The organism is Aeromonas sp. ZOR0001, assembly GCF_000801015.1.
Lineage (GTDB): Bacteria > Pseudomonadota > Gammaproteobacteria > Enterobacterales > Aeromonadaceae > Aeromonas > Aeromonas veronii.
This window is the reverse complement of record NZ_JRJY01000017.1, coordinates 1-57671: the sequence shown is the minus strand read 5'-3', so window position 1 is coordinate 57671 and position 57671 is coordinate 1. Positions and strand designations below refer to the sequence as shown.

General features: G+C 57.9%; 53 protein-coding genes (1 of these 53 running past the window's edge). 31 read left to right on the top strand and 22 right to left on the bottom strand.

Annotated elements, in window-relative coordinates:
* The 4 genes from prc to L972_RS02365 all read right to left on the bottom strand — a co-directional run.
* Positions 1-1144 carry the 5' portion of a carboxy terminal-processing peptidase gene (gene prc, locus L972_RS02380; RefSeq protein WP_005351922.1) on the bottom strand. Its footprint begins 872 nt before the window's first position, so only the first 1144 of its 2016 coding nucleotides appear in the window; its start codon is at positions 1142-1144; the stop codon falls past the left edge of the window.
* A gap of 8 nt (positions 1145-1152) precedes the next feature.
* Positions 1153-1791, bottom strand: coding sequence for an RNA chaperone ProQ (gene proQ, locus L972_RS02375; protein WP_047435054.1), 639 nt, complete (start codon positions 1789-1791; stop codon positions 1153-1155).
* A 102-nt stretch (positions 1792-1893) separates the two neighbouring features.
* Entirely contained in the window at positions 1894-2352 is a 459-nt protein-coding gene (locus L972_RS02370; RefSeq protein WP_047435051.1) for a GAF domain-containing protein, read from the bottom strand.
* Between the two features lie 93 nt (positions 2353-2445).
* Entirely contained in the window at positions 2446-2907 is a 462-nt protein-coding gene (locus L972_RS02365; RefSeq protein ID WP_005351925.1) for a hypothetical protein, read from the bottom strand.
* A 281-nt stretch (positions 2908-3188) separates the two neighbouring features.
* On the opposite strand from L972_RS02365, the gene ccoN reads away from it, so the two are divergent.
* From ccoN to ttcA, 11 genes are all read left to right on the top strand, one after another.
* Positions 3189-4613: a cytochrome-c oxidase, cbb3-type subunit I gene (gene ccoN / locus L972_RS02360; RefSeq protein ID WP_005336616.1), complete on the top strand. Its 1425-nt coding sequence runs from the start codon at positions 3189-3191 to the stop codon at positions 4611-4613.
* A gap of 16 nt (positions 4614-4629) precedes the next feature.
* A complete protein-coding gene (gene ccoO / locus L972_RS02355) occupies positions 4630-5244 on the top strand; it encodes a cytochrome-c oxidase, cbb3-type subunit II (RefSeq protein WP_021230095.1) in 615 nt (204 codons plus the stop codon).
* Positions 5245-5254: 10 nt separating this feature from the next.
* Positions 5255-5434, top strand: coding sequence for a CcoQ/FixQ family Cbb3-type cytochrome c oxidase assembly chaperone (locus L972_RS02350; protein WP_005336620.1), 180 nt, complete (start codon positions 5255-5257; stop codon positions 5432-5434).
* Positions 5434-6414, top strand: coding sequence for a cytochrome-c oxidase, cbb3-type subunit III (gene ccoP, locus L972_RS02345; protein ID WP_047435046.1), 981 nt, complete (start codon positions 5434-5436; stop codon positions 6412-6414). Before L972_RS02350 ends, ccoP begins: the two co-directional genes overlap by 1 nt.
* 141 nt (positions 6415-6555) lie before the next feature.
* Entirely contained in the window at positions 6556-7056 is a 501-nt protein-coding gene (locus L972_RS02340) for a FixH family protein (RefSeq protein WP_005345427.1), read from the top strand.
* 86 nt (positions 7057-7142) lie between these two features.
* Positions 7143-9527 (top strand): heavy metal translocating P-type ATPase, encoded by a 2385-nt coding sequence (locus L972_RS02335; protein WP_047435042.1) that lies wholly within the window; start codon positions 7143-7145, stop codon positions 9525-9527.
* A 138-nt stretch (positions 9528-9665) separates the two neighbouring features.
* Positions 9666-9854, top strand: a complete 189-nt coding sequence (gene ccoS / locus L972_RS20480; protein WP_081990675.1) for a cbb3-type cytochrome oxidase assembly protein CcoS — start codon at positions 9666-9668, stop codon at positions 9852-9854.
* A complete protein-coding gene (locus tag L972_RS02325) occupies positions 9838-10524 on the top strand; it encodes a sulfite exporter TauE/SafE family protein (protein ID WP_047435036.1) in 687 nt (228 codons plus the stop codon). Before ccoS ends, L972_RS02325 begins: the two co-directional genes overlap by 17 nt.
* Positions 10525-10592: 68 nt before the next feature.
* Positions 10593-11348 (top strand): FNR family transcription factor, encoded by a 756-nt coding sequence (locus L972_RS02320; RefSeq protein ID WP_005351934.1) that lies wholly within the window; start codon positions 10593-10595, stop codon positions 11346-11348.
* A 150-nt stretch (positions 11349-11498) separates the two neighbouring features.
* A complete protein-coding gene (gene uspE, locus L972_RS02315) occupies positions 11499-12446 on the top strand; it encodes a universal stress protein UspE (protein ID WP_047435033.1) in 948 nt (315 codons plus the stop codon).
* 74 nt (positions 12447-12520) lie between these two features.
* The gene (ttcA, locus tag L972_RS02310) at positions 12521-13429 is read left to right on the top strand and encodes a tRNA 2-thiocytidine(32) synthetase TtcA (protein ID WP_047435032.1); all 909 of its coding nucleotides are present in this window, start codon (positions 12521-12523) and stop codon (positions 13427-13429) included.
* Between the two features lie 103 nt (positions 13430-13532).
* Here the strand turns inward: ttcA and L972_RS02305 are convergent, their stop codons facing one another.
* Positions 13533-14219: a DUF2987 domain-containing protein gene (locus L972_RS02305; protein WP_047435028.1), complete on the bottom strand. Its 687-nt coding sequence runs from the start codon at positions 14217-14219 to the stop codon at positions 13533-13535.
* A gap of 16 nt (positions 14220-14235) precedes the next feature.
* Positions 14236-14973 (bottom strand): hypothetical protein, encoded by a 738-nt coding sequence (locus L972_RS02300; RefSeq protein ID WP_005351939.1) that lies wholly within the window; start codon positions 14971-14973, stop codon positions 14236-14238.
* 201 nt (positions 14974-15174) lie between these two features.
* On the opposite strand from L972_RS02300, the gene potA reads away from it, so the two are divergent.
* The 13 genes from potA (at position 15175) to L972_RS02240 (ending at position 28445) form a co-directional block, all read left to right on the top strand.
* Positions 15175-16278 (top strand): spermidine/putrescine ABC transporter ATP-binding protein PotA, encoded by a 1104-nt coding sequence (gene potA / locus L972_RS02295; RefSeq protein ID WP_047435025.1) that lies wholly within the window; start codon positions 15175-15177, stop codon positions 16276-16278.
* Positions 16265-17152 (top strand): spermidine/putrescine ABC transporter permease PotB, encoded by an 888-nt coding sequence (gene potB / locus L972_RS02290; protein ID WP_052200020.1) that lies wholly within the window; start codon positions 16265-16267, stop codon positions 17150-17152. Before potA ends, potB begins: the two co-directional genes overlap by 14 nt.
* Positions 17149-17919 carry a spermidine/putrescine ABC transporter permease PotC gene (gene potC / locus L972_RS02285; protein ID WP_005336644.1) on the top strand — a complete coding sequence of 257 codons (771 nt, stop codon included), beginning with the start codon at positions 17149-17151 and terminating at the stop codon, positions 17917-17919. The genes potB and potC overlap by 4 nt, the downstream gene beginning before the upstream one ends.
* Before the next feature lie 81 nt (positions 17920-18000).
* A complete protein-coding gene (locus tag L972_RS02280; protein ID WP_005345409.1) occupies positions 18001-19068 on the top strand; it encodes an extracellular solute-binding protein in 1068 nt (355 codons plus the stop codon).
* A 540-nt stretch (positions 19069-19608) separates the two neighbouring features.
* A complete protein-coding gene (locus tag L972_RS02275; protein ID WP_197058081.1) occupies positions 19609-20151 on the top strand; it encodes an SLATT domain-containing protein in 543 nt (180 codons plus the stop codon).
* Positions 20148-21512 (top strand): reverse transcriptase domain-containing protein, encoded by a 1365-nt coding sequence (locus L972_RS20475; RefSeq protein WP_081990674.1) that lies wholly within the window; start codon positions 20148-20150, stop codon positions 21510-21512. The genes L972_RS02275 and L972_RS20475 overlap by 4 nt, the downstream gene beginning before the upstream one ends.
* Positions 21513-21692: 180 nt before the next feature.
* Entirely contained in the window at positions 21693-22310 is a 618-nt protein-coding gene (locus L972_RS02270; RefSeq protein WP_047435018.1) for a glutathione S-transferase family protein, read from the top strand.
* Positions 22311-22543: 233 nt separating this feature from the next.
* On the top strand, positions 22544-22963 hold the full coding sequence (rbsD, locus tag L972_RS02265) for a D-ribose pyranase (protein ID WP_047435016.1): 420 nt from the start codon (positions 22544-22546) through the stop codon (positions 22961-22963).
* A gap of 36 nt (positions 22964-22999) precedes the next feature.
* A complete protein-coding gene (gene rbsA, locus L972_RS02260) occupies positions 23000-24529 on the top strand; it encodes a ribose ABC transporter ATP-binding protein RbsA (protein WP_047435013.1) in 1530 nt (509 codons plus the stop codon).
* Positions 24526-25494: a ribose ABC transporter permease gene (gene rbsC, locus L972_RS02255; protein WP_005336670.1), complete on the top strand. Its 969-nt coding sequence runs from the start codon at positions 24526-24528 to the stop codon at positions 25492-25494. The genes rbsA and rbsC overlap by 4 nt, the downstream gene beginning before the upstream one ends.
* Before the next feature lie 30 nt (positions 25495-25524).
* Positions 25525-26400, top strand: a complete 876-nt coding sequence (gene rbsB / locus L972_RS02250; protein WP_005336672.1) for a ribose ABC transporter substrate-binding protein RbsB — start codon at positions 25525-25527, stop codon at positions 26398-26400.
* Positions 26401-26508: 108 nt separating this feature from the next.
* Positions 26509-27441, top strand: a complete 933-nt coding sequence (gene rbsK / locus L972_RS02245) for a ribokinase (RefSeq protein ID WP_047435010.1) — start codon at positions 26509-26511, stop codon at positions 27439-27441.
* Positions 27441-28445: a substrate-binding domain-containing protein gene (locus L972_RS02240; protein ID WP_047435008.1), complete on the top strand. Its 1005-nt coding sequence runs from the start codon at positions 27441-27443 to the stop codon at positions 28443-28445. Before rbsK ends, L972_RS02240 begins: the two co-directional genes overlap by 1 nt.
* Positions 28446-28529: 84 nt before the next feature.
* On the opposite strand, the gene L972_RS02235 is transcribed toward L972_RS02240, so the two are convergent.
* The 14 genes from L972_RS02235 to L972_RS02170 all read right to left on the bottom strand — a co-directional run bounded on the left by L972_RS02235 (position 28530) and on the right by L972_RS02170 (position 45481).
* Positions 28530-30179, bottom strand: a complete 1650-nt coding sequence (locus L972_RS02235) for a sensor domain-containing diguanylate cyclase (protein WP_047435005.1) — start codon at positions 30177-30179, stop codon at positions 28530-28532.
* A complete protein-coding gene (locus L972_RS02230; RefSeq protein ID WP_047435083.1) occupies positions 30179-30655 on the bottom strand; it encodes a hypothetical protein in 477 nt (158 codons plus the stop codon). The genes L972_RS02235 and L972_RS02230 overlap by 1 nt, the downstream gene beginning before the upstream one ends.
* Before the next feature lie 91 nt (positions 30656-30746).
* Positions 30747-31520 (bottom strand): Sir2 family NAD+-dependent deacetylase, encoded by a 774-nt coding sequence (gene cobB / locus L972_RS02225; protein WP_005351956.1) that lies wholly within the window; start codon positions 31518-31520, stop codon positions 30747-30749.
* A 60-nt stretch (positions 31521-31580) separates the two neighbouring features.
* Positions 31581-32222, bottom strand: a complete 642-nt coding sequence (locus L972_RS02220) for a GNAT family N-acetyltransferase (protein ID WP_047434999.1) — start codon at positions 32220-32222, stop codon at positions 31581-31583.
* Positions 32223-32225: 3 nt separating this feature from the next.
* Positions 32226-33470 (bottom strand): response regulator, encoded by a 1245-nt coding sequence (locus L972_RS02215; RefSeq protein WP_047434996.1) that lies wholly within the window; start codon positions 33468-33470, stop codon positions 32226-32228.
* Positions 33457-37446, bottom strand: a complete 3990-nt coding sequence (locus tag L972_RS02210; protein WP_052200019.1) for a response regulator — start codon at positions 37444-37446, stop codon at positions 33457-33459. The genes L972_RS02215 and L972_RS02210 overlap by 14 nt, the downstream gene beginning before the upstream one ends.
* Before the next feature lie 15 nt (positions 37447-37461).
* A complete protein-coding gene (gene ihfA, locus L972_RS02205; RefSeq protein WP_005300715.1) occupies positions 37462-37758 on the bottom strand; it encodes an integration host factor subunit alpha in 297 nt (98 codons plus the stop codon).
* 3 nt (positions 37759-37761) lie between these two features.
* On the bottom strand, positions 37762-40149 hold the full coding sequence (gene pheT, locus L972_RS02200) for a phenylalanine--tRNA ligase subunit beta (protein ID WP_047434979.1): 2388 nt from the start codon (positions 40147-40149) through the stop codon (positions 37762-37764).
* 12 nt (positions 40150-40161) lie between these two features.
* Positions 40162-41145 (bottom strand): phenylalanine--tRNA ligase subunit alpha, encoded by a 984-nt coding sequence (pheS, locus tag L972_RS02195; RefSeq protein ID WP_047434976.1) that lies wholly within the window; start codon positions 41143-41145, stop codon positions 40162-40164.
* Positions 41146-41524: 379 nt separating this feature from the next.
* Positions 41525-41881, bottom strand: a complete 357-nt coding sequence (gene rplT, locus L972_RS02190) for a 50S ribosomal protein L20 (protein ID WP_005336687.1) — start codon at positions 41879-41881, stop codon at positions 41525-41527.
* 15 nt (positions 41882-41896) lie between these two features.
* A complete protein-coding gene (rpmI, locus tag L972_RS02185) occupies positions 41897-42094 on the bottom strand; it encodes a 50S ribosomal protein L35 (RefSeq protein ID WP_005336688.1) in 198 nt (65 codons plus the stop codon).
* An 86-nt stretch (positions 42095-42180) separates the two neighbouring features.
* A complete protein-coding gene (infC, locus tag L972_RS02180; protein ID WP_196783562.1) occupies positions 42181-42711 on the bottom strand; it encodes a translation initiation factor IF-3 in 531 nt (176 codons plus the stop codon).
* 21 nt (positions 42712-42732) lie between these two features.
* Positions 42733-44661 (bottom strand): threonine--tRNA ligase, encoded by a 1929-nt coding sequence (gene thrS / locus L972_RS02175; protein ID WP_047434972.1) that lies wholly within the window; start codon positions 44659-44661, stop codon positions 42733-42735.
* A gap of 232 nt (positions 44662-44893) precedes the next feature.
* Positions 44894-45481, bottom strand: a complete 588-nt coding sequence (locus L972_RS02170; RefSeq protein ID WP_047434969.1) for a tetratricopeptide repeat protein — start codon at positions 45479-45481, stop codon at positions 44894-44896.
* 173 nt (positions 45482-45654) lie between these two features.
* On the opposite strand from L972_RS02170, the gene L972_RS02165 reads away from it, so the two are divergent.
* On the top strand, positions 45655-46710 hold the full coding sequence (locus L972_RS02165; protein ID WP_047434966.1) for a PA0069 family radical SAM protein: 1056 nt from the start codon (positions 45655-45657) through the stop codon (positions 46708-46710).
* Between the two features lie 179 nt (positions 46711-46889).
* On the opposite strand, the gene L972_RS21605 is transcribed toward L972_RS02165, so the two are convergent.
* Complete coding sequence (locus L972_RS21605) at positions 46890-47045, bottom strand: hypothetical protein (protein WP_005336695.1); 156 nt, start codon at positions 47043-47045, stop codon at positions 46890-46892.
* 262 nt (positions 47046-47307) lie between these two features.
* On the opposite strand from L972_RS21605, the gene L972_RS02160 reads away from it, so the two are divergent.
* Positions 47308-48705, top strand: a complete 1398-nt coding sequence (locus L972_RS02160; RefSeq protein ID WP_047434963.1) for an alpha-amylase family protein — start codon at positions 47308-47310, stop codon at positions 48703-48705.
* A 107-nt stretch (positions 48706-48812) separates the two neighbouring features.
* Here L972_RS02160 and gyrA read toward each other — a convergent pair whose 3' ends face one another.
* A complete protein-coding gene (gyrA, locus tag L972_RS02155) occupies positions 48813-51560 on the bottom strand; it encodes a DNA topoisomerase (ATP-hydrolyzing) subunit A (protein ID WP_047434960.1) in 2748 nt (915 codons plus the stop codon).
* 198 nt (positions 51561-51758) lie between these two features.
* Between gyrA and ubiG the strand changes: the two genes are divergently transcribed.
* From ubiG to yfaE, 5 genes are all read left to right on the top strand, one after another.
* A complete protein-coding gene (gene ubiG, locus L972_RS02150; RefSeq protein WP_042053701.1) occupies positions 51759-52475 on the top strand; it encodes a bifunctional 2-polyprenyl-6-hydroxyphenol methylase/3-demethylubiquinol 3-O-methyltransferase UbiG in 717 nt (238 codons plus the stop codon).
* Positions 52475-53170: an HAD family hydrolase gene (locus tag L972_RS02145; RefSeq protein WP_047434956.1), complete on the top strand. Its 696-nt coding sequence runs from the start codon at positions 52475-52477 to the stop codon at positions 53168-53170. Before ubiG ends, L972_RS02145 begins: the two co-directional genes overlap by 1 nt.
* A 623-nt stretch (positions 53171-53793) precedes the next feature.
* Entirely contained in the window at positions 53794-56061 is a 2268-nt protein-coding gene (nrdA, locus tag L972_RS02140; protein ID WP_047434953.1) for a class 1a ribonucleoside-diphosphate reductase subunit alpha, read from the top strand.
* An 80-nt stretch (positions 56062-56141) separates the two neighbouring features.
* Complete coding sequence (gene nrdB, locus L972_RS02135) at positions 56142-57275, top strand: class Ia ribonucleoside-diphosphate reductase subunit beta (protein ID WP_005336708.1); 1134 nt, start codon at positions 56142-56144, stop codon at positions 57273-57275.
* A complete protein-coding gene (gene yfaE, locus L972_RS02130; protein ID WP_005360644.1) occupies positions 57272-57595 on the top strand; it encodes a class I ribonucleotide reductase maintenance protein YfaE in 324 nt (107 codons plus the stop codon). The genes nrdB and yfaE overlap by 4 nt, the downstream gene beginning before the upstream one ends.
* Positions 57596-57671: the final 76 nt, after the last annotated feature.

Genomic DNA, 57671 nt, shown 5'->3' with positions numbered 1-57671 from the left:
TGGAGAGCTCCTTGATCACGTCGTCATGCAGATTGACGTAGAAACTCGGGATCTCGATGACGCCTATCTTCTTGCCTTCGGCGTTAATCACCTTGGACTTGGCTGCGCGGTCTTCAAGGCGCACCTTGTCGCGGGTCAGCTCGATCTGCTCGGTCTTGGCGGTTGCGCCCTTGCCGCGCTGGATTTCCAGCTTGACCTTGCTTCCCTTGGGCCCCTTGATGAGCTCGACCACGTCATCAAGACGCCAGCCAATCACATCGACAATCTTGCCATCTTCCTGCCCTACCCCGGTGATCTTGTCATCGGGTTTGAGGTGGTTGGATTTGGCAGCCGGGCCACCAGGCACCAGAGAACGGATGACGGTAAAGTCATCTTCCGCCTGCAACACGGCACCAATCCCCTCCAGCGAGAGGTTCATCTCGGTGTTGAAACGATCGGCACTGCGCGGTGAGAGGTAACTGGTGTGTGGTTCGATGGCGCGAGCGAAGGAGTTCATGAAGAGCTGGAAGACATCTTCGCTCTCGGTCTGGGACATCCGCTTGATGGCGTTGTTGTAACGCTTGCCAAGCAGCTCCTTGATCTCGGGCCACTCCTTGCCGCTGAGCTTGAGGCTCAGAGCATCGAACTTGACCCGCTGACGCCACAGCTCGTTGAGCTCTGCTTCATCTTTGGGCCAAGCCGCCCCTTCCCGATCAAACACATAGTTGTCGGTCTGGGTAAAATCGAAAGGAGTATCAAGCAGTTTGAGGGCGTATTCGAACCGCTCATAACGCCGCTGCTGACTCAGGTTGAACATCTCGTAGGCGGGAGCCAGACGGCCTCTTTCGAGGTCGGTGTCAAAACCGTTACGGTACTTTTCAAAACGGCTGATATCAGAGGCCAAAAACAGGTTGCGGCTGTAGTCCAGATTCTCCAGATATTTATCGAAAATCACGGAGGAAAAGGCATCGTCCAGCTTGAACTGTTTGTAGTGCGAGCGGGTAAACAGATTGGTAATTCGCTTGCTGGCCGTAGCATGTTGGCTCTCTTGAGCCAACACAGGCAAATCACTCTCCTTGAGCACCGGCTCGATGGCCTGTGCAAGCCCGGCAAGCGCCAGGCTACAGGCAACGAGGGAAAAACGAATTACGCCATGCTTCAACATTTGTCTCCTTAGAGAACCAAGTGCTCTGATTTGACCCGCACCATAATGCCGGTCTGCAGTTGGACCTGTACATCGTCCTTGGTTACTTCCTTGATGGTTGCCGGAACCGGGAATTTACCCATAACGACGCGCACATCCTGGCCCACTTTCAGCGTAGCGGCATCCACTTTAACCAGCGGAGCGTCAGCGACCGGTGCCTTGGCGGCAGCTTTCGGCTTGGCAGCTACATCAGCTTTCTCGGTTTTGCGCACAGCAGGACGACGGGGCTTCTTGGCCTTCTCATCCTTCTCTTTGGTATTGGTACGACGGCTGGCGAATACGCGCTCTTTGCTCTCTTTCAGAGCTTGCTTGGCGTGCTCGATGTGCTCTTCGGTCAGCAGCTCGCCCGGGTTGCCATCCAGATCAACGCGAGCCAGGCCAGCTTTAAGACCGTGCAGGTAGCGCCAGCTGGAGGTGTATTGACGCAGTGCGGAACGCAGCATGGTCTTGGAGACTCTGGCATCGTCAGCAAGACGCTCGGCCAAATCCTGGAAGATGCCAATCTTGAGCGGCTTGGCCTCTCCTTCAGCAACGAAGCAGGCCGGGAATTTCTCGACCAGGTAGGCAACGATCTCTTTACTGTTCTTCAGCTTCTCAGTGTTTTCCATGTATAACCTTGGCTTTCATATAAACGCACGGGCACGTCCCGAGCACAACAAAGGCCCCATTATAGAGAGCTTGGGGCCTTTTGCGAACCATCTAGCAATGACTTAGAGCATGCTTTCCAAAATTTGCACCGTTTCTTCGAGGCCAATCCGGTCTTCCTGGTCGAAACGGTTAAAAATCGGACTGTCGATATCGAGCACCCCGATGATCTCGCCACCACAGCGCACCGGGATCACGATTTCCGAGTTGCTCGCGCCATCGCAAGCGATGTGACCGTCGAACTGGTGGACATCGTCAATGAGCTGGGTTCTCCCCTCTGCCACTGCCGTACCACACACCCCGCGGCCGACCGGGATCCGCACGCAGGCCGGTTTACCCTGAAATGGCCCCAATACCAGGGTCTCGCCCTGCAACAGATAAAAACCGACCCAGTTGATCTCCGCCAGCTCCTGATTCAGCAGCGCGGAGAGGTTGGCCAAATTGGCAATCAGATCGGTTTCCCCCTCCAGCAGCGCCTTGGCCTGCTGGTTGAGGGTGCGATAAAACGGTTGTTTTTCAATCATGATTAAATGAACTTCACTCCCTGATGGTTTGGGGAAGGTAACGCCTGGCCGGGAAATTTCAAATATTTTTTCCACTCCCCACCTCTTGCGCCGTTATTCCCGGGCAACGGAAAGCGCCAATTGCTGGCGTTGACCATTACTCCACTCGATATTTAACAACCAGATCATGACGGGTGATGTACAGCTCCCCACCTGGGTCACCCCCTGCCACTGTCCGTCTATTTCTTCAAAACTCACCGGAATGGTGCCCATAAACATATCTTTGCCTTCGAGTGTCGCTTTCACCGGTTTGATGGCCGGATCGCCGCCGGTAATAGCGATGGCAAAGTCATGTTCAGCGCGCAGCGGTAATTCCTTGATGGCGACCGTCAGTGGCTTGTCACCAATCAGCGCGCTGCAAGGGGTGTGGGAAAGATCACAAATTTGATCTTTTTTCTGGTCAGCAGAGACGCTGTTATCGGCCGAAAACCAGGTGCGATAGGCCATCAGCGCCAATAACAGCGCCAATACCAGTACGAGGTGCAAAACTTTACGTGCGGTAAGTCTCTCTTTCATCAAAAACAGCCCGATTAAGATGCAATTAAAATAGTTTTTTGTGATCTCGAACAAGGTAAAAAACTGCCATATCGAGACCGGACGGAGCCAAATATATCACTGTTTATACTGTTATTTTACCTGTCAGTTCAGTATCATTCCCATGCAGTTTTCATTTAGCCATCTTTTGCTTTTCCTTTCGTTAACAGATGTTAACAACTGGTCGGCGGTGGCTGATGAAGCCAGTCCGGTCCTCCGGATACAAAACCAAACAACAGCAGCATCGGAAGCGGAATATAACGATGAGCCATACAACTAACCATCCTGAGTACAACTACACCGTTGTTCGCCAGTTTACCGTCATGACGATTGTCTGGGGAATTGTCGGCATGTCGGTTGGCGTACTGATCGCAGCCCAGTTGATCTGGCCTGCCCTCAACTTCGAGACCCCGTGGCTGACTTACAGTCGTCTGCGGCCCCTCCATACCAACGCAGTGATCTTCGCCTTTGGCGTCAGTGCACTGATGGCCACCTCGTTCTACGTGGTGCAACGCACCTGTCAAACCAGACTGTTTGGTGGCCCACTGGCAACCTTCGTCTTCTGGGGCTGGCAAGCAATCATCCTCTCTGCCGCCATCTCTCTGCCGCTGGGTTACACCTCCGCCAAAGAGTATGCCGAGCTGGAGTGGCCGATTGATATCGCCATCACTGTGGTATGGGTCGCCTATGCCATCGTCTTCTTCGGCACCCTGATGAAGCGCACCACCTCCCACATCTATGTGGCGAACTGGTTCTTCGGCGCCTTCATCATCACGGTCGCCGTGCTGCACATTGTCAACAACATGGAAGTGCCGCTCTCCGGCATGAAGTCCTACTCCATGTACTCCGGCGCCATGGACGCCATGGTACAGTGGTGGTATGGCCACAACGCGGTAGGCTTCCTGCTGACCGCCGGCTTCCTGGGGATGATGTACTACTTCGTGCCCAAGCAAGCCGGTCGTCCGGTTTACTCCTATCGCCTCTCCATCGTGCACTTCTGGGCGCTGATCTCCCTCTATATCTGGGCCGGTCCGCACCACCTGCACTACACCGCACTGCCTGACTGGGCTCAGTCGCTGGGCATGGTGATGTCCCTGATCCTGTTCGTACCCTCTTGGGGCGGCATGATCAACGGCATCATGACCCTCTCCGGTGCCTGGCACAAACTGCGTTATGACCCCATCCTGCGCTTCCTGATCGTCTCTCTCTCTTTCTACGGCATGTCGACCTTCGAAGGCCCGATGATGGCGATCAAAACCGTCAACGCCCTCTCCCACTACACCGACTGGACCGTTGGTCACGTTCACTCCGGTGCGCTGGGCTGGGTTGCCATGGTCTCCATCGGTGCGGTTTACCATCTGATCCCGAACCTGTTCGGCCAGGGCCGGATGTACAGCGTCAAGCTGATCAACGTTCACTTCTGGCTGGCGACTGTGGGCACCGTGCTCTACATCGTTGCCATGTGGATTTCCGGCGTGATGCAGGGCCTGATGTGGCGTGCAGTCAACGAAGACGGCACCCTGACCTACAGCTTCGTTGAAGCGCTGCAGGCATCCTATCCCTTCTATTTCGTGCGCTTCCTGGGTGGCTGCTTCTTCGTCACCGGCATGTTGCTGATGGCTTACAACGCCTATCGCACCATCACTGCGCCCAAAGGTTCTCTGGAACCTGTCGCCCAGCCAGCATGATTGAAGAGGTCAACCCATGAGCAACAATAACCGTCACGAAATATTTGAAAAAAGCGTTCCCATGCTGGTGGTCGGCATCATCTTCGCAATCAGTCTGGGGGGCCTGGTTGAAATCACTCCGCTGTTCTTCCAGAAGCAAACCACCGAGCCGGTGGAGGGCCTCAAGCCCTACACCGCTCTGCAGATGGAAGGGCGCGACATCTTCATTCGCGAAGGCTGCACCAACTGCCACAGCCAGATGATCCGTCCGTTCCGTGCCGAAACCGAACGTTACGGTCACTACTCTGTCGCAGGTGAGAGCGTCTGGGAGCACCCCTTCCTGTGGGGCTCCAAGCGTACTGGTCCGGATCTGGCCCGTGTCGGTGGCCGCTACTCCGACGAGTGGCACAAGGTTCACCTGATCAACCCGCGCGATGTGGTACCGGAATCCAACATGCCCGCCTACCCCTGGCTTGATACCAACGTGCTGACTGGCGAGATGACCGGCAAAAAACTGGCGCTGTTCCGCGATCACTTCGGTGTGCCCTATACCGACGCCGATATTCAGGGTGCTGGCGAAGCCGTGAAGGGTAAAACCGAGCTGGATGCGCTGGTGGCCTATCTGCAATCACTGGGTCATGCCCTGAAATAAGGAGGCGAAAATGGACTACGGCACATTTCGCGGTCTGTATACCTTGCTGTTGATGGCCATCATGATTGGCATCATCGTCTGGGCCTACAGCAAACGCCGCAAGACCTCTTTCGACGAGGCTGCCAATCTGGTTTTTGCCGATGATGAGCAACCCGGTGCTGATAAAAAGAACGCAGGAGCGAAACAATAATGAGCACTCTGTTTAGCATTTTTGTGACTGTCATCAGTCTGGGAACCATCCTCGGCTGCTTCTTGCTGCTGATGTGGTGCCGCAAGGACAAGATGGGTGTTGAAGAAGGCAAATCGATGGGTCACTCCTTCGATGGCATCGAGGAGATCAACAACCCGCTGCCGAAGTGGTGGACTTACATGTTCCTCTTCTTCATCGTCACCGGTCTGGTCTATCTGATCGCCTTCCCGGGGCTTGGCAACTTCAAAGGCCTTCTGGGCTGGCAAAGTTCCAACCAGGACGTGCGCTCGCTGGCAGAGTCCAAGGCTGCAACCGAATCGGCTAAGGCCGAAGGTCGCGCAGTGGAGTATGACCGCGAGGTCGCCAAGGCTGACGAGATCTACGGCGCCAAGTTCCGTGAACTCACCTACGAAGCGGATGGCAAAACCTATCGAGCCATCACCGAGATCGCCAAGGATCCGGAAGCCCTGAAAGTGGGTCAGCGTCTGTTCCTGCAGAACTGCTCCCAGTGCCACGGCTCCGATGCCCGTGGTGGCCGCGGCTTCCCGAACCTGACCGACAGCGAATGGCAATGGGGCGGCCAGCCTGATCAAATCAAGACCACCATCATGGGCGGTCGTCAGGGGATCATGGCTGCCTGGGGTGAAATCCTCGGCAAAGATGGCGTTCAGGAAGTGGCCTCCTATGTGCTGAGCCTCTCCGGTCGCAAGGTTGACCTGGTGGAAGCGAAGAAAGGTGAAGCCCGCTTCGCCATCTGCGCAGCTTGCCACGGTGCCGATGCCAAGGGCGGTATTGCCGTCGGGGCGCCAGATCTGACCAACAACACCTGGCTCTACGGTGGCTCCCGCGAAGTGGTGGTACAAACCATCACCCACGGTCGTCACGGCGTGATGCCAGCCTGGAAAGATATTCTGGGTGAGGACAAGGTTCACCTGCTGGCCTCCTACGTTTACAGCCTGTCCCATCAGCCTGCTAAATAAAGGTCGCTCACATAAGTCGTAACATGTGATAAACACGTGATTACACAGCAAAAAGCCTCGACTCCTCGAGGCTTTTTGTTATCTTGTGTTACGTAAAAACCATCTTCCACGTTAATCATTCGTTTCATGGCAGTAGCAATCATGACCCAACCTCTATCCAAACCGTGGTATCGCCAATTCTGGCCCTGGTTTATCATCGCCCTCCCCACTGCCGCCGTTGTTGGCAGCATCGCCACCGCCATCATCGCCAGCAAGGATGGGGTCAATCTGGTGGCCGAGGACTATTACAAACAAGGGAAAGAGATCAATCAGGACTTGAGCAAGTTTGACCGCTCCGAAGCGCTCAATATCCGCTTTGGGCTGGAGGTTGACGGCAACGAGCTGACCCTCAAACCCATCAGCGGTGACATTCCTGCCGGGCAAGCTCTCTATCTCTCATTGTTCCACCCGACCTTGGCCGGTCAGGACAGCGAACACATGATCACCGCCGATGCGAGCGGCACCTATCGCCTCCATTTCGACAAGCCGCTGGTCGGCAAGTGGCACATTCGGGTCGATGCCTTCGATCACCAGTGGCGATTGCAAGAGACCGTCCAGCTGCCCACCCTGGCCCCTGTCGAACTCGACCCGAAAGGACGCTAAGCCATGACCGGCTGTTCTCACTGTGGCGAGCCGGTGCTCGCCAGTGCCCCTGCTGCTTGCATTCTGCATTCAGGGAGGCATAACGCATGACCCCCTGCTTTCATTGTGGCGAGCCGGTACCCGCCAATAGTGGCTATTCCCTCGAGATAAAGGGGATTGTTCGCCCCATGTGCTGCCCCGGTTGTCAGGCGGTGGCAGAAACCATCATGGAGTGCGGCCTTGCCAGCTACTACGACCACCGCACCGCCCCCGGTACCAAAGGGGATCTGGTACCCGAGGAGCTGGCCGCCCTCACCCACTACGATCTGGCAGAAGTGCAACAGGATTTTGTCACCGACAACGGTACCCTTCGCGAAATCCAGCTGACAGTAGAAGGGCTAACCTGCGCCGCCTGTGCCTGGCTTATCGAACGCCACCTGATGACTCTTGGCGGCCTGCGCTACATCAATGTCAACACCACCACCCACCGGGCCCGCATCAAGTGGGATCCGGACCAGCTCTCCCTGAGTGACATCCTCAAGGGATTTGCCCAGATCGGCTATCGCGCCTACCCGTTTCAGACCCATCAACAGGAGGCGCTCTACGCCAAAGAGGTCCGCAGCTATATGTTCCGGCTGGCACTGGCAGGGCTTGGCTCGATGCAGGTGATGATGTGCGCCGTGGCCCTCTACATGGATCTCTTCATCAGCGTTGAAGATGAGTTCATGGTCTACTTCAAGTGGATAAGCCTGCTGCTCTCTACCCCCATCATGATCTATTCAGCCCAGCCCTTTTACGTGGGTGCCTGGCGCAGCCTGAAACAGGGTCACTTGTCGATGGATGTGTCGGTGTCGCTGGCGCTGATCGGGGCTTTTATCGCCTCCATGTGGGCCACCGTGTTCAATACCGGTGAGGTCTATTACGACTCCATCACCATGTTCGTCTTCTTCCTGCTGCTGGGGCGCTTTCTCGAGTTGCGGGCCCGGCGCAAGGCGTCGGAATCGAGCTCCAACCTGGCGCGACTGGTGCCCATCATGGCGACCCGCATCGATGATGAAGGGGAACATGAGGTAGCAGCCAAGACCTTGCAGGTCGGCGATCGGGTACGTGTGCTGGCTGGCGCCACCTTGCCGGCGGACGGCATCATTGTCGAAGGACAAGCCAGCATCAACGAATCCATGCTGACCGGTGAACAGCTGCCCCTGCTCAAACAGCGCGGTGATCAGGTCTATGCCGGCACCATCAACACGGATGCGCCGCTGCAGATCCGGGTCAGCCACCGTATTGAAGAGTCGCGGATCGCCCAGATCATGCGGCTGCAGGATCACGCCCTCGACGACAAACCGGCCATCGCCCAGATGGCGGATCAGCTGTCGCGCCACTTTATTCTGGTGCTGCTGATCATTGCCGCCGCGGTCTGGACCTTCTGGCACTTCCATCAACCGGATCAGGCGTTCTGGGTCACCCTCGCCGTGCTGGTTGCCACCTGCCCCTGTGCCCTGTCGCTGGCCACCCCGACGGCGCTGACCTCGGCCACCGCCAATCTGACCCGTAACGGCATTCTGCTGCGCCGTGGTCATGTGCTGGACGTGCTGACCAAGGCCAACCGGATCGTGATGGACAAGACTGGCACCCTGACCACAGGGGAAATCAGCTTGACCGGCACCACCACCTTGGCAGACGTGGACGAGGCGCAATGCCTTGCCATCGCTCGGGCCATGGAGGCGCAATCCGAACACCCGATTGCCCGCGCCTTCCGGCTACCTGCCGACAGTATCAGTGTGCTGCCATCCGCCCGCGAGATCACCCCGGTCATCGGTCACGGCATAACAGCGCTGGTGGATGGCGTACGCTACCGCATCGGCAGTGCCCGCTGGCTTGGGCTGGATCCGGCGCAAGAGCGCGGCCGCGGTCTGGCTATCTATCTGGCCGACGAGCAGCAGGTCTTGGCCCGCTTCAATCTGGAAGATACCCTGCGCCCCGATGCCAGGGCGCTGATCGCGGCATTCAAGGCGGCAGGTCTGCAAACTACCGTGCTGACTGGCGACAGCTCTTTGCAGGCAGACGAGATTGCCCGGGAACTGGGGGTGGATGAGCTGGTCAAGGGGGTCTCACCCGATGGCAAGCTGGCCTACCTCAAGGCCCGGGAAACCCAAGGGGATATCAGCATCATGGTGGGCGATGGCATCAACGACGCCCCGGTACTGGCTGGCGCTCACGCCTCGTTTGCCATGGCTGGTGGCACCGATCTGGCGAAAAACAGCGCCGACGCCATCCTGCTGGCCGATGACCTGAGCCGACTGCTCGAGGCCAGAGTGCTGGCAATGCGTACCCGCAAGATCATCATCGAGAACTTCGCCTGGTCCATCGGTTACAACCTGCTGGTGCTGCCGCTCGCGGCCTGCGGCTGGCTGCCCCCCTATCTGGCGGCGGCGGGTATGTCGCTCAGCTCACTCATCGTGGTAACCAACTCCATGCGCCTCAACCGATGAGGCTGGTGGCGGAAAATAGCTGAAAATATGGCCTGCCTCCGATGCAGGCCACATTTCTCACTGATAGCGGCTGGCCCTCTGCCCGAACAGGGTTACCATAGGGGACGCTTGCCAAGGATGAACGCCAAGGTACCTCTCATGAATATAATTTTTGTCCTGATCCCCATCGCTATCCTGTTTGTGATCATCGCCGGGGTCGTCTTCTTCTGGGCCATTCGCTCCGAACAGTTTGAAGATCTCGACCGGCAGGGTTCCAACATCCTGTTTGACGAAGAGCAACCTGCCCACAAACCCGCAAAGCCTGCTGACCATGACCCACAACCTTGATCTGGCCGGCGCCCTGCTGGTCGGACTGGCAGGCTCTGCCCACTGTATTGGCATGTGCGGTGGCGTCTCCGCCGCGCTCTCCATGGCGATCCCAGCCAACAAGCAGCATTTTTGGGGGCGACTCGCCTATCTGCTCAACTACAACCTCGGCCGGATCCTGAGCTATGTGATTGCAGGTGCACTGGTGGGCGGCCTGCTCGCCACAACCAGCGAGCTGGGCGCAGGCAAACACGCTATTGCCGGCTTGCGCTTGGTGGCGGCGCTGCTGATGATTGCGCTTGGTCTCTATCTGGCGGGCTGGTGGCAAGGGATCTTGCTGCTGGAGCGGCTCGGCGCAAGACTTTGGCCCCGAATCAAACCGCTGGCGGGCAAGTTTCTCCCCTTCACCTCACCTGTGCAGGCACTGCCCTTTGGCATGGTGTGGGGTTGGCTCCCCTGCGGGCTGGTCTACTCCATGCTGACCTGGAGCGCGGCGGCCGGTTCGGCCAGTGGCGGGGCGCTGATCATGCTCTTTTTTGGTCTCGGCACCCTGCCCACCTTGTTCGCGCTCGGGGGACTCGCTGATCGCCTGAGACACTGGCTCACCCTGCGCAGTTTGCGCCTTGGCGGTGCCCTGCTGCTCATTTTGTTCGGGGTGCATACCTTCTGGATTGGCATTGCTTCCTTTTGAAACCCTATCCAAAACGGATGAGTTGATGGTAAACTTGTTTGATATAAATCAATTATTCGTATGAGCCTATGATCCCGGAAAAGAAACCTGGCAGACGTATCCAGAGCGGTGGCTGTGCAATTCATTGCCAGGATTGCAGCATCAGTCAGCTCTGTATCCCCTTCACTCTGAACGACAACGAGCTTGATCAGCTGGACAGCATCATCGAGCGCAAGAAGCCGATCCAGAAGGGTGAAGAGCTGTTTAAGGCTGGCGATGAGTTCAAATCGCTCTATGCCATCCGTTCCGGGACCATCAAGTCTTACACCATCACCGAGCAAGGGGATGAGCAGATCACTGCATTCCACCTCGCTGGCGATCTGGTCGGTTTTGATGCCATCAACAAGCAGGCCCACCCCTCCTTCGCCCAGGCGCTGGAAACGGCCATGGTGTGCGAGATCCCGTTTGAAGTGCTGGATGATCTCTCCGGCAAGATGCCCAAACTGCGCCAGCAGATCATGCGTCTGATGAGCAGCGAAATCATGGGCGATCAGGAGATGATCCTGCTGCTCTCCAAGAAGAATGCGGAAGAGCGCCTCGCCGCCTTCCTGCACAATCTGTCGGTACGCTTCTCCGAGCGCGGTTTCTCCGCCAAGGAGTTCCGTCTCTCCATGACCCGTGGTGACATTGGCAACTATCTGGGGCTGACCGTTGAGACCATCAGTCGTCTGCTCGGCCGCTTCCAGAAGTCCGGTCTCATCAGCGTCAAAGGCAAATACATTACCGTGCTGGATCAGGTCGCCCTTGGCATGATGGCCGGTGCTACTCGCCCGCCCTGCGGCTGATTTTCCGCTTACCCGCTCACTTTTCTCCTGCTTTCCCTGCCGGATCCTTTCCTCTGGAATGTGATCCGGTACGTTCCCCATACCCTCCTCCTGCGCTAAGCTGTAATGGCTAAGATTCTGCTGTCATTGGACTTTTCCAAGGAGGAGAAGATGGTCAAATATCAGAATATTCTGGTGGTTATCAATCCAGAAGAGGAGCGTCAAATCGCCCTCGAACGGGCAGTCAAAGTCGCCGAGCTGGACGAAAACGCCCATCTGACCCTGCTGCTCACCATCTATGACTTCTCGTATGAAATGACTGCCATGCTCTCGGTGGACGAGCGGCAAGAGATGCGCGACGGCGTCATTTCACAGCGACGTGAGTGGCTGGACGAGATCCTGACCCCCTATCGGGCACAGGGGATCGAATGCGAAGTGAAAGTGGTCTGGCACAATCGTCCCTTCGAGTGTGTCATTCAGGAAGTGCTGGAGCAGCGACACGATCTGGTGGTCAAAGCCACTCACCATCACAGCTTCCTGCAAACCTTCATCTTTACCCCCACCGACTGGCACCTGCTACGCAAATGCCCCTGTCCAGTGCTGCTGGTCAAGGAGGGCAACTGGCAACGGGGCGGCAACATCATCGCCGCCATCAACTGCTCAAGCGACGATCCGGATCAGAAACTGCTCAACGAACGGATCACCCAGGAGGGAAGCGACATCGCCGAGCTGCTGGGCTCCAATCTCTATCTGGTCAACACCTACCCGGGCACCCCGGTCAACGTGGCCATCGAGCTGCCGGAGTTTGATCCCAACGCCTATAACGAAGCGATCCGCAAACACCACGAAAGCCTGCTGCTCAGCCATGCCGACAAGTTCGGGATCGGTCATCTCTGGACCCGGGTTGCAGAGGGGCTACCGGAAGAGGTGTTGCCGGATATGGCCGAAGAGCTCAAGGCGACCCTGATGATCATGGGCTGCGTCGGCCGTACCGGTCTTTCTGCAGCTTTGCTCGGCAATACCGCCGAACATGTGATTGACCGCCTCTCCTGCGACATCCTGATCCTCAAACCGGCCGACTACAGCTGCCCGGTCGACAGTCGTCGCAATCAATCATAAGGTGCCTGGCACCTTGCCCTCCCCCGGGACATGGATATAATAACGCGCTTATTTGTGTCCCGGGTTTTACGAGCATGCTAGAAGAGCTGAACGCCAAAGAAAAATACAGTTTTAACAAACTGCAGAAGCGCCTGCGGCGCAACGTGGGTCAGGCCATTGCCGACTTCAACATGATTGAAGAGGGCGACAAGGTCATGGTCTGCCTCTCCGGCGGCAAGGACAGCTTCGGTATGCTCGACATACTGATGAGCCTCAAAGCCAGCGCCCCCATCCATTTCGATCTGGTTGCCGTCAACCTGGATCAGAAGCAGCCCGGTTTCCCCGAGCATGTGCTGCCCGAGTACCTGGATTCCCTCGGCATCGAGTACAAGATTGTCGAAGAGGATACCTACTCCATCGTCAAAGAGAAGGTACCGGAAGGCAAAACCACCTGCTCCCTCTGCTCACGGCTGCGCCGCGGTATTCTCTACCGCACCGCCCAGGAGCTGGGTTGCACCAAGATTGCCCTTGGCCACCACCGCGACGACATCCTCGAGACCCTGTTCCTCAACATGTTCTACGGTGGCAAGCTCAAGTCCATGCCGCCCAAGCTGGTGAGCGACGATGGCAAGAACGTGGTGATCCGCCCGCTGGCCTACTGCAAAGAGAAGGATCTGATCCGCTACGCCGACGTCAAAGCCTTCCCCATCATTCCGTGCAACCTGTGCGGCTCGCAGGAGAACCTGCAGCGTCAGGCCATCAAGCAGATGATGCAGGATTGGGATCGCCGCTTCCCCGGTCGTATCGAAACCATGTTCACCGCCATTCAGGACGTGATCCCGAGCCACCTGCTCGACCACAAGCTGTTTGACTTCAAGAGCATCAACCGCGACTCCGGCATCATAGATGGCGGCGACAAGGCGTTTGATCCGCCCGAGATGCCAAAGGCGCCGCTGCTGGATATCGACGAGATTGACATGCTGGATGTGATTGAAGTGCGCTAAGCCGCGCTCACAGGGCAAACGCCACGCAATAAAAAAGGAGCGATCATCGCTCCTTTTTTGCTTTCTTGATCTGCCTGTTATCAACGTGACAGCACCACCAGCATCAGCCTTTGTGCAGCCAGGGGGTCAGTCGCAGCACGTCACCCTGCAGGCGCAGTTGCCCGGCAGCGAACGCGGCCAGTTGCTCATTGCTAAGCAACAGATGGCCTTCCTGCCAGGGCAGCGCTTCCTGACGGGCGCCATCAATCAGATAGGCGGTGCCGCTCTGCTGCACCAGGGTAATACGTATTCCTTCCATCTTCGGCAGGAAGTGCTTGCCGACCATGCCCGCCATCTTGTCGAGCAGCGACTGCATCTGCTGCTGACGGGCCGCCAGCTCGGCCAGCGGCAGCTCGGGTCCGTTCGGTGCATCGGCCATCACCTGTACCGTCATATCGCAAGTGGCGTGCTCTTCTTTCAGGCCGACGGTCACGATCCCCTTGTCGAGGTTGAGACCCTCATCAAAAGGCAGGCGCAGTTCGCTATCGACCGTTACCTCGCCCGCCACTTCCTTGCTGTCGGTTGCAACCCGGGCAAAGGTGAGGCCACAGCGCTGACCATTTTGCGGATCGGTCAGATAAAACCCCAGTCTGGCGTGACCAAACTCCCCTTTGGCAAAGGTCTTCATCTGGCTGTAGAAGGTGCTGTATTGCAGATCCAGCACCGGCTCAGCCAGCGCCAGCCCTGGCAGCAAGAGCGTGCCCAGCAGACTCTGGCGCACAGCCTTGGTCACTCCATATCGACGGGTCATTCAACGTCCTTTTGCATCATGCATTGAAATGGTTGGGGCCTTCTGTCACCTCGTTAACCTCTACCCCCACCCCGCAGAGATCCCGATAGAGGATCCCCTTGCAGTTGAAATAGAGCGGTGCCACCCAGATAAGCCCCAACCCCATGGGGATCAGAGCCAGGAAGAAGAGCGCGGTCATCACGCCGTGGAACAGCACAATGCTGGGCCAGCCGCGTGCAAAGAGCTTGAGAGAGACCAGAATGGCCTGGGGCGGCGTCAGGCCGCGCTCCAGCACCAGCGGGACGGTAAAGAGCAGCCCCATACCGATCAGGGCCGAGGGGATGAAAGAGAGTACGGCGGGCAAGCCCAGCAGATCGAATAGCGGGCCAAACAGGCTGGTGAGCAGACTGCCAAGCAGGCTCAGCATGCCGAGGCGTACAAAGTGGCGGAAGAAATCGAACACCTGGTTGGCGCGGGCGCGCACCCCGACCGACTGCTGCAACCCCAGCATATCGAGGGAGCTGGTCATGGGAGCCATCACCACCGTCATCAGCAGGCTCAGCACCATGGCCACATTCATCTGGCTGTCATCCCCCAGATAGGGCAACAGCAGCACATTGCTAAGCAGGATCCAGATCGCCGTCACCCCGACAATCGCCAGCAGCAGGCCAAATCCGGTACGGCGGGTCTGTTGCCATCCCTCCTGGATGACCCCTTTCAGATCAAGGCGGTAGCCCTGGTTCAGAGACTGCTCAAGGGAGCCGCCAATACGCATTTTATTACTCAATTGACTATCCAATATCGAAAACGACCAAATCAGGTGGCACATTATAGCGATTTGGTCTGCTATTCGTAGCCGTTTTTCCTGCACACTTGCGGCTAATTCGGGCCAAAAAGCCTTTAATTTCATGTGTCGGCTGCATAGAATGCGGGCCTCTTTCAACACGATGGCCACTGGCTGGGGTGAGACTGGCGGATGATGAACAATCCACAGGTAATTGTCGCGCTGAACAAGATCAGCAAAAAATACGATGGCAAGGTGATCCTGAGTGACCTTGACCTTGAAATCTATGACGGTGAATTTCTTACCCTGCTGGGCCCCTCCGGCTGTGGCAAGACCACCCTGCTGCGCCTGCTGGCCGGGCTAGAATCGGTCGACGGTGGCACCATCCATCTGGCCGGTGACGAGATCACCCATATCCCCGCCGAACACAGGCACATCAACACCGTGTTCCAGAGCTATGCGCTCTTCCCTCATATGACGGTGTTTGAAAACGTCGCCTTTGGCCTCGAGATGCAGAAAGTACCTGCCAGCGAGATCCGCCAGCGGGTCGAGGAGACCCTCGCCATGGTGCAGCTCACCGAGCTGGCCAACCGCCGCCCGGATCAGCTCTCCGGCGGCCAACAGCAACGGGTCGCCATCGCCCGCGCCGTGGTCAACAAGCCGCGCCTGCTGCTGCTCGATGAATCCCTCTCGGCGCTAGACTACAAGCTGCGCAAGCAGATGCAGAGCGAGCTCAAGGCGCTGCAACGTCGCCTTGGCATCACCTTTGTCTTCGTTACCCATGATCAGGAAGAGGCGCTCACCATGTCTGATCGCATCCTGGTGATGGAGGGGGGCAAGATCATCCAGCGCGGCACTCCGCGCGATATCTACGAATCGCCAACCAATCTGTTCGTGGCCCGCTTTATCGGCGAGATCAACGTGATGGATGGCAAACTGATCAGCCAGCGCGCACCCGGTATCTGGCAGGCCGAGGTAGAGGGGCGCGAATGCCTGCTCCATACCGCCTTGCCGTTCCAGCCAGACGACAAGGTGCTGGTGCTGCTGCGCCCGGAAGATCTGCGCATTCTCGATCAGGATGACGATCAGAGCGGCGCGCTGCGGGGCAATATCCGCGAGCGCAACTACAAGGGGGCGACGCTGGATTCGGTGATTGAACTCGAAAGTGGCAAACAGCTGCTTATCTCCGAGTTCTTCGACGAGGATGACCCCGACTTTGACTATCGCCTGGGTCAGGAGGTGGCGATCCACTGGGTCGACAGTTGGGAGGTGGTGCTGCCCTATGAGCCTCACTAATCTGCGGGTAGCGCACAGCTTTGCCCACAACGGCTTTCGCAACACAGCCATCGCGCTGATCCTGGGCTGGCTGACGCTGTTTGTCTTCCTGCCCAACCTGATGATCATCGGCGTCAGCTTCCTGACCCGTGACGAGTCCGAGCTTATCGCGCCGCTCTTTACCCTGAGCAACTATGGCCGCCTGCTGGACCCCCTCTATTTCGAGGTGCTGCTCCACTCCCTCTGGCTGGCGCTGCTCGCCACCGCCATCTGCTTGCTGGTGGGCTACCCCTTTGCCTGGCTGCTGGCTCATCTGCCAGCGCGTATCCGCCCGCTGCTGCTGTTTCTGGTGGTGGTGCCGTTCTGGACCAACTCCCTGATCCGCACCTATGCGCTGAAAGTGCTGCTCGGCACCCGGGGGCTGATCAATGGCTGGCTGCTGGATCTGGGGCTTATCGAACGGCCGCTGCAGATGATGTATACCGAGGTGGCCGTCATCATCGGGCTGGTCTATGTGCTGCTCCCCTTTATGGTGCTGCCGCTCTACTCCAGCATCGAGAAGCTGGATGGCCGTTTGCTGGAGGCGGCGCGAGATCTCGGCGCCAACGGCTGGCAGCGGCTGGTGCGGATCATTCTGCCCCTCACCCTGCCCGGCATCATCGCCGGTTGTCTGCTGGTGTTCCTGCCCGCCATGGGGATGTTCTATGTCTCCGACTTGCTGGGGGGCGCCAAGCACCTGCTGATCGGCAACCTGATCAAGACCCAGTTCCTCAACAGCCGTGACTGGCCCTTTGGCGCCGCCATCAGCGTGATGCTGACGGTGCTGATGGCGCTGTTGGTCTACTGCTACTGGCGGGCGGGCAAACTGCTCAGCAAGAAGGGGGAGCTGGCATGATGCGCGCATTGAAAGCTCTGTTTCTGCTGCTGGTATTTGGCTATCTCTATGTACCCATCGGGGTGCTGATCGCCAACTCCTTCAACCTGTCGAAATATGGCATCGACTGGCGCGGCTTTACCCTGGGCTGGTATGAGAAGCTGTTTGCCAGCGCCAGCCTGATGCAGGCGGCCCAGCACTCCCTGACCATCGCCGCCCTCACCGCCACCGCGGCCACCCTGATCGGCACCCTCACCGCCGTGGCGCTGTTTCGCTACCGCTTTCGCGGCAAGCAGTACGTGAGCGGCATGCTGTTTGTGGTGATGATGTCCCCCGATATCGTGATGGCCATTTCGCTCCTGACCCTGTTTGTGGTCACCGGCATTGCGCTGGGCTTCTGGTCGCTGCTGATCGCCCACATCACCTTCTGCCTGCCGTTCGTGGTGATCACCGTCTACTCGCGGCTGTGTGGCTTCGATGTGCGGATGCTGGAGGCTGCGCGGGATCTGGGGGCTGGCGAGTGGATCATCCTGCGCCGCATCATACTGCCGCTGGCCCTGCCGGCGGTGATGGCGGGCTGGCTGCTCTCCTTTACCCTGTCGCTGGACGATGTGGTGGTGAGCTCCTTTGTCACCGGCCCGGCCTACGAGATCCTGCCGCTCAAGATCTACTCCATGGTCAAGGTGGGGGTATCCCCCGAGGTCAACGCCCTGGCCACCCTGATGCTGGTCGCCTCCCTCGGGATGGTGCTGCTGGCGCAACTGTTACTGCGTAAACGGCAGGGTTGACCCTGCTCGTTTCGTCCCCGCCATCTTTGGCGAACTCTGTCACGGTGGGCCGCAAGGCCCCATAACCCCAAGGAGTTGTTGATGACAATCCAACACAAGGCCGGCGCCCTGCTGGCAGCCGCCCTCACCCTCACCACCCCGCTGCTGAGCCAGAGCGCTCACGCGGCCGACGACAAGGTGGTCTACTTCTACAACTGGTCGGAATATGTGCCGGACGGCCTGCTGGAGCAGTTCCAGCAAGAGACCGGCATCAAGGTGATCTACTCCACCTACGAATCCAACGAGACCCTCTACGCCAAGCTGAAAACCCATGGCGATGGCTATGACGTGGTGGTGCCCAGCACCTATTTCATCTCGAAAATGGCCAAAGAGGGGATGCTGCAGCCGCTGGATCGCGCCCAGCTGCCCAACTTCAAGCACCTCGACCCTACCCTGCTCAACCACGAGTACGACCCGGACAACCGCTACTCCATCCCCTATATCTGGGGCGCAACCGGGATCGGCACCAACACCGATATCATCGAACAGCCGGTCACCAGTTGGAAACAGCTCTGGGCACCTGAGTGGAAAGAGAGCCTGCTGCTGATGGACGATGCCCGCGAGGTGTTCCATATCGCGCTGGTGCAGCTGGGCTACAGCCCCAACACCCAGGACAAGGCGCAAATTGCCGAAGCGTTCGAATACCTGAAAAAGCTGATGCCCAACGTCAAGGCGTTCAACTCCGACAACCCGGCCGATCCCTTTATCGCCGGTGAGGTCAATATCGGTATGCTGTGGAACGGCTCGGCCTACGGCGCCCAGCGCGAATACCCCTCCATCCAGATGACCTACCCCGAAGAAGGCGCCGTGCTCTGGATGGACAACCTCGCCATCCCGGCCAAGGCCAAGCATGTGAAAGAGGCCCACGCCCTGATCAACTTCCTGATGCGCCCAGATGTGGCCGCCAAGGTGGCCGAGGCGATTGGCTACCCCACTCCGGTCAAGGATGCCATTCCCCTGCTCACCCCGGCGTTTCGCAACAACCCCATGGTCTTCCCGAGCGACGAGATCAAGCGCAAGGGCGAGTTCCAGTCCGATGTAGGGGATGCCTCCCGCCTTTACGAGCAATACTTCCTGCAGTTGAAAGCCATGGTGGCCAAGGCCGGTTAAATCGGCCCTGACGGGCGTAATGGATAAAGGGGGCAATATTTGTCCCCTTCTCTTTTTCACAACCTGCACGGTTTCTCAACGCAATAGTCTTTAACACCGAGAGGTACGGGGAACCTCGATTCACGGCAACCAATATGAGTTGCCTCATTTGTGGGGGAGATAAGCACAATAGATGCGTTGATGGGGAATGACTGTGCAGTATTATCGAAACCGCGAACATCCGATTGCGCTTCGCTAATCGAATCTGCGGTTCTGAGGTGCTTCTACTGAACTGACAAGTCAATGATATCAGCCGTAGTTTTTTATAGAGTGATTAGTCAATTGTGACACGGACAACTTTAACTATTATTGATGACATTGTAAGATGCTTCTTGGAAAGGGCAGGTTTTTCCTCTCATATGAATGAGGGTGGTTCTAATAAATAACAGTTTCGACTGTTCGGGTTTAAGCATGCTTCGCTTACTCTCGCAGATCCCCTTTGGGGATGTTCAATGTTACTCAAATCCCCCTGCCCTTTCTTCCCTTAAAATGGAGAAGAGTTTGCGCGATAACATTTGGTTTACTTATAAAGCAAGAATTCAAGCTAACAAACGCTTAAGCTGGTTGGATTTTCACTCTCAGCTACTATTGATGTGGTATGCCATTCTCAGTGCAACATTAGGTGTGCTTACCATCAGACATAGTATGATTCTTGGTTCAAACACCGATATCTTGGCCACTATTCTTGCGATTGCGCTACTTGGTGTATCCCTGACTGTTACTAATCGGGATTTTCGTGTCAGAGCCATGCTCATGCGCACGAATTATCTACAATTGCAGAAGCTATACTTAGATATACCTACAAATTCCGTCCCCACCAAAGACCAAATTAATAAATACTACGAGCTCTTAGCTGAGTCAGAAAACCACCAAGAAATAGATGACAAGATAGCTCGCGTCTTTATCAAGGGGCTAACAAGTAGACACCCTACAAAAATAGAAGTGTTCCATGTATATGGGTGGCTAACTCTTCGCATATTAATTACAATAACTCTTTACATTCTACCACTCATCATAGCCGTCTACACTTGGAGGTCTGTATGAGTGCAGCTATCAGCTTCAAAAAATATTTTTCTAAGAATAGTTTACGTAAAATATACACGGATAAAATAAAGAACTCCGGAGCAATAGGGTTAGACCGTACCAGACCCGCCAATCTTAATAATCAACTAGATGAAGAACTTGAGCATATTGTTCAGAAAACAAAACAAGGAACGTATCATTTTACGGCATACAAGGAAAAGCTTATTTTAAAAGGCGCTGATTCCAACCCACGGAAAATATCGATACCCACAGCAAGAGATAGAATTGTTCTGCGGGCATTATGCGAATGTCTTTCTGATATATTTCCAACAGCTAAGCTAAGCCTTCCACAAAGGGTCATTGATTCATTAAAAGTTGCTCTAACCTCTGACACCTATCAAGAATATGCCAAAATTGATTTGAAGAACTTCTATCCGTCCATTCCTCATGAATTAATCATTTCAGCCATAAAAGGTAAAATAAGAAAAAATGAGATTAGACATTTAATTATCGAAGCAGTAAAAACTCCAACCGTGCCTGAATCTAAAGGAGGTAAAGGCGCAACCAGGTCTACAGTAGGAGTTCCTCAAGGTTTGGCTGTATCGAATCTTTTAGCTGAGATATCTCTCCAAAAAATCGATTCAGTTTTCGAGTCTCGAAAAGGTGTTTGGTATAAAAGATATGTAGACGACATCCTTATTTTAACGCCAAAAGGACAAGCCAATACTATTGCAACAGAATTAATCTCGGCATTAAAATCACTAAAACTCAATCCACACGAGTTTGGCTTAGATTCGAAATCCAAAGTTGCTAGTCTCACTGAACCATTTAGTTTCCTAGGATATCAAGTAGAGAATGGTGATATTATGGTTCGCCGTGAAAGCGTCCTCAGATTTGAGTCATCTATTGCAAAAATTTTCACTGCGTACAAACATAAATTAGCTATATCTAGAAGCGACATTGATAAACAGCGAGCTCTTGCCTACTGTAAGTGGAAACTAAATCTTAGGATTACGGGATGTATTTTTGATGGAAAGCGCCTTGGATGGGCAGCATACTTTTCGCAAGTTACTACAACATCGCAACTTCGCGCCATCAATCATACAATTAAAAAACTCACTGAACGCTTCTGTCCCAATGGCGAGATTCAACCAAAATCTCTAATTAAGACATTTTATGAGCTACAGCGCGGAACAACCGACAGACACCATTACATTCCTAATTTCGACTGCCTTGATGTCAGTCAAAAACGAGATATTCTTGCACTTTGGCTTGGCAATGATGCGAAGAAACTAACCGACTCTGAGGTAGAGCGACGTTTTTCCATAAAAGTAGCTAAAGCTGTCCGTGAGTTAGAGGAAGATATTGCTCATACATCCTAACTTCACCTAAAACCAGATGATCAGAGCCGATTAATTCTGCACTTTTTCATCGTCCCTTAGGGGTGTAGATTGGTCGGGGGGCAAACGTTGCCCCCTCTCTTTTTTCATGACCCCCCGTGGTGTTACGCGAAACAATCTTTCGCCGATATCGCGGGTGGCCTGAGCCAATCAGGAGTATTCATGTCCGATCTGACCCTTTATTTCGCTCCCGGCACCTGTGCCATGGCCGTGCAGATTGCCCTGCTGGAAGCGAATGCCCCGTTCCAACCCCGTCTCGTCAACCTCGCCGCAGGGGAGCAACGTGACCCTGCGTATCTTGCCATCAACCCCAAAGGGCGGGTGCCTGCCCTTGTCACCGAGCAGGGCATCCTGACCGAGACCCCGGCCCTGCTGCTCTATGTGGCGCAGCGCTTCCCCGATGCCAAGCTGGCGCCGCTGGACAACCCGTTCCTGCTGGCCCGCATGCAGGAGGTCAACAGCTTCCTCGCCTCCACTGTGCATGTCTCCCACGCCCACGGTCGCCGTGGCAGCCGCTGGGCCGATGACGAGCAGGCCATTGCCGCCATGCAACAGAAAGTCGCCAGCAATATGCGCAATGGCTTTGCCCAGATTGAGCAGCACTATCTGGCAGGCCCCTGGGTGCTGGGTGAGCAGTTCAGTGTGGCGGATATCTATCTGTTCGTGGTCGCGGGCTGGCTGAAAAGCGATGGGGTCGAGATCAGTGAATTCCCCAAGGTTGCCGATCATTATCAGCGCATGCTGAGCCGTCCGGCGGTCGCCAAGGCACTGGCCAACTAACCATAAAATCTATAGCTCGATAAATAACAAGGGTGTCAGGGCTCTGCTGACACCCTTTCAGCCTCCTCCCCTGCACTTCTTCTCCCGCCTTTGAGATCGTTTTCACATTTCCGTGGTTTTGCCGTGGCCCTTCCCCGGTAAAAAGCCTATCTTTGCGCCATGACGCAACCGGTTGCGTAACCGGTTGCCTAGCGGTTCACAGATTGACGGGCCAAGGCCTGATGAGGTGCTGTATGAAACGAGGCGCACTGCTCAATGCTCCCCTGAGTGCTCTGGTAGCACAGATGGGCCACACCGACGAGATCACCGTCTGCGATGCAGGCTTGCCCATTCCGGCAGGGCCGGAGCGGATCGATCTGGCGCTAATGGCGGGGACGCCCAGCCTTGCAACCGTACTGACCGCCCTGCTCACCGATCTGGTGGTGGAGAAGGTGATCATGGCAAGCGAGATCAAGCAGATCAGCCCCGCCGCCCATCAGGCACTGGTCGATCAGCTTGAGGCCCACGCAGCCGCCCAGGGCAAACCCATCGCCATCGAATACTGCCTGCACGAGGAGTTCAAAACCCGCTCCCGCCAGAGCAAGGCGATCGTGCGCAGCGGCGAGGTGACTCCCTACGCCAACCTGATCCTCTGCGCCGGTGTGGCGTTCTGACATTCTTCAAAGAAGGCCTCTTCAAGGAAGCTGCAAATGAGCACAACCTCCCCCCTCTCACCCATTCTGGAGCTGACCGGGATCGTCAAGACCTTCCCCGGTGTACGCGCCCTCGACGAAGCGGGTCTGCGGGTCTATCCGGGCCAGGTGATGGCCCTGCTCGGTGAAAATGGCGCCGGCAAATCCACCCTGATGAAGGTGCTGACCGGCATCTATCAGGCCGATGCGGGCAGTGTCAGCTACCGCGGTCAGTCGGTCCACTTCAAGGGGCCGCGCGATTCTCAGGATCAGGGGATCAGCATCATCCACCAGGAGCTGAACCTGCTGCCGGAGTTGTCGATTGCCGCCAACATATTCCTCGGGCGCGAACCGCGCACCCGTTTTGGCAGCATCGACCACAAACAGCTGCGCGAGCGGGCAAGCGGCCTGCTGGCACGACTTGGCGTCAAACATGGGCCGGATACCCGACTCGGGGATCTCTCCATCGGCGAACAGCAGATGGTGGAGATCGCCAAGGCGCTGTCGTTCGATGCCAGCGTCATCATCATGGATGAACCCACCGATGCGTTGACCGACACCGAAACCGAACAGCTGTTCAAGGTTATCCGCGAGCTGCGTGAGCAGGGTTGCGGCATCGTCTATATCTCCCACCGCCTCAAAGAGATCTTCGAGATCTGCGATCGGGTCACTGTGCTGCGCGATGGCAAGTGGATTGGCGAGAAGGCGGTGAGCGATCTGGATGAAGACAAGATCATCGAGATGATGGTGGGCCGCCGACTGGAAGAGCAGTACCCGCGTCTTGAGCGCGAGCTTGGCCCCGTCAGCCTGCAGGTGAAAGATCTGGCCGGTCCCGGCGTGCGCGGGGTGAGTTTCTCCCTGCGTCAGGGGGAAATTCTGGGCTTTAGCGGCCTGATGGGCTCCGGCCGTACCGAGCTGATGAAACTGATCTACGGCGCCAACCCCATCAGCACCGGTGAAGTGGCGGTGGACGGTCATGCTCTGGTGCCCAAAAGCCCGGCCGACGGGTTGGCCGCAGGCATCGCCTATATCTCTGAAGATCGTAAGGGCGATGGGCTGGTATTGGAGCTGTCAGTGCGCGAAAACATGAGTCTGTGCGCCCTCGACGAGTTCATCAGCAACGGCAAGATTGACGGCAAGGCCGAGCGGCAGGCGGTGAGCGACTATGTGCGCCTGTTCAACATCAAGACTCCGAGTCAGGATCAGCTGATAAAGCTGCTTTCCGGCGGCAACCAGCAGAAGGTGGCCATCGCCAAGGGGCTGCTGACCCGGCCCAAGGTGCTGATCCTCGACGAGCCGACCCGCGGCGTCGACGTGGGGGCGAAAAAGGAAATTTATCAGCTGATCAACCAGTTCAAGAAGGAGGGGATGAGCATCATTCTGGTCTCCTCCGAGATGCCGGAAGTGCTCGGCATGAGTGATCGCATCATGGTGATGCACGAAGGGCGCATCAGCGCAGAGTTCAACACCCGCGATGCCAATCAGGAGAAGCTGATGGCGGCGGCAGTCGGTAAACAGTGGCAAGCAGAGCAAGAGGCATCCCAATGACAACCCAAACCCTTTCCCGCCGTGGCGTTATGAGCAAGGCGTGGTGGATCGAGAACAAATCCCTGGTCGCGCTGCTGGTCCTGATCGGTGTGGTCTCCTTTCTGAGCCCCAACTTCTTCACCGCCGACAACCTCCTCAACATCCTGCGCCAAACCTCGGTCAACGCCATCATGGCGGTCGGTATGACGCTGGTTATCCTTACCGCCGGTATCGATCTGTCGGTCGGTTCTGTGCTCGCCCTGTGCGGTGCGCTGGCTGCCACCATGGTCGCCATGGAGTTGCCAATCTGGCTGGTGGTGCCCCTCACTCTGGGTGCCGGTGCCCTGCTGGGCGGCGTCAGCGGTCTCATCATTGCCAAGGGCAAGGTACAGGCATTTATCGCCACCCTGGTCACCATGACCGCTCTGCGCGGCATCACCATGGTCTATACCGAGGGGCGTCCCATCTCCACCGGTTTCAGTGACGGCGCCGATCATTTCGCCTGGCTCGGTACCGGTTACCTGTTCGGTCTGCCGGTGCCCATCTGGCTGATGGCTATCGTCTTCCTGCTCGCATGGTTCATGCTCAACCACACCCGTCTCGGTCGCTACATCTACGCGCTGGGTGGCAATGAATCGGCTACCCGCCTCTCTGGTATCAATGTGGATCGGGTGAAGCTGGCGGTGTATGGTCTGTGCGGCGCGCTCTCGGCGCTGGCAGGGCTTATCGTTACCTCTCGCCTCTCCTCTGCCCAGCCGACAGCGGGCATGGGTTACGAGCTGGATGCCATCGCCGCCGTGGTGCTGGGTGGTACCAGCCTGATGGGCGGCAAGGGCCGCATCATGGGGACCCTGATCGGTGCCTTGATCATCGGCTTCCTGAATAACGCCCTCAACCTGCTCGACGTATCCTCCTATTACCAGATGATCGCCAAGGCCAGCGTGATCTTGCTTGCCGTGATGATCGATAACAAAAGCAATCGTTGATAAGACAAGCCACACACAAGGAATGAAATGATGAAAAAGCTCAATACCCTGCTCGCTGCCGCCATCATGTCCGTGCTGGGCACCGCCCATGCCGCCGATCAAACCCTGGCCATGGTGGTCTCCACCCTCAACAACCCCTTCTTCGTCACCATGAAAGAGGGTGCCGAAGCCAAAGCCAAGGAGCTTGGCTACGAGCTGGTGGTACTGGACTCCCAGAATGACCCGGCCAAAGAGCTCTCCAACATGGAAGATCTCACCGTGCGCAAGGTCGGCGCCATCCTGATCAACCCCACCGACTCCGAAGCAGTCGGCAACGCTATCCGTCTGGCCAACCGCGCCAGCATTCCGGTACTGACCCTGGACCGCGGCGCTGCGCAGGGTGAGGTCAAGGCTCACATTGCTTCCGACAACGTGGCAGGCGGCAAGCTGGCCGGTGACTTTATCACCGAGAAACTGGGTACCGGTGCCAAGGTGATCCAGCTGGAAGGGATTGCCGGTACCTCCGCCGCCCGCGACCGTGGTGAAGGTTTTGCCCTGGCCGTGGCGGCCAACAAGCTGCAGGTACTGGCTTCCCAGCCTGCCGACTTTGACCGCACCAAGGGTCTGAACGTCATGGAAAACCTGCTGGCCGCCCATCCGACCGTACAGGCAGTGTTCGCCCAAAACGACGAGATGGCGCTGGGTGCCATCCGCGCGGTACAAGCTGCCGGTAAAGAGGTGATGATCGTCGGCTTCGACGGCACTGACGATGGCAAAGCCGCCGTTGCCAAGGGTAAACTGGCCGCCACCGTGGCCCAGCAACCAGCCCTGATCGGTGCCATCGGCGTCGAGACTGCCGACAAGGTGCTGAAAGGTCAGCCGGTCGAGAAATCCATTCCGGTACCGCTGCAAGTGGTCAGCAAATAAATCACAAGGGGGAGGCTCGCCTCCCCTTTTCCCTTTCGTTCAGGTGCCTCCCGGCTTGAGCTCACGCCATCACAGTGTTCAAGCCAAGATGCATCAGGAGTAGTCAACATGAATCGTCTCGTCGTTCTGGGCAGTGTCAATGCAGACCATGTGCTGCGCGTTCCCCACTTTCCTCGCCCGGGTGAAACCCTGACCGGCCACAGCTATCAGGTAGTGCCCGGTGGCAAGGGGGCCAATCAGGCAGTCGCTGCCGCCCGCCTCGGTGCCGCCGTCTCCTTTATCGCCCGCATCGGTGGTGACGCCATCGGCCACCAGATGAAAGCCGGCTTTGCCAAAGATGGCATCGACGTCAGCGCCGTCGAGCTCGATCCCAAGCTCCCGACCGGTATCGCCATCATCTATGTGAGCGATGAGGGGGAGAACAGTATCGGTATCTCCGCCGAAGCCAACGGGGCCATCACTCCGGCTGTGGTGAAAAACCACGAAGCGATGATCGCCGACGCCCACACCCTGCTGTTGCAGCTGGAAGTGCCGCTCGAGAGCGTCCATGAAGCTGCACGGCTGGCTCGCGCCCACGGCACCCGGGTGGTGCTCAACCCCGCCCCTGCCCGCCCGCTCTCAAGCGAGCTGCTGGCACTGGTCGACCTTATCACCCCCAACCAGACCGAAGCGGAGCTGTTGACCGGCGTCAAAGTCACCGACGAAGCGAGTGCCCGCGAGGCGGCCGCCCGCTTCCACCAGATGGGCATTGCGGACGTGATGATCACCCTGGGGTCGCAGGGGGTCTATTGCAGCAACGCCCAGCAGCAACAGCTGATACCGGGCTTTCGGGTCAAGGCGGTGGATACCACAGCCGCAGGCGATACCTTCAACGGCGCCCTGCTGGCGGCGGAACTGGCGGGTGCCGATTTCCACAGCGCGGTGCGCTTTGCCCACGGGGCGGCGGCACTCTCCGTCACCCGATTCGGTGCCCAGAGCTCCATCCCGAGCAAGCAGGAGGTCGACACCTTCCTGCTTGAGCAGACTGCGCAGGAGAACTGATGGCCAATATCAAGGAGGTGGCGGCGAGGGCCCAGGTCTCCACCACCACCGTCTCCCATGTCATCAACGAGACCCGTTTCGTGGCCGAGGAGACCCGTGAGCGGGTCTTTGCGGCCATGCGCGAGCTCAACTATGCCCCGAGTCTGGTGGCTCGCAGCCTCAAGGTGAAGGAGACCAACAGTATCGGCATGCTGGTCACCACCTCCAGCAACCCCTTCTTTGCCGAAGTGGTGCGCGGGGTGGAGCGTTACTGCTTCGAGCAGGGCTACAACCTGATGCTGGGCAACACCGAGGGTCAGGCCGAGACCGCCCTCTCCTACCTCAAGATGATGCTGCGCAAGCGGGTCGATGGCCTGCTGATCATGTGTAGCGAAGGCCAACAAGAGGTGTTCAATCAGCTCGACTGGCTCAAGAGCCTGCCGGTGGTGGTGATGGATTGGGGGCTAGTCAGTGAGGATGTGGATCTTATCGCTGACAACTCCTTCCATGGCGGTTATCTGGCGACCCGCCATCTGATTGAGCTGGGCCATACCGCCATCGGTTGCATCACAGGCCCCAGCAGCCGCGCCCCCGCCAACCAGCGCCAAGCTGGCTTTGAGCAGGCGTTGCAGGAGGCAGGTCTCACGCTCAATCAAGATTGGATCCAGGAGGGTGATTTTGACTGCGCCAGCGGCCATCAGGCGATGACCCGTCTGCTGGCATTGCCCGAGCGGCCCACTGCCCTCTTTGTCTGCAACGACATGATGGCGATGGGGGCCATCAGTGCCGCCCATCAGGCGGGGCTGGTGATCCCGCGCGACCTATCCATTGTAGGCTACGACAATGTGGCGCTGGCTGAATTTATGTCGCCGCCACTCACCACCGTCAACCAACCCAAAGAGGAGCTGGGACGCCTCGCCGTCACCCGCCTGCTGGCGCGGATCAACGGCGAAGCGGTGGAGAATCACCTGATCACCGTCGACCCTGACCTGGTGATCAGACAATCTTGCGCGCCCTGCCCCTGACGTTCAGGGGCAATAAACGAAACAAGGCGACCTCGGGGTCGCCTTGTTTCGTTTTATCTCTGCCGTGCAATACCGCTTTTGCCCTCAGGCCAGCGACCGGGTCTCCCTGGCTGCCAGCACTTGCAGTGGCACCAGCCCCAATCGTCTGGCCAGAGGTTGCAGCAACTCGCCATCATCATCACCCTGCGGCAGCCAGTAGCGAACAGGCCAGCCGGCTACCAACTGTGCCGAGGTGGTGCTGCCAATCTCTCTGAGCGCCAGAGTACAACCCTGCTGCCGCAATCCCGCCAGCAGGGCACCATCCGGCTGCAGCGTCGGTATCAGCAGCACCAGCGGCGTACGGGAAGCCTCCGGCAGATAGGCCAGTAAATGGGTCAGCTGGGCCTGGTTGTCGAACGGGACCAGCAGTGCCCGACCATCGGCATACTGCGCCTCGTACGCTTGCAGCACACGGGCCAGCACGGGCCCCAGTACGCCGCACTCCTGCAGCCAGCGCATGTGGCAAGGCGCCCCCAGCTCACGCCACTCAAGCGCCAATTGCCACATCTCGTTGCCCTGTCCGTCCGTCAGCGCCTGCAATGCCACTCGCAGCGGTGCAGGCTCGTGCCCCGCCAGCCACTCTCGCAGCTGATGAAGCTGCTGCTGACTCAGCTGCAACTGCTGCAGCATGAAGGGCTCAAACCAGCTGATCGCCCCCTCCTGGCTACGCTTGGCCTGATTGAGGGCCAGGATAGCCTGATCCAGCAGCCGGGCGACATCCTGCTGCTGCGCCTTGGCAACCCCGAGCCGACAGGCCAGATCGAAGCTGCACTCCCGGGTCACGAACTCGAAATGGAGCAGATCCACCAGCTCATGAATGGCGGTTTCCAGCGCATCATCCGCCTTGGTCAGCACCACGGCAAATTCGTCACCGCCGAGCCGGTAAGCGTGGCTGCCATGGGCCTGCTGCAGCTTGTTGGCCACCATCTGCAACAGCCGATCACCGACCTGATAACCCAGCAGATCATTGACTTGCTTGAAGCGCTTGAGATCGAGCACCACCAAAGCGCTCACATCATCGGCATGCAGAGCGCGAGAGAGCTGCTCCTGCAGGGCACGGCGGTTGCCAAGCTGGGTCAGGGGATCGAGCAGGGCAAGCCGACGGTTCGCCAGATTGGCACGAATGAGGGCAGCGACCAGAGCGCCACCGGTCAGCAACAGGATCAGTTGCCAGATCTGCAGCCAGAACAGGCTGTTGCGGATCTGGCTGACCGAATGCTCCCGCTCCTGACCGGAGAGGATCTGATCCCCTATCTGTTCGACGAGACGGGTCTGGCTGGCGATCGCCTCCTGCAAGCGGGCAAGCTCAGCCCCCTCGCGCAGCGCACCGGCCTCCATCTGGGGTTCGAGCTGCTTGATCTGCTCGAACAGGGTGGCCAGCACCTTGCCGAGCCCGTGCCGCTGGCGCATCTCGGCGGTTTCACTGCTGATGAGGAAGATGTCGAGCCGGTTCCACAGCAGATCGTAATCGAGGCTCAGGGTCTCCATCGACTGTCTGCCAGCCCGATAGAGCTGCAGGTCGTAGAGGAAACGCTGGGATTCGAGCATTACCTGGCTGATGTTCCAGTGGACATTGCGGTAGAAGGTATCGACTAGCTGCTCCTGCCGATATTGCAGATAGAGGCTGCTGCCAGACGAGAGCAGAAACAGCAGCGACACCGCAACCAACAGCAGATTTTGGCGGGATAGCCCCATCAATCGACGATCTCGATGCGGGTCACCTGCCACACCATGCAGTTATGGATGGCGGGCACGTCCAGCTTGGGATAGGTGGTGAACGGGATGAGCAGCCAGAGCGGCCCCTTGTTGCGCCGGGTCAGCGGTTTGCCGTCCTCCTGACGTACCAGGGTCAGCGGCACGCCGTCAAACAGGGCCAGATCCACCACCTGCTGATAACCGTTGAGGGCCGAGACGGCGATCTTGCGAGCATCCGGGATCCCTTGCGCCGCCAGCACGGCTGACAGGGTCGGCCCGCGATAGCGGTGGGCGCCCTGAGTCCAGGGAGTAGTCGTGGTGAATTCGGTCTGTGGCAAGGCAGAGATGGCCGCCTCATCGAGGGTCACCTGCTGGCCATCTGGCAGTACCAGAGTCATCAGGGGGATGGAGGCCGATGCGCTGGCACTGGCCAGCATCAGGAGAAAAAAAGCGATCCATTGCTTTACTGCGGTCATGGTAATTTGCGCCAACTGCGTCCCATTTTTTAAATGGTTGCCAGTGTGGCGATTTCACCGAACCATTGCAACTGTCCCGTCGCACAGTAGCTCAGGGACCGCGCATCTCCATCCAGTTGTGCCCCTCGACTTGCCTCGGTTGATGAATGCCGCACGCCTCCAGCAACTCATCGACATAGGCGGGCACCAGCAGGGAGGCTGGGCCATAGCGTTTTTCGTCAAACTGGCTACCTACCTCGCTCGGTTCGAGATTGAGCTCGATGGTGTGCGCCCCGTTCAATCCCGCTTCATGGACAAACCCGGCGGCCGGATAGACAGCGCCAGAGGTGCCGATGGAGATAAAGAGATCGCACTGGGCCAGCGCACTATAGATGCGATCCAGCCCGAGCGGCATTTCGCCAAACCAGACCACATGGGGACGCATCGGCTGGGGGAACTGGCAACAGGAGCAGAGCTCGTCCTGATGGAGATCGCCGCGCCACTCGATCACCTGACCGGACTCGGGGCAGCGGGCCTTGAGCAGCTCCCCGTGCATATGGATAAGGTTCTTGCTGCCCGCGCTCTCATGCAGATTGTCGATGTTCTGGGTGACCAGGGTGACTGTGCCGGGCAGCAGTCGCTCGAGGCGGGCCAGCGCATAGTGGGCCGGATTGGGATGAACCTGGGGCTGTTGCAGCTGTTTGCGGCGGGAATTGTAAAAGCGCAGCACCAGTTCGGGATCCCGGGCATACCCCTCGGGGGTCGCCACGTCCTCGACCTTGTGCTCTTCCCACAAACCGTCGCAGGCACGAAAAGTCTTGATGCCGGATTCGGCAGAGATCCCCGCGCCGGTCAGGATCACGATATGTTTATATGACTGCGCCATAAGCTGCTCCGTCTATCCCCGCACAATAAATGTGACCTTAGCACAGGGAAAAAAGTGTCACTATTCGCCCTTGGTCTTAAGCGGCGCCGCTGGCGGTGCGGATAACCAGGCATCCAGTACCGACAGATCCAGCCTGACAAAGACCATCTCCCGCCCGGTTACCAGGGTCAGCGGCAAACCAAGGCGCTTGAGCAGAGTCAGCATGGGCCGGTTCTGGGCCAGCACTTCCGCCGTCCACTCCCGGATCCCGTCCGCTCTGGCCAGCAGTGCCAGCGCCAGCAGAATCCGTCGCCCCGCCCCCTTGTGCTGGAAGTGATCCGCCACGATGCAAGAAAACTCCGCCCGATCGGGATGAAGGCGGCGGCGGATTGATTGCGCCTGAGCCAGCGGCTCACCGGCAAGATCGGTCAGCAACAGCGAGATCTGTTGTTCGGGATGGTAATTGAGAAATTGGGCCACCTGTTCCGGTGGCGGCGTCCGTTTCGGACGCATAAAGCGCAGATAGATGCTCTCTTCACTCAATGCATCGTAAGCGGCCAGCATGCGGGCAGGCGCCACCCCATGCAGCTCGCGCAGCAGGCAAGGCACCCCGGAGACCTGCATCGCCAGTGGCAGCGCGGCCCGGGAAAACGGATGGGGCCAGCCCTCCAGCCCTTTGCCAAGGCGCTCCCGGTGCATGGGCCAGCAGAGGTAGCGCGGCATGGCTTACCAGCGCCCCGTCATACCGCGCTCTCGCCACACCTCGACGTCGAGCAGGTTGTAAGGATCATCCAGATAGACGGCGATCCCCAGCTCCCGAACCCGGACCATAAAACGCCCCAGCAGGGAGTCACCGGTCAAGGACTCCATCTCCGGCAAGATCCCCTGCCCCAGCAGCAAGGCTTGCAGCGGCAAACGCTCCAGCAGATCGAATGGCAGATGCTGGCTGTTATCTAGCAGCAGCGCAAGCTTGCTCCCCGCCAGACTGGCTTGCAGCACCAGCGCGAAGCGATCGGCATTGCCGAGCAGGTGGTCACGACGGTGGATCAGCAGGGTCAGTTCGGCTGGGGTACGCGACTGCTCCGTCAGCCAATCCTTGAGCGCCTCCCAGCGGCTGGGTAAACCCGTTACCGCCAGCCAAACCGGATGAGGGGTCGCGGGACTGGAGAGCAGCCCTAGCTGACCCTGCACCTCCCCCTGCCACCGGCGGATGGTGCGGCGCTGGCCGCTCAAGCGCTGTTGACGCAGCGGGCCCAGATAGAGTCGACGCAGCAACCTTAGCAGCTCGTCGCAATCAAGCGGCTTGGCCAGTGCCGCCAGAATGTTGAAACCGGCATCGTGCAGCAGGCGGCGGGCACCGTCGATCAGCGTCTGCTCATGGGCCGAAAGCAGCACAATGGGCAGCCCGGCCTCCTGCAACTGGGGCTGGTTCATCAGCAGACTGATGGCATCTTGCTCCACCAGACTGAGATCGCACACCAGCAGGCTGATGTCGCCCGCCGACAATGCCGCAAGACAGGCCGATTCATCCTGTACCCACTGACAGGAGAGCCCCAACCCGGCGATTGTCTGTTGCAATTGCATCCCCTGAAACGGGTGATCCTCGAGCAGCAGCACCTTGTTAGCGGCCAGCCAGTTGCACCAGTTACGGTAACTGGCGGCAAGCCCCCCCAGCCAATCCTCGCCGATAGCGTAGATCCCCTCATGCTGCTGCAACTGGGGGAAATAGTCCGCCTGCTGATGAGCGGCGGGGTCGTAAAGGGCAATGGCACCTGCCGCAAACAACCCTTCCCACTGCCAGCAGGCATCCGGTCGGGTACGGTGCAGCGTGACATAGGAGGGCAATGTCATGGTGCTGGCCAACTCATGGGCGGTGCTGTCGAGGGCATAGAGCACAATGGGGCAAAATCCTGCCGCCTCATGCTCTTCCGAATCGAGCAACGCCAGTAATTCTTCATCAGTGATGATCATCTTGAGCCCTCTTTGAAAACTGCTGGCTGAACTCATCCAGTGCCCGGTTCAATCTGGCTTGCAGCATCGGATGGGGCGCCTGTTGCCACTCTTCAATGACCGCCACCAACGCAGTCGCCCCTACCATTCTGGCGGCCCCCTTCAACTTGTGTAAAGCAGCATTCACGCCAACTTCATCTTCTTCTGTGCTGCAGCGCTCAAGTTCGGCCAAATCATCACGGGTAGCCTTCAGATAAAGGGCGGCCAGTTCATCGGTCAGCAGCGAGGCAACCGGTGTCGGGGCGACAACATTGCTCCCCTCTTTGGCAATATGGCGCAGCAAGGTCGCCAGCTCCTTGAGGGCGACCGGCTTGTCCAGATGGCCATCGCAACCGCAGGATTGCAGCTCCCTTGCCGCCTGATCACTGAGATCTGCGGTGATCACATAGACCGGCAGACGGGCCCAACGAGCGGATTGGCGCAATTGCCTGCACAGCTCGGCCCCGTTCATCACCGGCATCTGCAGATCGGTCAGCACAAAATCCACCTCCTGCTGCGCCAGCATCTCCAGCGCCAGCTGCCCGTTGGCGGCAGTGATAACGCTGGCACCAAGTTGCCCCAGTTGCAGGCTGATCAGCTCGCGATTGACATCGTGATCTTCAACCAGCAGAACCCGCATGCCGAGCCCGGGCTGGGTGCCTGCGACCGGTTGATCCGGGGTCAGCCGTGGCTGCAGCAGGGTGATGATGGTCCCGGGCACCCAGGACTCCCCTTGCCAGGCCCAATAGTAGAGCCCCTTCTCGTCCACCTCCGCTTGCAGCGTATCAACGGCGTTGCTGACGGTGGCGATCCCCAAGCGACTGAGCCAGGGCGACAGCGCTTGCGCCTCATCATGGGGTAAAGAGAGTGCCAGCTGCCGCACATTGGGCAGCCAGTCCGGCTCCTGCTGCACCCGCTTCAGGGGCAGCTCGCAGTAGAAGCGGCTACCGCCACCAACACGCCCCTCGACATCGATAAGCCCACCCATCTGCTCGATCAGCTGCTTGCAGATCGCCAGACCAAGACCGGTGCCCGGCGCCCGCAGCTGGCCTTCAACGGCAAACTGCTCGAATGGCATAAAGAGCGTGGTGCGCATCTTGGCGGTGATCCCCGGTCCCTGATCATCCACACCAAAGCGCAAGGTCGATGCGACCACCTCGGCCCACAGCACCACTTCCCCACGCAGGCTGAACTTGATGGCATTGGAGAGCAGGTTGTGGAGCACTTGCCGTACCCGGTGAGGGTCGAGGGTCTGCAGGGCTGGCAGAGCCGGATCCAACTTAAGGCGCAGTTGCAATCCCTTGGCCCGCGCCTTGGTCCAGTGCACTGCCGCCACGTGCTCACACAGCTCGGCAAAATCGGTGGGTTGCGGCGAGAGGGAGAGTTTGCTGTTTTCGTTGCGGCTAAAGTCGAGCACATCGTTGAGCAGGCCGAGCAGCTCATCCCCCGCCTGACGCACCCGCGCCAGCGCAGAGTCTTGCTCTCTCGACAAAGGAGTGCTGGCCAGCCACTCCAGCAAGCCGAGCATGGCGTTCATCGGCGTGCGGATCTCGTGGCTGATGGCGGCCAGAAAGCGCCCCTTGGCCAGCACTGCCTGTTGCGCCTGCTCATGGGAGTGCTGCAATGCCTGATCCTGCTCGACCCTGGCAGTGGCATCCTGCATCACCGCATAAATTCGCCACCCCTGCGGCTGACTGCGGCCACGGCCATAGAGCTGCAACCAGCGCAGACCCTTGGTCGGATGGTGGTAGCGCATGGTGAATGCGAAGGGTTTGCCAGCCTGCAACATGGCGAACATCTCACGGCGTACCCGGCGGCGATCCTCGCGCTCCAGCATAATGAGCACCCGTTTGGGCTCACGACGGATCTGCTGACTCGCCAGCCCCAGCAGCTCGTAACAGCCCCGGCTGATAAACTCGATACCCCCTACCCGTCCCCGCTCGAACATAAACTGCAGCACCACGCCGGGCACGGTATTGGTCAGGGCGCGCAGGCGGCGCTCTGCCTGACGCAGAAAACGGGCCTGCTCACGCAGCACACTGATATCCGACAGGGCGATGAGATCGGTGGCAGGTGCCTGCTTGTCCAGCCGCAGCGGATGCTGGGCATAGGCGAAGACCTGATCCCCCAGCACCAACTCCCCTTCACTCTTCTGAGGCTGTACCGGCGGCAACATCAACTGCTGCGAATAGCGCAGGGCCAGACGTCGCCCCTGTTTATTGGATTTGATCACCTTGCCCTGGCTGTTGCGCAGATAGACGGGCACCGGCAACGCCTGAAACATGGTTTCCCGCAGCTCGCTCTCGATGGCCAGCGCCTTCTCGGCGGCGTGACGCTGGGCCACCTCCCGTGCCAGTTGCTGACGAGACCGCCAGATCCCGCCGATGACGATACCGCTGATCAACAGTGCCATGGCAATGGAGCCAAACCAGGCAGCGTAGCTCACGCCGGGCTGCTGCACGACGAGCAAGCGGCGCCAGCGCTGGTTAAGTTCGTCGATCTGGGTGCTGGTCAGCGCCATCAGGTTGCGATCCATCACTCCGGCCAGTTCGGTCTGACTCTTGTTGATGGCAAAGCCAAGACTGAAACGATCTTCCAGCTCCTCGATATCGAGCCCTTCCAGCAAGTTGGTACGCTGGGGATATTGCAGCTGATATAGCTCGCTCAGCATGGCGTCAGCCTTGCCCTGTTTGATCGCTGCAAGCCCCTGCTCGATGCCGTCGGTGCGAACCCACTCCTGATCTCCGAGCAGGGCGAGCAAGGAGGGATCATAGAGGGATTCAGGCACCAGAATACGCTGCCGCTTGAGTTGGGTAATGCGATCGGCAGCCAACTTGCGCTTGCTGATCAAGGCAAACCGGTTGGTGGAGATCGTCCGACTGAAAATGAACTGATCCGTCAATGCCGGGGATTCCGGCAAGCCGGACATCATATCCGCCTCACCACGGCGCAGCTTTTCTACGGCCTCCGCCTTGCTGGCGGCAGGCACCAGCTTGTATTTCAGGCCGGTCTCCTGGGTTACCCAGCGCAACACATCCGCGCTCCACCCCTTCGCCTCTCCCAGATCATTGACACCGCTATAGGGCATCAACTCGGGATTGACCACCAGGCGAATGGTGCGCCCGCGGCCGGATAACCAGGCCTGTTCGGTATCGCTGAAGTGGGGCTGGTTGACGTAGAGCGACCCCTGATCGAGATAACGGGCCAGATCGGTATAGATAGTACCGGCGGGCATATGACGGATCAGGGTGTCCACCAGATTGGCCAACTCCGGCTGATCGCGCATCATCAGTCGATAGCTGATGATCCGATCCTCACCAAACAGGCGGCGCAGGCGCAAACCATCGGCAGGAAACTCGCGCATCAGATAGCGCAGTTGCAGATAGTCCCCCAGATAGGCATCACCCTTGCCACTCTGCAGCGCGTCGTATACCTTCTCTCCGCTTTTTAGGGAAATAATACGTGCCTGGGGATAGAGCTCGTGCAGCAGGCGGGCAGAGTCTGCCACCGAGTAGACCAGAAAGCGGGCCTGTTTGAGATTTTCACCCTTGTAGAGGATGGCGGCATCGGTCTCCATCATCGGACGGCTTAACCGCATGCCCTCCACGGCCTTCTTGCGGGTTCCGACATAGGGAATGATGTCACAGTCACCCTCTGCGAGCCCGTTGCGCAATGTCTGCCAATCGGGCAACTCTTTGAGCACGAGGGGAACCGGGAACAGCTCCTGCAACCGGGCGAGACGATCCTTGAGCAGTCCCCCCTCGGCCATCAGGTATGGTGGAGGAAGCGACGCAGGATAGCAGAGCGAAAGCTGACTCAGTGAATTTACATAAGCCTGGGTCGCCGGCGCCAACGGCAGCACAGTGGTCTGCAAAGGCTCGGCGTGCAATGGCAGTGCCAGTACGGCACCCAGAAGAAAAACGGGGAATTTAGTCATCTGAAAACAAAAGCCAGGCATCTGCCTGGCTTTTTATCACTCGTTGGGTTCAACATTTTCTACCCTGGCCTTGAGCTTCTGGCCAGGCCGGAAGGTCACCACGCGGCGGGCGCTGATCGGAATATCCTCGCCCGTCTTGGGGTTGCGTCCGGGACGCTGATTCTTCTCACGAAGGTCAAAGTTACCGAAGCCTGAAATCTTGACTTGTTCACCACGCTCAAGCGCCTGTCGGATTTCCTCAAAGAAGGCTTCCACCATATCTTTGGCTTCACGCTTGCTCATCCCGAGCTGGGTGAACAGGTGCTCTGCAATGTCGGCTTTGGTAAGCGCCATAGATCAATCCCTCAAGGATGCATTCAACTCTTCACCAAGGGCCCGCACGACATTGTCTACGGTCTCGGCAATCTCTTTCTCCTCCAGGGTGCGCTGGGTGTCTTGCAATACAAGACTGATGGCCAGGCTCTTCTTGTCCTCTGCCATACCAGCACCCTGGTATACGTCAAACAAGTTTATTCCAACTACCTGATTTCCGCCAACTTTTTTAATTACCGCAAGCACATCACCTGCCAGAACCTGACGATCGACCACCACAGCAATGTCGCGACGGTTCGCCGGGAACTTGGAAACTTCGGCAGCCACCGGCACCTTGGCCGGGGTCAGCTTGTCCAGCTCCAGCTCAAACATCACCGCACGGCTCTTGAGGCCCAGCTTCTTCTCGAGGCTCGGGTGGATCACGCCGATGTGGCCGATGATCTCGCCATTGCGCAGGATGGCTGCGCTCTGGCCCGGGTGCAGGGCGCTGTGCTCGGTACGCTCGAAGGTAAAGGTGGCCCCTTCGGCGGTCAAGTCCAGCACCGCTTCCAGATCCCCTTTCAAATCAAAGAAGTCGGCTGCGCGGGTTTTGATATCCCAGTGCTCGTCGCTCTGGTTGCCGGTGATGATACCGGCCAGCATCGGCTCCTGACGGATGCCATTCTCGGCGCTTTCATCCTTGATGAAACGCAGACCCTGCTCGAACAGACGCACGCGCGGCTGCTGACGGTTCTGGTTGTAAACGACGGCCTGCACCAGACCCGGGAACAGAGAGACCCGCATGGCGGACATCTCGACCGAGATCGGGTTCGGCAGCACGATGGCATCGCTCTGCGGGAACAGGGTTTGCTGGGTCTTGGGATCAACGAAGCTGTAGGTGATCGCTTCCTGGAAACCGCGGTCAACCAGCAGGTCGCGCACGCGCTTCAGGGTCACCTGCCCTTCTGCCTGCTCCACCATCGCCAAGGAAGCAGCGGGTTTCAGGTTCGGGATGTTGTTGTAGCCGTAGATGCGAGCCACTTCCTCGATGAGGTCTTCCTCGATGGCGATATCGAAACGCCAAGAGGGTGCCAGCGCAGTCCAACCGTCAGCATCCACAGTGACTTGCATGCCGAGGCGAGTCAGGATCTCGACCACCTGAGCATCCGCTACGCTGATACCGATCACCTTGTCGAGCTTGGTCCGACGCAGCTTGATGGGTGCCGCTTTCGGCAGATGGGCATCGGATTTGACCTCGATGACCGGACCCGCTTCGCCGCCGCAGATATCCAGCAGCAGGCGAGTTGCACGGTCCATCACCTTGGCTTGCAGCTCCGGATCAACCCCGCGCTCGAAGCGATGGGAAGAGTCGGTGTGCAGACCGTAAGCGCGAGCACGGCCGGTGATGGAGAGCGGCGCGAAGAAGGCGCACTCCAGCAGGATGTCAGTTGTGGTCTCGGATACACCGGTGCGGTTGCCACCGAAGATACCGGCCATGCAGGCAGGACCTTTGGCATCGGCAATCACCAGGGTGGTCTCTTTGAGCTTCACTTCGTTGCCGTCGAGCAGGGTCATCGGCTCGTCAGCGTGGGCACAACGCACCACCAGTTCCCCTTCCAGGGTAGCCAGATCGAAAGCGTGCATCGGCTGACCGTATTCCAGCAGCAGGTAGTTGGTGATGTCGACAATGGCGTCGATGGAGCGGATACCACCACGGCGCAGCTTCTCTTGCATCCAGAGCGGGCTCTGAGCCTGCAGGTTCAGCCCCTTAATGACGCGCCCCAGATAACGGGGGCAATCGGCGGTTGCTTCAACCCGGATCGGGAAAGTTGCGTCAATGGTGGCAACTGCAGGTGTCCAGGTCGGCTCGACCACGTCCACGCTGTTGAGCACGCCAATTTCACGAGCCAGACCGGCTATACCGAGGCAATCGGCACGGTTCGGAGTCAGATCCACGTCGATGGAGACGTCGTTTAGATTGAGGTAGTCGCGAATATCGGTACCGATGGGGGCATCGGCCGGCAGCTCGATGATGCCATCGGCTTCAACGTCGATACCCAGCTCACTGAAAGAGCAGAGCATGCCATGGGACGGCTGGCCACGCAGCTTGGCTTTCTTGATGGTGAAATCACCCGGCAGGGTCGCCCCTACTTTGGCCACGCACACTTTCAGGCCCTGACGGCAGTTTGGCGCGCCGCAGACGATGTCCAGCAGCTCGGCTTCACCCACGTTGACTTTGGTCACCCGTAGCTTGTCGGCGTCCGGATGCTGGGCGCACTCGACCACTTCACCCACCACCACATTGTTGAACTGGCCAGCCACCGCTTCCACGGCGTCAACTTCCAGACCGGCCATGGTGATCTGCTCGGCCAGTGCATTGTCACTCAACTCGGTGCGGACCCACTCCATCACCCAGGATTTACTGAATTTCATGTTCTCTCGCCCTTACTTGAACTGCTTGAGGAAGCGCAGGTCGTTTTCGAAGAAGGCACGCAGGTCGTTGACCCCGTAACGCAGCATGGTCAGGCGCTCAACGCCCATGCCGAAGGCAAAGCCGGAGTATCTTTCCGGATCGATGCCGACCGAACGCAGTACGTTCGGGTGCACCATGCCGCAGCCCAGCACTTCCAGCCACTTGCCGTTCTTGCCCATCACGTCTACTTCGGCGCTCGGCTCGGTGAACGGGAAGTAGGAAGGACGGAAGCGAATGGTCAGGTCTTCCTCGAAGTAGTTGCGCAGGAAGTCGTGCAGAATGCCCTTCAGCTCGGTAAAGCTGGCATGCTCGTCAACCAGCAGGCCTTCAACCTGATGGAACATCGGGGTGTGGGTCATGTCGTAGTCGTTACGATAGACGCGGCCCGGTGCAATGATGCGGATCGGCGGCTGCTGATGCTCCATGGTGCGGATCTGCACACCAGAGGTGTGGGTACGCAGCATCAGATCAGGATTGAAGTAGAAGGTATCGTGATCGGTACGCGCCGGGTGATGAGCCGGAATATTCAGCGCATCGAAGTTGTGAAAGCCATCTTCAATCTCGGGACCACGGGCAACCTTGAAGCCCATCTCGCCAAACAGGCGCTCGATGCGCTCGATGGTGCGGGTTACCGGGTGCAGACCGCCATTCTCGATGCGGCGGCCCGGCAGGCTGACGTCGATGGTCTCGGCAGCCAGCTTCTGGTTCAGCACGGCGACTTCGAGTGCTTCACGACGCTCGTTCAGCGCATCCTGAACCTGCTGTTTGGCCTGGTTGATCACGGCGCCCGCGGCGGGACGCTCTTCGGCAGACAAGGCGCCCAGGCCCTTCATCTGCTCGGTAAAAAAGCCCTTTTTACCCAGATATTTGACCCGGATTTCGTCGAGGGTCGCGATATCGCTCACGCCCTCAATTTCGGCTCTGGCTTGGCCGACTACTTCTTCAAGCTGTTGCATGTCTTCCTCGTCACCACTCCCGGTACAGGAGCCTTTAGGCTAAATAAGGTCAAGAGGGGAATAATACAAAAAAAGCCCCTTCGCTGACCATAGTTAAGGTGGGCTTTTCTCCCTACAAATCATTTTGTTATATCAAGCGAGTCTCATCGACTCACCGCCACTCCTGAAATATTAGAACAAACACCTAGTTTGTTGGCATATAAGCCATTTGTTTAACAGGTCATCTCGCACATATCGCCTTGTATGGAGAAAACTGTAGCGCGTGTAAAACAGTGGACAGAATATGGATGGGAGAAAGGGAAAAGTAATGTGAAACCGTGAATGACAAACACAAAAAAGGAGGCCTGAGCCTCCTTTTAGCGTTTATAACAGAACTGGATTAAACCAGAGCTGCTTTAGCTTTTTCAACCAGGGCGGTGAAAGCCATTTTGTCGTGAACGGCGATATCGGACAGGATCTTACGATCGATCTCGATAGAAGCCTTCTTCAGACCGTTGATCAGACGGCTGTAGGACAGACCGTTCTGACGGGCTGCAGCGTTGATACGCGCAATCCACAGCTGACGGAACTGACGCTTTTTCTGGCGACGGTCACGGTAGGCATACTGACCAGCTTTGGTTACCGCTTGTACCGCTACGCGGTAAACACGGGAACGGGCGCCGTAGTAACCTTTGGCGGCTTTCATTACTTTCTTGTGACGAGCTCGAGCAGTCACACCACGTTTAACTCTTGGCATTTTTCACATCCCCCCTTATGCGTACGGCAGACAAGCGACAACACGTTTGTGGTCGGCAGCAGAAACCATGAATTTCGGCCCCAGCTGACGCTTACGCTTGCTGCTCTTCTTGGTCAGGATGTGACGCAGGTGGTTGTGCTTGCACTTGAAGCGACCCGAGCCAGTCTTCTTGAAGCGCTTTGCAGCACCCCGGTTGGTTTTCATCTTCGGCATTTCATACTCCGCATTGTGAGTGACAACAAAATCGCAAGGCGAACCAACTCATGGGGCAAGCCCCATGAGTCAATTTCTTGTGGGCCTTAAGATTTCTTCTTAGGTGCGAGGACCATCACAGCTTGACGGCCTTCGACTTTCGGGAACGACTCGACTACGGCCAACTCTTCCAGATCGTTCTTGACGCGCTCCAGAACCTTGATACCAAGATCCTGGTGGGCCATTTCACGACCACGGAAGCGCAGGGTGACCTTAGCCTTGTCCCCGTCTTCCAGAAAGCGAACCAGGTTGCGTAGTTTTACCTGATAGTCGCCTTCGTCAGTGCCAGGACGGAATTTGATTTCCTTAACCTGGACGACTTTCTGCTTTTTCTTCTGTTCTTTGGTTGTTTTGCTCTTTTCGTAGAGGAATTTGCCGTAATCCATGATCCGGCAAACGGGCGGCTCAGCATTTGGACTGATCTCTACCAGATCAACTCCGGCCTCTGCGGCCAAGTTCAGAGCATCCTGAATGGAGGTAATGCCAATGGCTTCACCATCCAGACCAGTCAGACGAACTTCTTTCAGACGGATCTCTTCATTGATCCGGTGAGCGCGGGCTTGCGGTTGCTTGCCCAGTTTTTTTCCGCCTTTTATAGCTTATTCCTCCACTTTCTTTTGTCCGCGGGTCTGAACTTCCTGGGTCAACAGAGCGATGAACTCTTCAACAGGATAAGTGCCCAGGTCAGCCCCTTTACGAGTCCGTACTGCAATCTTACCGGCTTCAACTTCTTTATCGCCGCAGACCAGCATGAAAGGTACTCGCTTCAAAGTATGCTCGCGGATTTTAAAGCCAATCTTCTCATTTCTCAAGTCCGCTTTTGCGCGAAGGCCCGCATCATTCAATGCTTTGGCTACTTTCACCGCATAATCGGCCTGATTGTCCGTGATATTCATGACCACAGCCTGAGTCGGTGCCAACCAGGTCGGGAACAGACCGGCGTACTCTTCAGTCAGAATACCGATGAAGCGCTCGATAGAACCCAAGATGGCCCGGTGGATCATCACAGGTACATGGCGATCGTTGTTTTCGCCCACATAAGTGGCACCCAGACGACCAGGCAGGGCAAAGTCGAGCTGCACGGTACCACATTGCCACGCACGATCAAGGCAATCGTGCAGGGTAAATTCAATTTTGGGACCGTAGAACGCCCCTTCACCCGGCTGCAGATCGTACTTCAGACCGTTGAGTTCCAGCGCTTCGGCCAGTGCTTTCTCGGCGCGATCCCACATCTCGTCGGAGCCGATACGCTGCTCGGGACGAGTGGAGAGCTTGACCACGATGTTCTCGAAGCCAAAGGTACCGTAGACGTCATAGACCATACGAATACAGCCGGAGACCTCTTCCATGATCTGCTCTTCGGTACAGAAGATGTGAGCGTCATCCTGAGTGAAGCCGCGCACCCGCATCAGACCGTGAAGGGAACCGGACGGCTCGTTGCGGTGGCAGGAACCAAACTCGGCCATACGCAGCGGCAGATCGCGGTAGGACTTCAGACCCTGGTTGAAGATCTGGACGTGACCCGGGCAGTTCATCGGCTTGATGGCGTACTCGCGGTTTTCGGACTGGGTAGTGAACATGGCCTGGGCGTATTTCTCCCAGTGACCTGAACGCTCCCACAGAACGCGGTCCATCATGAACGGACCTTTCACTTCCTGATAGTCGTACTCTTTGAGCTTGCCGCGGATAAAGGTTTCCAGCTCACGGAAGATGGTCCAGCCATCGTTGTGCCAGAACACCATACCGGGTGCTTCTTCCTGCATGTGATACAGGTCGAGCTGCTTGCCAATCTTGCGGTGGTCGCGCTTGGCTGCCTCCTCTAGGCGCTGCAGATAGGCCTTGAGCTGCTTCTTGTCAGCCCAGGCGGTACCGTAGATACGCTGCAGCATCTTATTGTTGGAGTCGCCACGCCAGTAGGCGCCGGACATCTTCAGCAACTTGAAGTGGTGGCAGTGACGCATGTTGGGCACGTGCGGGCCGCGACACATGTCGATGTACTCTTCGTGATGATAGAGACCTGGCTGGTCATCACGGGCAATGTTCTGATCCAGGATTTCGACTTTGTAAGACTCGCCGCGCGCCTCGAATACATTGCGCGCTTCTTGCCAGGAGACTTTCTTCTTGATGACGTCGTAATCCTTGGCTACCAGCGCCAGCATGCGCTCTTCCAGGGCAGCCAGATCTTCATCGGTCAGGGTACGGTCAAGATCAACGTCATAGTAGAAGCCGTTGTCGATGACAGGACCGATGGCCATCTTGGTCTGGGGCCAAAGTTGCTTGATAGCATGACCCAGCAAGTGGGCGCAGGAGTGGCGCAGGATGTCCAGACCTTCTTCGTCTTTGGCGGTGATGATAGCCAGCGCAGCATCGGCTTCGATCAGCTCGCACGCATCCACCAGTTCACCGTTTACCCGACCGGCAATGCACGCCTTGGCGAGACCGGGACCGATGTCCGCAGCCACATCCATGACGGAAACAGAGTGGGCAAATTGACGTTGGCTGCCGTCAGGCAGAGTAATGATTGGCATTATGTGTTTCCTTATACAGTGGTGACCCCTACCAAAGGTCACATGCGGGATGGAAAAGAGATTCAAAAAGGTGATGTTTTGGTTCTCCACAGCACTTTGCGAAGACGGCCTGACACGTAAACCACATGTCTAACGTGACAAACCAAGCCAAAACGGCCCCATGCTACCAGAAGTCGGGCGTGCTGTATCGGATTTGCAGATATTTTCTACAGTCAAATGAGTCGCCTGCCGACTATTCGCCAAGCAGGGATTGCCAGTTGAAGTCAAAGTCACTGCTCCCCTCTTCTGCCAGCGCCAGCTCTTGCAGCACCTGAAGCGCCAGCTTGTTGCCCTTTTGTGCTGCCTGATAGAGCCACTGTTTCGCCTGAGGCAAATCGACCCTGCCGCTGACCCCCATCAGATGAAGGACGCCGACTTTCAGCATGGCCGGGACGTCACCGTTACGGGCTGCCTGATCCATCCACTGAAAGGCTTGGCGCAGATCTCGCTCGACCCCGACACCGCGCAGATAGAGCTCTGCCAGCCGGTATTGGCCGAAGGGATCCCCTGCCTGCGCCGACTGCAGATAGAAGCTGATGGCCTGATGGATATCCTGCTCGCTCCCCTGCCCCACCTCATGGCTCCAGCCCATCAAGGCTTGCGCCCGGGGTTGCCCCTGCGCCGCCAGTGGCAACCAGATCCGGGTCGCCTCATCGAAGTGACCGGTACGCCAGGCACGGTTGGCAGCAGCCATCTCCTGCTCGGTAGAGAGCGGAAGCAGACGCCAGATAACGAGGGCAAGCAGACAGATAAATGGCCAACGGGAAGTGGTGGGACTCATGATGATTTCCGTGATCCAGTTCTCATTTCATCTATGTAAACGAAATGTAGCGCCGCAATCAAGCAAGAGATCCCTGCAACAACCCTTTTTGCACCCGGTCGCTCAGCAGTAGTTGTCATTTATCCGGGGCACCTGCAAAATAACTGTATGTATAAACAGTATTGGTGCGCACCATGGCAGGACGAGGCAGCCCCCACAATATCGATCACCGTTTTAGCGGTCCCCTTGTCGAAGCGGTCGATGATGGCTGGCAATCGTCCGATTGGGATGCAGCTTTCACTCCTTCTGTGCCTGGCACCGAGGTGCGGGAGATCGATGCACGCAGCATCATCAGCTACAACAGCTCGCCGGATGTCCCCTTTGGTCGCTCCATCAACCCCTATCAGGGGTGCGAACACGGCTGCATCTACTGCTATGCCAGACCCAGCCATGCCTATCTGGAGCTCTCCCCCGGCCTCGATTTCGAGAGCAAGCTGTTTGCCAAACGCAATGCAGCCGACCTGCTGCGCCGGGAGTTTGCCAAACCAGCCTATCAGCCACAGACCATCTTCATTGGCGCCAATACCGACCCCTATCAACCCATCGAGCAGCGCTATCGCCTCACCCGGCAGTTGCTGGAAGTGATGCTGGCCCACCGCCATCCGGTCGGGCTAATTACCAAGAGCGCCATGATCTTGCGCGACCTCGATCTGTTGACCGAGCTGGCCAGAGAGGGACTGTGTCAGGTGATGGTGTCGGTGACGACCTTGAACGAAACCCTGCGCCGACAGCTGGAGCCCCGCGCCAGCACGGGTGCAGGCCGCTTGAAAGTGATCGAGAAGCTGGCCAACGCTGGCGTGCAGGTGGGGGTACTGGCCGCCCCCATGATCCCGCGGCTCAATGAACCGGAGCTGGAGCAGATCATCAAATCGGCTGCTGAGGCTGGCGCCAGTTGCGCCGATTACATCCTGCTGCGCCTGCCCCACGAGCTGGCGCCGCTATTTGATGACTGGCTCGATACCCACTATCCGGGCCAGAAGGAGGCTATTTTGAATCAGTTGCGAGCCAGCCGCGATGGCGGGCTCAACAGTACCGCCTTCGGTACCCGCATGCGCGGTGAGGGGCACTTTGCCGATCTGCTGGCCCAGCGCTTTCGCCTTATCAGCAAGCGCCTTGATCTGGGCAAACGCCATATTCAGCTCAGGCTTGATGGGTTTATCCGCCCCGGGGAGCAGCTGTCGCTCTTCTAATCCCCCCTTTTACGCCCTGCATACATCAGATGCACAACCCTTGCCTGCCAAGAGGTTGAGAGGAAAGCCTGTCGCGACACATCCTGTGGAAACCCCGCTTTCCCAATTTTCCAAATTGGCCAACGAAGTAGCCATGTCGCGACAAGAAAGCGCTACCCGGTAAAGACCGTGCTAACGCCTTAGCCTGCGCGCTGATCCCGACCCTGTTGCACCATTTCAACCGGCAGCCGCGAGGGTTCATGGGCCACTTCGTGCTCATCCTCTTCATACTGCGGCACCTCTGACTCGCCCCATACCCGGCTCCACCAAATTTCCCACGTGATCCAACTGGTCATATGCAGCTCCCGACGGTGAAGGTGATGGCAACAACGCACCACTCGCCCGGCAGGATAGCGGCTGGGAATGACAGGGAAATGACAAAAAAATCACTTGTAAAAAGGCAACTGGCCGTGACAAGGAAAAGCCGAAATAGCTCACATAATCGGCGAAATCATCCTGAAAGCGGTCACAAATCTGCAGGTTGTGGATTGCAGCACATTCTGTTCCCGCCAAAGCTGGGTTGCCCATTCAGGCATCTATAAAAACAGGGACACAATAATGAAACACACAGCGGGAATATGGGCGATCGCAGGCATGCTGATCGCCCCCTTGGCGCACGCCGACGTCATACTGCACGCCTTCAACTGGAAGTACAGTGAAGTGACCGCCAAAGCCGACCTTATCAAGTCGGCCGGTTACAAACAGGTACTCATCTCGCCGCCTCTCAAGTCATCAGGCAACGAATGGTGGGCCCGTTACCAGCCGCAGGATCTGCGCCTTGTCGACTCCCCTCTTGGCAACAAGCAGGATCTCGAGCAGCTGATCGCCGCCATGAAGGCACGTGGCATCGCCGTCTATGCCGATGTGGTGCTCAACCACATGGCCAACGAAAGCTGGAAACGCCAAGACCTCAACTATCCCGGCAACGAGCTGTTGCAAAGCTACGCCAGCAACCCGGCCTATTTCGAGCGCCAGAAACTGTTTGGCGATCTGGGGCAAAACTTCCTCTCCGGTCAGGATTTTCATCCGGAAGGGTGCATCAGCGACTGGAGCGATCCGGGTCATGTCCAGTATTGGCGACTCTGTGGCAGTGCCGGTGACAAGGGGCTGCCGGATCTGGATCCCAACAACTGGGTAGTGATCCAGCAACAGGCCTATCTCAAGGCGCTCAAGGGGATGGGGATCAAGGGTTTCCGGGTCGATGCGGTCAAACACATGAGCGATTACCAGATCAATGCCGTGTTCACCCCCGAAATCAAACAGGGGATGCACGTGTTTGGCGAGGTGATCACCACTGGGGGCGCAGGCAGCACCGATTACGAGCGCTTTCTCAAACCCTACCTCGACAGTAGCGGTCAGGGAGCCTATGACTTTCCGCTCTTTGCCTCCCTGCGTGGCGCGCTGGGGTATGGCGGCAGCATGAACCTGCTGGCGGATCCTGGCGCCTACGGTCAGGCACTACCGGGCAGTCGCGCCGTCACCTTTGCCGTGACCCACGACATTCCCACCAACGACGGCTTCCGCTATCAGATCTTAAGCCAGACTGATGAGAAGCTGGCCTATACCTACCTGCTCGGCCGCGATGGTGGCTCGCCGCTGGTCTATTCGGATCACGGCGAGACCCAGGCCAAGGATGGACTGCGCTGGCAGGATTACTACCAGCGCGCCGATCTCAAGGGGATGATCCGCTTCCACAATGCGGTGCAGGGTCAACCCATGCAGTTGATCGGCAGCGGTGACTGCTTCGTGCTGTTCAAACGGGGCAAACAGGGGCTGGTCGGCATCAACAAGTGCGACTATGAGCAGGAGTATTGGCTCGATACCGCCAAATTCGAGATGAACTGGTATCGCAACTATCGTGACGTGCTCGACCAAGGCGCCGTGGTCAACGTGCAGAGCCAGTGGGTACGGGTCACCATTCCCGCCCGCAGCGCCAGAATGTGGTTGCAGGAGTGATCCAGCCATAAGATCAGCGGAGAGTCATAAAAAGCAGACAAATAAAAAGAGCGACCACCAGGGTCGCTCTTTTTGCTCAGAGACGTTGCTCGGGTAACCGGTGACGATTACTCGTCGCCCGCTTCCCCAGCATCGACCGCATCAGTGCCGGTCGCGGTATCGGTACCTTCAGATACCTCACCGTCAACGGCCAGCGCGTCGTTCTCGTCTTCGTCGCTCTCGGCGATGCGCTGCAGACCGACTACGGTCTCGTCTTCACCGGTACGGATCAGACGGACACCGCCGGTGTTACGGCCAATGACGCTCACCTCGGCAACACGGGTACGCACCAGAGTACCGCCGTTGGTGATCAGCATGATCTGGTCGGTATCTTCGACCTGGATCGCATCGATCACCTTGCCATTACGCTCATCCACCTTGATGGAGATAACGCCCTGGGTACCACGGCTCTTGGTCGGGTATTCGGCCAACGCAGTCCGCTTGCCGTAACCGTTCTCGGTGGCGGTGAGGATGGCACCTTCGCCGCGCGGAACGATGAGGGAAACCACCTTGTCACCGGCGCCCAGCTTGATGCCACGGACACCGGCTGCGGTACGACCCATGGGACGCACACCCTTGAAGGTACCCTTGCTTTCGGTGCCTTCGCCGTTGTCGCTGCCATCATCGTCGTTGCCGGCATCGTCGTCGGTTTCAACGTCATCGCTGACATCGGCATCAGTGCGACCGCTGCCTTCCGCGAAGCGAACGACTTTGCCCGCGTCGGAGAAGAGCATGATCTCGTTGCTGCCATCGGTGATATCCACCCCGATCAGCTCATCACCCTCTTTGAGGTTGATGGCACGAATACCGGAGGAGAGCGGACGGCTGAAGTCGGAGAGGCTGGTCTTCTTCACGGTACCGTTGGCGGTGGCGAAGAACACATACTTCTCGGCGTCATATTCCTTCACCGGCAAGATAGCGGTGATACGCTCACCCTCTTCCAGCGGCAGCAGGTTGATGATCGGACGACCACGGGCGCCACGGGACGCTTCCGGCAGCTGGTAAACCTTGAGCCAGTAGACCTTGCCACGGGTGGAGAAGCACAGAATGGTGTCGTGGGTGTTGGCCACCAGCAGACGCTCCACAAAGTCCTCTTCCTTGATCCGGGTGGCCGACTTGCCACGACCGCCGCGGCGCTGGGCCTCGTAGTCGGAGAGCGGCTGATACTTCACATAGCCCTGGTGAGACAGGGTAACCACCACATCTTCCGGGGTGATCAGATCTTCGATGTTGATCTCGGCACTGGACATGCTGATCTCGGTGCGACGCTCGTCGCCATACTGCTCGCGCACAGCCAGCAGTTCATCGCGGATCACTTCCATCAGACGAGCCGGGCTCGCCAGGATGTGCAGCAGCTCGGCGATCAGATCCAGCAGAGATTGGTACTCTTCCAGGATCTTCTCGTGCTCGAGGCCGGTCAGCTTGTGCAGACGCAGGTCAAGGATGGCCTGGGCTTGCTGTTCGGTCAGGAAGTATTGACCTTCACGGATACCGAACTCGGGCTCCAGCCACTCTGGCCGTGCCGCGTCGTCGCCCGCTTTTTCCAGCATGGCGGCCACGTTGCCGAGTTCCCAGCCCTTGGCAACCAGCCCCGCTTTCGCGTCGGCCGGGGTCGCGCTGTGGCGGATCAGCTCGATGATGGGATCGATGTTGGCCAGCGCAACCGCCAGACCTTCCAAAATGTGCGCCCGATCCCGCGCCTTGCGCAATTCGAACACGGTCCGGCGAGTCACCACTTCACGGCGGTGCAGCAGGAACGCATCCAGGATCTCTTTAAGGTTCATCACCTTGGGCTGGTTGTTATCGAGCGCCACCATGTTGATGCCGAATGTGGTCTGCATCTGGGTGTGCTTGTAGAGATTGTTCAGCACAATCTCGCCGGACTCACCGCGCTTGATCTCGATAACGATGCGCATGCCGTCTTTGTCAGACTCATCGCGCAGGGCACTGATGCCCTCGATCTTCTTCTCTTTGACCAGCTCGGCGATCTTCTCGATCAGTCGAGCCTTGTTCACCTGATAGGGGATCTCGTGAACGATGATGGTCTCGCGACTGGTCTTCTCGTCCACTTCCACTTCAGCTTTGGCCCGCACATAGATGGAGCCACGACCGGTACGGTACGCCTGCACGATGCCGGAACGACCGTTGATAATGCCGCCGGTGGGGAAATCCGGGCCGGTGATGTAGGTCATCAGCTCGTCAATGGTGAGGTCACCGTTTTCGATCAGCGCCAGGCAGCCATTGACAATCTCGGTGAGGTTGTGAGGCGGAATGTTGGTCGCCATGCCCACCGCGATACCGGAGGAGCCGTTGACCAGCAGGTTGGGAACCTTGGTAGGCATGACAGCCGGGATCATCTCGGTGCCGTCATAGTTCGGCACCCAGTCCACGGTCTCTTTGTCCAGATCAGCCAGCAGCTCGTGGGAGATGCGGGCCATCCGCACTTCGGTGTAACGCATGGCCGCGGCGCTGTCGCCGTCGACTGAACCGAAGTTGCCCTGACCATCGACCAGCATGTAACGCATGGAGAAATCCTGCGCCATCCGGACAATGGTGTCATACACAGCGATATCGCCGTGCGGGTGATATTTACCGATTACGTCACCGACCACACGGGCCGATTTTTTATAGGGCTTGTTCCAGTCGTTCCCCAACTCGTTCATAGCAAACAGAACGCGGCGGTGAACCGGTTTCAAGCCATCACGCACATCCGGCAGAGCTCGTCCTACGATCACGCTCATGGCGTAATCAAGATAGGAACTCTTGAGCTCTTCTTCGATGTTGACCGGCGTGATCTCTCTGGCCAGATCGCTCATAGAAAGCCTTATCCCTAATTAGTTGTTCTTTGGCTTAAACAGCGTGACATGGTAACACACTGAGCCAAATACCTTAAGCCACAAATCGGGTATCAGATCGGGCTGGTGTGACAAAGTCCGTCCGTTATAATGCCCGCCAGGACAATAGATTGCGCCCATGACTCAGAAGCGGGCGCCCTGCCACAGGATCTTCGAAAAATGAACAGTGATGCCAATGTCGATCTGACAGAAATCGCCAAGTTTGAAGCCATCGCCTCCCGCTGGTGGGACATGGAAGGTGAATTCAAACCCCTGCATCAAATCAATCCGGTACGCCTTGACTGGATCACCGACAAAAGTGGCGGTCTGTTTGGCAAGCGCATTCTCGATATCGGCTGCGGTGGTGGCATCCTCTCCGAGAGCATGGCCCGCCGTGGCGCCAGGGTCACCGGCATCGACATGGGCAAGGAACCCCTCGGCGTCGCCCGCCTGCACGCCCTTGAGCAGGGTGTCGAGCTCGAGTACCGCCAGATCACTGCCGAAGCCCATGCCGCCGAAGTACCGGGCCAGTATGATGTGGTCACCTGCATGGAGATGCTGGAGCATGTGCCGGACCCCGCCTCCGTGCTGCGCGCCATCGCCACCTTAGTGCGCCCGGGCGGCCGGGTGTTCGTCTCCACCATCAACCGCAACCCCAAATCCTATCTGATGATGATCATCGGGGCCGAATACCTGATGAAGATGGTGCCCAAGGGTACCCACGATCACAAAAAATTCATCACCCCGGCCGAACTGTGTCGCATGGGGGAAGCAGCTGGCCTGCTGGTGCGGGACATGAGCGGCGTCCACTACGCCCCCCTCACCAACCAGTTCAAGCTCGGCAAGAATGTCGACGTCAACTATATGGTGGAGTTTGTCCGCCCGGAGCACGGTTGATGAGTGCCTCTCACCCTCTGCCCCTGCGCGGTGTGCTGTTCGATCTGGACGGCACCCTGCTCGACACCGCCCCGGATCTGGGGGCCGCCGTCAACCATGTACTGATCAGCGAAGGCTTTGCGCCGCTCTCTGACGACATCATTCGTCAGACCACCTCCCACGGAGCGCTCGGGCTGCTGAAAGCGGGCCTCGGCGATGAACTGCTCGAAGAGCTGGGGGCCACGCGCCTGCGCAATGCCCTACTCGACTACTACGCGGCCAATCTCTGCGTCGGTACCCGCCCCTATGAGGGAATGGTGGATCTAATCGAGTGGCTCGACGAGAAACAGCTCCCCTGGGGCATCGTCACCAACAAGCCGGGCTTTCTCACCGAGCCGCTGCTGGCAGCCCTGCCACAGCTCGCCAGTTGCGGCGTCACTGTCAGTGCCGACACCCTGCCGGTACGCAAGCCCGACCCCGCCCCCATGTTCTTTGCTTGTGAGAAGCTGGGGGTCGAAGCAGCTCACTGCCTCTATGTGGGGGATCATGTGCGGGATATCGAAGCGGGCCGCAACGCCGGCATGCGCACCGCGGTCGCTGGCTGGGGCTATCTCAATGATGAGGAAGATCCCGCCCAGTGGGGCGCCGATCTGCACTTTGATACCGTGCAAGCCCTGCACCACTGGCTGCGCTATGAGTTGACGGCCAAGGCGTAACGCGCAGCCTTACCGGCTGATATGCGATAACGGGGCGAAGAGACTCTTCGCCCCTTGCATCTCTTACTTTACGCTCCTGCGTCCTGCGCCACCATCACGCCTCTATTCATGGATAATAAAGGCAGCTTTCTGCCTGTTGGATACCCATTTGACAAGCTCACAGCCGTCACAAAGCAGCCACAAACCACCGTCATCTGATGCAAAGCCCTTGCCACGCTGAGCCCGCGGCTGCGACAACTGGACAGCTTTTGACCCTTGTTGCATAAGGGATAATCAGCCGCCGTTTGCTAGTAAAAAGCCCCCCGTTTCGCAAGCAAAAAAAGTTATTTAAATTTTCCATCTTCGATCGGGAGACTTGCATTTAGCGGAGCGGACGAATGAAAACCCGCTCACTGTGAGCGGTCACTAACTGATGGGGCAAGACTCACAATTTATCCACAGCTCGTCACTTATCCACACATTGCAATGGCGGGCTGACCTCACTATCTTGTAGCTCGAACTTAAAATAACACTACATCTTGTGATTCATCGCACAATCTCTACCCAACTCCCGCACACCGTCGGGGCCAGGGTGGCACCATTGTGCGATGGTTTTTCGGGAATCAACTGAAGGTCATCAGCCAATGAACTTGTTTGTGACGAAGCGTAACGGACACAAAGAACCCATCGATCTGGATAAAATTCACCGCGTGCTGGACTGGGCCGCCGAAGGGCTCGACAACGTGTCGGTCTCCCAGGTAGAGCTCAAATCCCACATCCAGTTCTATGACGGTATCCGTACCGCCGACATTCACGAAACCATCATCAAGGCGACGGCTGACCTCATCTCCGAGCAGACCCCGGACTACCAGTACATGGCCGCCCGTCTGGCCATCTTCCACCTGCGCAAGAAGGCCTACGGCCAGTTCGAACCGCCCCACCTCTACCAGCACGTGGCTCGTCTGGTGGACATGGGCAAGTACGACAAGCACCTGCTGGAAGACTACAGCCAGGCCGAATTCGAAGAGCTGAACACCCATCTGGATCACTGGCGCGACATGGATTTCTCCTACGCGGCAGTCAAACAGCTGGAAGGCAAATATCTGGTCCAGAACCGCGTTACCGGCGAGATCTACGAGAGCCCGCAGTTCCTCTATATGCTGGTTGCGGCCTGCCTCTTCTCCAAGTATCCGAAAGATACCCGTCTGGACTACATCAAGCGCTTCTATGATGCAGTCTCGACCTTCAAGATCTCCCTGCCGACCCCGATCATGAGCGGCGTGCGCACCCCGACCCGTCAGTTCAGCTCCTGCGTACTGATCGAATGCGACGACAGCCTGGACTCCATCAACGCCACCGCCAGCTCCATCGTGCGTTACGTTTCCCAGCGCGCCGGTATCGGCATCAACGCCGGTCGCATCCGCGGCCTGGGCAGCCCTATCCGTGGCGGCGAAGCGTTCCACACCGGTTGCATTCCTTTCTACAAATACTTCCAGACTGCCGTGAAGTGCTGCTCCCAGGGCGGCGTGCGCGGCGGTGCGGCCACCCTGTTCTACCCGCTGTGGCACACCGAAGTGGAAAGCCTGCTGGTACTGAAGAACAACCGCGGCGTGGAAGAGAACCGTGTTCGTCACATGGACTACGGCGTGCAGATCAACAAGCTGATGTACCAGCGCCTCATCAAGGGCGGTGACATCACTCTGTTCTCCCCGTCTGATGCGCCGGGTCTGTACGATGCCTTCTTTGCCGATCAGGACAAGTTCGAAGAGCTCTACGTCAAGTACGAGCAGGATCCGGCCATTCGCAAGAAGACCCTGAAAGCGGTAGACCTCTTCTCCCTGATGATGCAGGAGCGTGCCGGTACCGGTCGCATCTACATTCAGAACGTCGATCACTGCAACACCCACAGCCCATTCGACCCGAGTGTGGCGCCGGTACGCCAGTCCAACCTCTGCCTCGAGATTGCGCTGCCGACCAAGCCGCTCAACAACATCGACGACGAGAGTGGCGAAATCGCCCTGTGCACCCTCTCCGCCTTCAACCTCGGTGCCATCGAGAAGCTGGAAGATCTGGAAGAGATGGCCGATCTGGCCGTGCGTGCCCTCGACGCCCTGCTCGACTATCAGGACTACCCGATTGCCGCCGCCAAGAAGGGCAGCATGGGTCGTCGCACCCTGGGGATCGGCGTCATCAACTACGCCTACTACCTGGCCAAAAACGGTGCCCGCTACTCTGACGGCTCCGGTCTGGCCCTGACCCACCGTACCTTCGAGGCCATTCAGTACTACCTGCTGAAAGCCTCCGTGCAGTTGGCCCGCGAGTTCGGCCCCTGCCCGCTGTTTGGCGAGACCACTTATGCCCAGGGCATCCTGCCCATCGACACCTACAAGAAGGATCTGGATGCGCTGTGTAACGAGCCGCTGCATCTGGATTGGGAAAGTCTGCGTTCCGATATCAAGTCCGTGGGCTTGCGTAACTCCACCCTGACCGCCCTGATGCCGAGCGAGACCTCCAGCCAGATCTCCAACGCCACCAACGGCATCGAGCCGCCACGCGGTCTGGTGTCGGTCAAGGCCTCCAAAGACGGCATTCTCAAACAGGTGGTGCCCGAGTATGATCGCCTGAAAGATCAATACGAATTGCTCTGGAAGCAACCGAGCGTTGACGGCTACCTGCAGCTGGTCGGTATCATGCAGAAGTTTGTGGATCAGGCGATCTCCGCCAACACCAACTACGACCCTGCCCGTTTCGAAGGCAACAAGGTCCCGATGAAACAGCTGCTCAAGGACTTGCTGACCGCCTACAAATACGGCCTCAAGACCCTGTACTATCACAACACCCGTGATGGTGCAGACGATGCCCAGACCGACCTGCAAGATGACGGTTGTGCTGGCGGGGCTTGCAAAATCTAAGTCACGGCAAGAACTGATAACCGGGCGGGAGCGACAAGCTCCCGCTCTCCTGTTTTCTCTATTCACATATTCTGGTAACCATGGCCTATTCAACTTTCTGCCAAACCCAAAACGACCAGCTCAAAGAGCCGATGTTTTTTGGCCAATCGGTCAACGTAGCCCGTTATGATCAACAAAAGCACGAAGTGTTCGAGCGGCTGATCGAGAAGCAGCTCTCCTTCTTCTGGCGCCCGGAAGAGGTGGATGTCTCCCGTGATCGCATCGACTATCAGGCCCTGCCGCCCCACGAGCAGCACATTTTCATCTCCAACCTGAAGTACCAAACCCTGCTGGACTCCATTCAGGGCCGCAGCCCCAACGTGGCCCTACTGCCGCTGGTCTCCATTCCGGAGTTGGAAACCTGGATTGAGACCTGGGCCTTCTCCGAGACCATCCACTCTCGCTCCTACACCCATATCATCCGCAATATCGTCAACACCCCCGCCCAGGTGTTTGACGACATCGTGACCAATGAGCAGATCCTGAAGCGCGCCGGCTCCATCAGCCACTTCTACGACGATCTGATCGAAGCGACCGCCCTCTACAACCTGCATGGTGAAGGGACCCACACCGTCGCTGGCCGCGAGGTGACCATCACCTTGCGTGAGCTCAAGAAGAAGCTCTATCTGTGCCTGATGAGCGTCAACGCGCTGGAAGCAATCCGCTTCTACGTCAGCTTCGCCTGCTCCTTTGCCTTCGCCGAGCGTGAACTGATGGAAGGCAACGCCAAGATCATCAAGATGATCGCCCGCGACGAAGCGCTGCACCTCACCGGCACCCAACACATGCTTAACCTGATGCGCACCGGCCAGGATGACCCGGAGATGGCCGAGATCGCCGCCGAGTGCGAACAGGCCTGCTTCGAGATCTTCAAGGAAGCAGCCATTCAGGAGAAAGAGTGGGCCGAGTACCTGTTCCAGGACGGCTCCATGATCGGCCTGAACAAGGACATCCTCTGCCAGTATGTGGAGTACATCACCAACCTGCGCATGAGCGCGGTCGGCCTGCAGCCAGCCTTTGCCGGCACCAAGCAGAACCCGATCCCCTGGATCAACACCTGGCTGTCATCCGACAACGTGCAGGTCGCCCCGCAAGAGGTAGAGGTCAGCTCCTATCTGGTCGGTCAGATCGACAGCGAAGTCAATGCCGACGACCTGGGTGATTTCGAGCTGTGAGTGACGCCACCAACACGCTGACCCCTGCCCCGCACGCGCCTGCCGAACAGCAAGCGGTCGTGGCACCACGGGTACATACCCGGGATGGTGCCGTGTTGCACGCCCATCCCGGCGAAAGCGTGTTGGAGACCCTAGAGCGCCATGGTCATCATGTGGAGTTCCAGTGTCGCAGCGGCTATTGCGGCGCTTGCCGCACTCCGCTGATGGCTGGCAAGGTGCACTACCCCAATGTGCCGCTGGCATTTGTCGCCCAAGGGGAGTGTCTCCCCTGCTGCTGCAAACCGGTCGGCGCCATCCGGCTGGATATCCAGAAGAGCTGACACCGCCACAGGACGGCAACTCGCAGAAAATAGAAAGCCGCCGGAGCAATCCGGCGGCTTTTTTTGTCTCTTCACA

Excerpts from the sequence above, each read along its gene's own strand:
- rplT (WP_005336687.1), bottom strand. The coding sequence starts at position 41,881 with ATGCCAAGAGTTAAACGTGGTGTGACTGCTCGAGCTCGTCACAAGAAA.
- pheS (WP_047434976.1), bottom strand. The coding sequence starts at position 41,145 with ATGCAACAGCTTGAAGAAGTAGTCGGCCAAGCCAGAGCCGAAATTGAG.
- L972_RS20475 (WP_081990674.1), top strand. The coding sequence starts at position 20,148 with ATGAGTGCAGCTATCAGCTTCAAAAAATATTTTTCTAAGAATAGTTTA.
- L972_RS02280 (WP_005345409.1), top strand. The coding sequence starts at position 18,001 with ATGACAATCCAACACAAGGCCGGCGCCCTGCTGGCAGCCGCCCTCACC.
- ccoS (WP_081990675.1), top strand. The coding sequence starts at position 9,666 with ATGAATATAATTTTTGTCCTGATCCCCATCGCTATCCTGTTTGTGATC.
- rbsD (WP_047435016.1), top strand. The coding sequence starts at position 22,544 with ATGAAACGAGGCGCACTGCTCAATGCTCCCCTGAGTGCTCTGGTAGCA.
- L972_RS21605 (WP_005336695.1), bottom strand. The coding sequence starts at position 47,045 with ATGACCAGTTGGATCACGTGGGAAATTTGGTGGAGCCGGGTATGGGGC.
- pheT (WP_047434979.1), bottom strand. The coding sequence starts at position 40,149 with ATGAAATTCAGTAAATCCTGGGTGATGGAGTGGGTCCGCACCGAGTTG.
- L972_RS02215 (WP_047434996.1), bottom strand. The coding sequence starts at position 33,470 with ATGATCATCACTGATGAAGAATTACTGGCGTTGCTCGATTCGGAAGAG.
- L972_RS02210 (WP_052200019.1), bottom strand. The coding sequence starts at position 37,446 with ATGCCTGGCTTTTGTTTTCAGATGACTAAATTCCCCGTTTTTCTTCTG.
- L972_RS02340 (WP_005345427.1), top strand. The coding sequence starts at position 6,556 with ATGACCCAACCTCTATCCAAACCGTGGTATCGCCAATTCTGGCCCTGG.
- L972_RS02230 (WP_047435083.1), bottom strand. The coding sequence starts at position 30,655 with ATGACCGCAGTAAAGCAATGGATCGCTTTTTTTCTCCTGATGCTGGCC.
- L972_RS02235 (WP_047435005.1), bottom strand. The coding sequence starts at position 30,179 with ATGGGGCTATCCCGCCAAAATCTGCTGTTGGTTGCGGTGTCGCTGCTG.
- nrdA (WP_047434953.1), top strand. The coding sequence starts at position 53,794 with ATGAACTTGTTTGTGACGAAGCGTAACGGACACAAAGAACCCATCGAT.
- ccoN (WP_005336616.1), top strand. The coding sequence starts at position 3,189 with ATGAGCCATACAACTAACCATCCTGAGTACAACTACACCGTTGTTCGC.
- L972_RS02365 (WP_005351925.1), bottom strand. The coding sequence starts at position 2,907 with ATGAAAGAGAGACTTACCGCACGTAAAGTTTTGCACCTCGTACTGGTA.
- rbsB (WP_005336672.1), top strand. The coding sequence starts at position 25,525 with ATGAAAAAGCTCAATACCCTGCTCGCTGCCGCCATCATGTCCGTGCTG.
- L972_RS02170 (WP_047434969.1), bottom strand. The coding sequence starts at position 45,481 with ATGAGTCCCACCACTTCCCGTTGGCCATTTATCTGTCTGCTTGCCCTC.
- L972_RS02270 (WP_047435018.1), top strand. The coding sequence starts at position 21,693 with ATGTCCGATCTGACCCTTTATTTCGCTCCCGGCACCTGTGCCATGGCC.
- potC (WP_005336644.1), top strand. The coding sequence starts at position 17,149 with ATGATGCGCGCATTGAAAGCTCTGTTTCTGCTGCTGGTATTTGGCTAT.
- L972_RS02335 (WP_047435042.1), top strand. The coding sequence starts at position 7,143 with ATGACCCCCTGCTTTCATTGTGGCGAGCCGGTACCCGCCAATAGTGGC.
- ccoO (WP_021230095.1), top strand. The coding sequence starts at position 4,630 with ATGAGCAACAATAACCGTCACGAAATATTTGAAAAAAGCGTTCCCATG.
- L972_RS02145 (WP_047434956.1), top strand. The coding sequence starts at position 52,475 with ATGAGTGCCTCTCACCCTCTGCCCCTGCGCGGTGTGCTGTTCGATCTG.
- L972_RS02350 (WP_005336620.1), top strand. The coding sequence starts at position 5,255 with ATGGACTACGGCACATTTCGCGGTCTGTATACCTTGCTGTTGATGGCC.
- thrS (WP_047434972.1), bottom strand. The coding sequence starts at position 44,661 with ATGCCAATCATTACTCTGCCTGACGGCAGCCAACGTCAATTTGCCCAC.
- proQ (WP_047435054.1), bottom strand. The coding sequence starts at position 1,791 with ATGGAAAACACTGAGAAGCTGAAGAACAGTAAAGAGATCGTTGCCTAC.
- uspE (WP_047435033.1), top strand. The coding sequence starts at position 11,499 with ATGGTCAAATATCAGAATATTCTGGTGGTTATCAATCCAGAAGAGGAG.
- L972_RS02320 (WP_005351934.1), top strand. The coding sequence starts at position 10,593 with ATGATCCCGGAAAAGAAACCTGGCAGACGTATCCAGAGCGGTGGCTGT.
- potA (WP_047435025.1), top strand. The coding sequence starts at position 15,175 with ATGATGAACAATCCACAGGTAATTGTCGCGCTGAACAAGATCAGCAAA.
- L972_RS02370 (WP_047435051.1), bottom strand. The coding sequence starts at position 2,352 with ATGATTGAAAAACAACCGTTTTATCGCACCCTCAACCAGCAGGCCAAG.
- ihfA (WP_005300715.1), bottom strand. The coding sequence starts at position 37,758 with ATGGCGCTTACCAAAGCCGACATTGCAGAGCACCTGTTCACCCAGCTC.
- nrdB (WP_005336708.1), top strand. The coding sequence starts at position 56,142 with ATGGCCTATTCAACTTTCTGCCAAACCCAAAACGACCAGCTCAAAGAG.
- L972_RS02240 (WP_047435008.1), top strand. The coding sequence starts at position 27,441 with ATGGCCAATATCAAGGAGGTGGCGGCGAGGGCCCAGGTCTCCACCACC.
- L972_RS02220 (WP_047434999.1), bottom strand. The coding sequence starts at position 32,222 with ATGCCGCGCTACCTCTGCTGGCCCATGCACCGGGAGCGCCTTGGCAAA.
- ttcA (WP_047435032.1), top strand. The coding sequence starts at position 12,521 with ATGCTAGAAGAGCTGAACGCCAAAGAAAAATACAGTTTTAACAAACTG.
- L972_RS02165 (WP_047434966.1), top strand. The coding sequence starts at position 45,655 with ATGGCAGGACGAGGCAGCCCCCACAATATCGATCACCGTTTTAGCGGT.
- L972_RS02325 (WP_047435036.1), top strand. The coding sequence starts at position 9,838 with ATGACCCACAACCTTGATCTGGCCGGCGCCCTGCTGGTCGGACTGGCA.
- rbsK (WP_047435010.1), top strand. The coding sequence starts at position 26,509 with ATGAATCGTCTCGTCGTTCTGGGCAGTGTCAATGCAGACCATGTGCTG.
- ccoP (WP_047435046.1), top strand. The coding sequence starts at position 5,434 with ATGAGCACTCTGTTTAGCATTTTTGTGACTGTCATCAGTCTGGGAACC.
- ubiG (WP_042053701.1), top strand. The coding sequence starts at position 51,759 with ATGAACAGTGATGCCAATGTCGATCTGACAGAAATCGCCAAGTTTGAA.
- cobB (WP_005351956.1), bottom strand. The coding sequence starts at position 31,520 with ATGGCGCAGTCATATAAACATATCGTGATCCTGACCGGCGCGGGGATC.
- L972_RS02160 (WP_047434963.1), top strand. The coding sequence starts at position 47,308 with ATGAAACACACAGCGGGAATATGGGCGATCGCAGGCATGCTGATCGCC.
- rbsC (WP_005336670.1), top strand. The coding sequence starts at position 24,526 with ATGACAACCCAAACCCTTTCCCGCCGTGGCGTTATGAGCAAGGCGTGG.
- potB (WP_052200020.1), top strand. The coding sequence starts at position 16,265 with ATGAGCCTCACTAATCTGCGGGTAGCGCACAGCTTTGCCCACAACGGC.
- L972_RS02305 (WP_047435028.1), bottom strand. The coding sequence starts at position 14,219 with ATGACCCGTCGATATGGAGTGACCAAGGCTGTGCGCCAGAGTCTGCTG.
- rbsA (WP_047435013.1), top strand. The coding sequence starts at position 23,000 with ATGAGCACAACCTCCCCCCTCTCACCCATTCTGGAGCTGACCGGGATC.
- L972_RS02300 (WP_005351939.1), bottom strand. The coding sequence starts at position 14,973 with ATGCGTATTGGCGGCTCCCTTGAGCAGTCTCTGAACCAGGGCTACCGC.
- gyrA (WP_047434960.1), bottom strand. The coding sequence starts at position 51,560 with ATGAGCGATCTGGCCAGAGAGATCACGCCGGTCAACATCGAAGAAGAG.
- rpmI (WP_005336688.1), bottom strand. The coding sequence starts at position 42,094 with ATGCCGAAGATGAAAACCAACCGGGGTGCTGCAAAGCGCTTCAAGAAG.